The sequence below is a fragment of the Olsenella urininfantis genome (genome assembly GCF_900155635.1).
GTDB lineage: Bacteria > Actinomycetota > Coriobacteriia > Coriobacteriales > Atopobiaceae > Olsenella_G > Olsenella_G urininfantis.
In genome coordinates this window covers 486,457-544,127 of record NZ_LT732540.1, presented here as the reverse complement: position 1 = coordinate 544,127, position 57,671 = coordinate 486,457, and the positions used below count along the sequence as shown (strand labels likewise).

General features: G+C 65.1%; 48 protein-coding genes (1 of these 48 running past the window's edge). 12 read left to right on the top strand and 36 right to left on the bottom strand.

Features of this window, described 5'->3' with window-relative positions; all coding sequences use genetic code 11:
* Positions 1–1,160: the 5' portion of a DUF438 domain-containing protein gene (locus CZ375_RS02420; RefSeq protein WP_077597725.1), read on the bottom strand. The gene continues 409 nt to the left of window position 1, outside the view; only the first 1,160 of its 1,569 coding nucleotides appear in the window; the start codon lies at positions 1,158–1,160; the stop codon falls past the left edge of the window.
* Between the two features lie 247 nt (positions 1,161–1,407).
* A complete protein-coding gene (locus tag CZ375_RS02415; RefSeq protein ID WP_077597724.1) occupies positions 1,408–1,764 on the bottom strand; it encodes a DUF488 domain-containing protein in 357 nt (118 codons plus the stop codon).
* A 139-nt stretch (positions 1,765–1,903) separates the two neighbouring features.
* On the opposite strand from CZ375_RS02415, the gene CZ375_RS02410 reads away from it, so the two are divergent.
* A complete protein-coding gene (locus tag CZ375_RS02410; protein WP_159438344.1) occupies positions 1,904–2,947 on the top strand; it encodes an HNH endonuclease in 1,044 nt (347 codons plus the stop codon).
* Positions 2,948–2,953: 6 nt separating this feature from the next.
* Here CZ375_RS02410 and CZ375_RS02405 read toward each other — a convergent pair whose 3' ends face one another.
* The 13 genes from CZ375_RS02405 to CZ375_RS02345 form a co-directional block, all read right to left on the bottom strand.
* Entirely contained in the window at positions 2,954–3,289 is a 336-nt protein-coding gene (locus CZ375_RS02405; RefSeq protein ID WP_077597722.1) for a hypothetical protein, read from the bottom strand.
* 101 nt (positions 3,290–3,390) lie between these two features.
* Positions 3,391–4,731, bottom strand: coding sequence for a branched-chain amino acid transport system II carrier protein (gene brnQ / locus CZ375_RS02400; RefSeq protein WP_077597721.1), 1,341 nt, complete (start codon positions 4,729–4,731; stop codon positions 3,391–3,393).
* 123 nt (positions 4,732–4,854) lie between these two features.
* Positions 4,855–5,565, bottom strand: a complete 711-nt coding sequence (locus CZ375_RS02395; protein WP_077597720.1) for an ABC-2 transporter permease — start codon at positions 5,563–5,565, stop codon at positions 4,855–4,857.
* The gene (locus tag CZ375_RS02390; protein ID WP_077597719.1) at positions 5,566–6,534 is read right to left on the bottom strand and encodes an ABC transporter ATP-binding protein; all 969 of its coding nucleotides are present in this window, start codon (positions 6,532–6,534) and stop codon (positions 5,566–5,568) included.
* Between the two features lie 2 nt (positions 6,535–6,536).
* Positions 6,537–6,911, bottom strand: coding sequence for a GntR family transcriptional regulator (locus CZ375_RS02385; protein WP_077597718.1), 375 nt, complete (start codon positions 6,909–6,911; stop codon positions 6,537–6,539).
* Positions 6,912–7,012: 101 nt separating this feature from the next.
* Positions 7,013–7,546, bottom strand: coding sequence for an ATP-binding cassette domain-containing protein (locus CZ375_RS02380; protein ID WP_077597717.1), 534 nt, complete (start codon positions 7,544–7,546; stop codon positions 7,013–7,015).
* Between the two features lie 517 nt (positions 7,547–8,063).
* Entirely contained in the window at positions 8,064–9,092 is a 1,029-nt protein-coding gene (locus tag CZ375_RS02375) for a DUF4230 domain-containing protein (protein WP_077597716.1), read from the bottom strand.
* A gap of 682 nt (positions 9,093–9,774) precedes the next feature.
* Positions 9,775–10,716: a magnesium transporter CorA family protein gene (locus CZ375_RS02370; protein WP_077597715.1), complete on the bottom strand. Its 942-nt coding sequence runs from the start codon at positions 10,714–10,716 to the stop codon at positions 9,775–9,777.
* Positions 10,717–10,836: 120 nt separating this feature from the next.
* Positions 10,837–11,895 (bottom strand): ribonucleotide-diphosphate reductase subunit beta, encoded by a 1,059-nt coding sequence (locus tag CZ375_RS02365; protein ID WP_077597714.1) that lies wholly within the window; start codon positions 11,893–11,895, stop codon positions 10,837–10,839.
* A gap of 60 nt (positions 11,896–11,955) precedes the next feature.
* Complete coding sequence (locus CZ375_RS02360; protein WP_077597713.1) at positions 11,956–14,475, bottom strand: ribonucleoside-diphosphate reductase subunit alpha; 2,520 nt, start codon at positions 14,473–14,475, stop codon at positions 11,956–11,958.
* 142 nt (positions 14,476–14,617) lie between these two features.
* Positions 14,618–15,691 (bottom strand): CPBP family intramembrane glutamic endopeptidase, encoded by a 1,074-nt coding sequence (locus CZ375_RS02355; protein ID WP_097677370.1) that lies wholly within the window; start codon positions 15,689–15,691, stop codon positions 14,618–14,620.
* A 121-nt stretch (positions 15,692–15,812) separates the two neighbouring features.
* Positions 15,813–17,009 carry an FprA family A-type flavoprotein gene (locus tag CZ375_RS02350; protein WP_077597711.1) on the bottom strand — a complete coding sequence of 399 codons (1,197 nt, stop codon included), beginning with the start codon at positions 17,007–17,009 and terminating at the stop codon, positions 15,813–15,815.
* 228 nt (positions 17,010–17,237) lie between these two features.
* Positions 17,238–18,650: a Sapep family Mn(2+)-dependent dipeptidase gene (locus tag CZ375_RS02345; RefSeq protein ID WP_077597710.1), complete on the bottom strand. Its 1,413-nt coding sequence runs from the start codon at positions 18,648–18,650 to the stop codon at positions 17,238–17,240.
* Positions 18,651–18,823: 173 nt separating this feature from the next.
* Here CZ375_RS02345 and CZ375_RS02340 point away from each other — a divergent pair, with 173 nt between their 5' ends.
* Positions 18,824–19,516 carry an HAD family hydrolase gene (locus CZ375_RS02340; RefSeq protein ID WP_077597709.1) on the top strand — a complete coding sequence of 231 codons (693 nt, stop codon included), beginning with the start codon at positions 18,824–18,826 and terminating at the stop codon, positions 19,514–19,516.
* Here the strand turns inward: CZ375_RS02340 and CZ375_RS02335 are convergent.
* From CZ375_RS02335 to CZ375_RS02280, 12 genes are all read right to left on the bottom strand, one after another.
* The gene (locus tag CZ375_RS02335; RefSeq protein WP_077597708.1) at positions 19,513–20,943 is read right to left on the bottom strand and encodes a Sapep family Mn(2+)-dependent dipeptidase; all 1,431 of its coding nucleotides are present in this window, start codon (positions 20,941–20,943) and stop codon (positions 19,513–19,515) included. The two genes, CZ375_RS02340 and CZ375_RS02335, sit on opposite strands and share 4 nt — an antisense overlap.
* A gap of 402 nt (positions 20,944–21,345) precedes the next feature.
* Positions 21,346–21,549 (bottom strand): cold-shock protein, encoded by a 204-nt coding sequence (locus CZ375_RS02330; protein WP_077597707.1) that lies wholly within the window; start codon positions 21,547–21,549, stop codon positions 21,346–21,348.
* Between the two features lie 144 nt (positions 21,550–21,693).
* Positions 21,694–22,086, bottom strand: coding sequence for a hypothetical protein (locus CZ375_RS02325; RefSeq protein ID WP_077597706.1), 393 nt, complete (start codon positions 22,084–22,086; stop codon positions 21,694–21,696).
* 22 nt (positions 22,087–22,108) lie between these two features.
* Positions 22,109–23,167, bottom strand: a complete 1,059-nt coding sequence (ruvB, locus tag CZ375_RS02320; protein ID WP_077597705.1) for a Holliday junction branch migration DNA helicase RuvB — start codon at positions 23,165–23,167, stop codon at positions 22,109–22,111.
* Positions 23,167–23,799 (bottom strand): Holliday junction branch migration protein RuvA, encoded by a 633-nt coding sequence (gene ruvA, locus CZ375_RS02315; RefSeq protein ID WP_077597704.1) that lies wholly within the window; start codon positions 23,797–23,799, stop codon positions 23,167–23,169. Before ruvA ends, ruvB begins: the two co-directional genes overlap by 1 nt.
* Entirely contained in the window at positions 23,796–24,443 is a 648-nt protein-coding gene (gene ruvC, locus CZ375_RS02310; RefSeq protein WP_077598727.1) for a crossover junction endodeoxyribonuclease RuvC, read from the bottom strand. The genes ruvA and ruvC overlap by 4 nt, the downstream gene beginning before the upstream one ends.
* A 77-nt stretch (positions 24,444–24,520) precedes the next feature.
* On the bottom strand, positions 24,521–26,338 hold the full coding sequence (locus CZ375_RS02305; RefSeq protein WP_143803056.1) for a hypothetical protein: 1,818 nt from the start codon (positions 26,336–26,338) through the stop codon (positions 24,521–24,523).
* 113 nt (positions 26,339–26,451) lie between these two features.
* Complete coding sequence (locus CZ375_RS02300; protein ID WP_077597702.1) at positions 26,452–26,832, bottom strand: desulfoferrodoxin family protein; 381 nt, start codon at positions 26,830–26,832, stop codon at positions 26,452–26,454.
* A gap of 100 nt (positions 26,833–26,932) precedes the next feature.
* Positions 26,933–30,835: a DNA polymerase III subunit alpha gene (gene dnaE / locus CZ375_RS02295; protein WP_077597701.1), complete on the bottom strand. Its 3,903-nt coding sequence runs from the start codon at positions 30,833–30,835 to the stop codon at positions 26,933–26,935.
* A 193-nt stretch (positions 30,836–31,028) separates the two neighbouring features.
* Entirely contained in the window at positions 31,029–34,478 is a 3,450-nt protein-coding gene (locus CZ375_RS02290; RefSeq protein WP_159438342.1) for a UvrD-helicase domain-containing protein, read from the bottom strand.
* Positions 34,475–37,723 carry a PD-(D/E)XK nuclease family protein gene (locus tag CZ375_RS02285; RefSeq protein ID WP_097677397.1) on the bottom strand — a complete coding sequence of 1,083 codons (3,249 nt, stop codon included), beginning with the start codon at positions 37,721–37,723 and terminating at the stop codon, positions 34,475–34,477. Before CZ375_RS02285 ends, CZ375_RS02290 begins: the two co-directional genes overlap by 4 nt.
* 93 nt (positions 37,724–37,816) lie before the next feature.
* Positions 37,817–38,128, bottom strand: a complete 312-nt coding sequence (locus CZ375_RS02280; RefSeq protein WP_077597699.1) for a YerC/YecD family TrpR-related protein — start codon at positions 38,126–38,128, stop codon at positions 37,817–37,819.
* Positions 38,129–38,271: 143 nt separating this feature from the next.
* On the opposite strand from CZ375_RS02280, the gene CZ375_RS02275 reads away from it, so the two are divergent.
* Positions 38,272–38,637, top strand: coding sequence for a phage holin family protein (locus tag CZ375_RS02275; RefSeq protein WP_077597698.1), 366 nt, complete (start codon positions 38,272–38,274; stop codon positions 38,635–38,637).
* On the opposite strand, the gene CZ375_RS02270 is transcribed toward CZ375_RS02275, so the two are convergent.
* Complete coding sequence (locus CZ375_RS02270; protein ID WP_077597697.1) at positions 38,590–39,846, bottom strand: Mbeg1-like protein; 1,257 nt, start codon at positions 39,844–39,846, stop codon at positions 38,590–38,592. The genes CZ375_RS02275 and CZ375_RS02270 overlap by 48 nt on opposite strands.
* Before the next feature lie 126 nt (positions 39,847–39,972).
* On the opposite strand from CZ375_RS02270, the gene CZ375_RS02265 reads away from it, so the two are divergent.
* Complete coding sequence (locus CZ375_RS02265; RefSeq protein ID WP_143803055.1) at positions 39,973–40,968, top strand: hypothetical protein; 996 nt, start codon at positions 39,973–39,975, stop codon at positions 40,966–40,968.
* Between the two features lie 187 nt (positions 40,969–41,155).
* Positions 41,156–42,013, top strand: a complete 858-nt coding sequence (locus CZ375_RS02260) for a YdcF family protein (RefSeq protein WP_159438341.1) — start codon at positions 41,156–41,158, stop codon at positions 42,011–42,013.
* Here the strand turns inward: CZ375_RS02260 and CZ375_RS02255 are convergent.
* The 8 genes from CZ375_RS02255 to CZ375_RS02220 form a co-directional block, all read right to left on the bottom strand.
* Positions 42,010–42,393 carry an arsenate reductase family protein gene (locus tag CZ375_RS02255; protein ID WP_077597694.1) on the bottom strand — a complete coding sequence of 128 codons (384 nt, stop codon included), beginning with the start codon at positions 42,391–42,393 and terminating at the stop codon, positions 42,010–42,012. The genes CZ375_RS02260 and CZ375_RS02255 overlap by 4 nt on opposite strands.
* 8 nt (positions 42,394–42,401) lie before the next feature.
* Positions 42,402–43,937 (bottom strand): Asp-tRNA(Asn)/Glu-tRNA(Gln) amidotransferase subunit GatB, encoded by a 1,536-nt coding sequence (gene gatB, locus CZ375_RS02250; protein ID WP_077597693.1) that lies wholly within the window; start codon positions 43,935–43,937, stop codon positions 42,402–42,404.
* Complete coding sequence (gene gatA / locus CZ375_RS02245) at positions 43,937–45,448, bottom strand: Asp-tRNA(Asn)/Glu-tRNA(Gln) amidotransferase subunit GatA (RefSeq protein ID WP_077597692.1); 1,512 nt, start codon at positions 45,446–45,448, stop codon at positions 43,937–43,939. The genes gatB and gatA overlap by 1 nt, the downstream gene beginning before the upstream one ends.
* Positions 45,448–45,762: an Asp-tRNA(Asn)/Glu-tRNA(Gln) amidotransferase subunit GatC gene (gene gatC, locus CZ375_RS02240; protein WP_077598725.1), complete on the bottom strand. Its 315-nt coding sequence runs from the start codon at positions 45,760–45,762 to the stop codon at positions 45,448–45,450. The genes gatA and gatC overlap by 1 nt, the downstream gene beginning before the upstream one ends.
* A gap of 99 nt (positions 45,763–45,861) precedes the next feature.
* Positions 45,862–46,107: an acyl carrier protein gene (locus CZ375_RS02235; RefSeq protein ID WP_077597691.1), complete on the bottom strand. Its 246-nt coding sequence runs from the start codon at positions 46,105–46,107 to the stop codon at positions 45,862–45,864.
* A gap of 36 nt (positions 46,108–46,143) precedes the next feature.
* A complete protein-coding gene (locus CZ375_RS02230; protein WP_077597690.1) occupies positions 46,144–47,334 on the bottom strand; it encodes a diaminopimelate decarboxylase family protein in 1,191 nt (396 codons plus the stop codon).
* Positions 47,335–47,342: 8 nt separating this feature from the next.
* Positions 47,343–48,482 (bottom strand): hypothetical protein, encoded by a 1,140-nt coding sequence (locus CZ375_RS02225; protein ID WP_143803054.1) that lies wholly within the window; start codon positions 48,480–48,482, stop codon positions 47,343–47,345.
* Positions 48,469–50,049 carry an MBOAT family O-acyltransferase gene (locus tag CZ375_RS02220; protein WP_077597688.1) on the bottom strand — a complete coding sequence of 527 codons (1,581 nt, stop codon included), beginning with the start codon at positions 50,047–50,049 and terminating at the stop codon, positions 48,469–48,471. Before CZ375_RS02220 ends, CZ375_RS02225 begins: the two co-directional genes overlap by 14 nt.
* A gap of 387 nt (positions 50,050–50,436) precedes the next feature.
* Between CZ375_RS02220 and CZ375_RS02215 the strand changes: the two genes are divergently transcribed.
* From CZ375_RS02215 to CZ375_RS02185, 7 genes are all read left to right on the top strand, one after another.
* Positions 50,437–51,270, top strand: coding sequence for a Cof-type HAD-IIB family hydrolase (locus CZ375_RS02215; RefSeq protein ID WP_077597687.1), 834 nt, complete (start codon positions 50,437–50,439; stop codon positions 51,268–51,270).
* 326 nt (positions 51,271–51,596) lie between these two features.
* The gene (gene sufC, locus CZ375_RS02210; RefSeq protein WP_077597686.1) at positions 51,597–52,361 is read left to right on the top strand and encodes a Fe-S cluster assembly ATPase SufC; all 765 of its coding nucleotides are present in this window, start codon (positions 51,597–51,599) and stop codon (positions 52,359–52,361) included.
* A 25-nt stretch (positions 52,362–52,386) separates the two neighbouring features.
* Complete coding sequence (sufB, locus tag CZ375_RS02205; RefSeq protein WP_077598724.1) at positions 52,387–53,805, top strand: Fe-S cluster assembly protein SufB; 1,419 nt, start codon at positions 52,387–52,389, stop codon at positions 53,803–53,805.
* On the top strand, positions 53,805–54,914 hold the full coding sequence (locus tag CZ375_RS02200) for a SufB/SufD family protein (protein ID WP_077597685.1): 1,110 nt from the start codon (positions 53,805–53,807) through the stop codon (positions 54,912–54,914). Before sufB ends, CZ375_RS02200 begins: the two co-directional genes overlap by 1 nt.
* Complete coding sequence (locus CZ375_RS02195; RefSeq protein WP_077597684.1) at positions 54,914–56,179, top strand: aminotransferase class V-fold PLP-dependent enzyme; 1,266 nt, start codon at positions 54,914–54,916, stop codon at positions 56,177–56,179. The genes CZ375_RS02200 and CZ375_RS02195 overlap by 1 nt, the downstream gene beginning before the upstream one ends.
* On the top strand, positions 56,172–56,627 hold the full coding sequence (gene sufU, locus CZ375_RS02190; protein WP_077597683.1) for a Fe-S cluster assembly sulfur transfer protein SufU: 456 nt from the start codon (positions 56,172–56,174) through the stop codon (positions 56,625–56,627). The genes CZ375_RS02195 and sufU overlap by 8 nt, the downstream gene beginning before the upstream one ends.
* Before the next feature lie 4 nt (positions 56,628–56,631).
* Positions 56,632–57,066: an RrF2 family transcriptional regulator gene (locus CZ375_RS02185; protein ID WP_077597682.1), complete on the top strand. Its 435-nt coding sequence runs from the start codon at positions 56,632–56,634 to the stop codon at positions 57,064–57,066.
* Positions 57,067–57,671: the final 605 nt, after the last annotated feature.

The following is a 57,671-nucleotide window of genomic DNA, read 5'->3' as shown; positions in this document are numbered from 1 at the left end:
TCTGCCGCGGTGAACTCTCCGGTTGAGAGGTGCACCTTGCCGTCCTTCGATGCGTCGGCAACGTCCGCCTGCTCCCGAGCGGCCCTCTCCGCCTCCGCCTCCTGCACAGCGGCCTCGGCCATCTCCATCATGGAGGGCCTCCATGCGGGCGGTTCCTCGATGAACGCGTACCCGTACTCGGCGGAGTCCTGGCTCACCTGCAGCCACTCTCGGGCGTTGAGCGTGTCAAGCGCCAGAGGGAACAGGATGTTCTCCTCCTTGAAGACCATGGAGTCCGCGGCCTCGCAGGCCTCCTCGAACCGATCGGCAGCCGCACGGAGGGTGGCGGGGCCGCTCGCCTCCTCCGCCAGCGCCGAGCTCTCCTTCAGAAGGGCCCTCACCTCGTCATCCTTGCCCCACATGACCTTGGAGGGAGCGGTCACGTCGTGCCTCTCCAGGAAGGGGAAGACCAGCTCCTCCTTGCGCTTGTAGTGCACGGCAAGCTGCCCCATCTCGCCGATGGCGGCACGGAGCGCAGGAGCGTCCTCCATCCCACCCCGGCGCGCACGCTCGATGGCGGGGCGGGCCTGCAGACCGATCAGGCGGGACAGGGCAGCGTTCTCCTCCCGGAGTACCCAGACGGGATGCCCTGGCTGCTCAGACGGGGAAGAGGAGGAGGCGGGCCCGCAGGCGAGGTGCCCCTCGAAGAGGGTGGCATGCACGTCGCAGAGGCGCTGGACCTCCTCAACCGCAACTCCGCCCGAGATGAGCTCCTGCTCTGCCGCGGCAATCTCCGAGCTCTCCACGTCCTTGAAGCTGGCGACGAACTCGTCCTTGACGTCCTCCACCGCCTCACCAGCCTGCAGGCGCTCGAGCAGGGACTTCAGCAGCATCCGACGCTCCTCGAGGGTGCTGGCCACCGCCGCGGGAGCATCCGCGCTGACCTGTGGCGCACCGCTGACCGAGAAGCCCTCACGCTCGAGGCCCGCCACGACGTCCTCGAGCCGCAGTCCCTTGTGCGCGCAACCCTTGGGCAGCGTCATGAAGCGCCCCATGGTCTGCAGGCGTCCCGGCTTGCAAATCTCGTCGAAACCCAGTCCAGCAAGGACATCCTTGAGCTCAGGGTATGCGCTCACCAGTTCAAACACGCTCTTCTCGAGGTCGATCTTCTTCTCGTCCATCAGGATTTCCACCCTTCTTCTCTGGCGACGCGGCTCGTGGGCGACCGACGCCTGCTTCTCGTTGCCTGCATTCTAGTTTTCCCAAGCTAACTAATTTGTTGCATTTACAACAGATGAGCAGGTTCTACAATGAGCCGCGGCATTTTGGCGCAGGACATTCTGGCATCTCTTCGTGATCGCGGGAGCCGTGCGCATGGCTCTCTCGGCAATGCTCTTCGTCCTGTAGGGGGCAGGTGCCGCGCCTGCCCTACCCCTGGCGGGAGTCCAGCCACTCCTTGAGAATGACGGCATGGTTTACCTGGGAGTCCTTGGCGGCATAGAGCAGGGTCACCACATCGTGCGAGAGAAGGGCGTCCGCAAGGCGGGCCGCGGCTTCGCTGGAGTCAAGCTCCGTGAGGTAGCGCGCGCGAAACGCGGGGAGGTTCTCTGCCTTGTGGACAAACTCCTTGCGCGCCTCCGTGGATGGCGCAAGCTCCTTTGCCCAGAGGTCATGAGAGAGGAGCTCCTTCTTGATGCCGCGAGGCCACAGCCTATCCACCAGCGCCCGATAGCCGTCGCCGGCTGACGGCTCCTCATACACGCGCTTGATGCGAATCTCAGGCATGCTCCCGTTCCGCCTTCCTGGCTACAGCGCATATCCTACCCATCAGTCTCGCAATGGTCCACACGCCGATCTAATCAGACCAGGATTAACGTAATGCCTATAGTTCTCGTAGATGCAAGACGGACCGTTAGGGCAGCACATGTCAGATCTCATCTACACCTGTGACGTCTCCTTCCTCTCTCTGAGGCGAGCCGAGAGGCTCGCACCCCCTGAGTTCGCCGCCGCTTTCAGCTGGTTCATGGCGCAGGAGGGAAGGCACATCGACAAACGTCCTTATGGTGAGGACGCGCCTCCCGGGCTACCCATCACAGTAGCTTCGCAGCGCGGCATCCACTACCCCAGCTATGAGAATCTGCCCTCAAAGGGTGCCGGCAAGGCTCAATACGCGCTGACCGTTCAATCTAAGAGTCAGAGGTATTACAGCGACAAGGACGTCATCGACAGGGGCGATGGAAGCTGGATATTTGATTACAAGGCCCATCGGACTGCCGAAGGAAAGCGAAGCACCGACAAATCAAATGAGCGTCTCATGCGCAATCTGGAGGACGGAGTTCCCGTAGGGGTCATCGTGCAGGACAAGAAACGAGGTGGCTTCACCGTCCTCGGCCTTGCCTATGTCGAACGCTACAACGAGAAGACCGAGACGTTCACTTTGCATGGGCCCGTCAACGAGCGGACGGAATCGCTAGGCCTTTTCTACTCGTTCATGCCATCCGACCTGACGGGAAAAGAGCGTAAAGAGGCGGAGGCCCTTCTGCTTGCCGAAGACACGGACAGCGAGAAAGCCTTGAAGTTTGACCGTCGCGTTCGAAGGGAGAGACAGGCAGACTTTAGAAAGGCGCTTATCGCAGCATATGGCGGAAGCTGTGCCGTCACGCAGACGGACGTCCTCGACACCCTACAGGCGGCACACATCGACCCGTATCGCGGAACGAGGTCTCAGCGGATAGTAAACGGAATCCTGATGCGCGCTGATATACATCTCCTCTACGACGCCAATCTCATTGCCATAGAGCCCGAGACGCACGTGCTGCGCCTCTCCCAACGTATCGCAAGCTCGGCCTATGCCCGCTATGCAGACAAGCCCATCCGCGTTCCGAACGAGAGGGCAAAAAGGCCGTCTGACTCCCTGCTGGCAATGCACTTCGAGCAGTTCGTGCGCCAACAGGCGGGCGCCGCATAACTAAGGCTACGTATCAGTTGGAGTGAGGATGTACTCTGCAAGGCTTGGGTACACGACCTCGTCCAGAAGCTGGGTCACCAGCTCCTTGAGGGTCGGTGCCTCAGCGCTGGCGCAAGCGTACTCTGGCCCGATGTAGTTAACGCAACCGCACCACGCAGGGCCATTCTTCCAGGCAATCAGCTCCAGCTCATGGCGGAGAGGTTCAGACCAGAGGTATGCCATCGGAGCTGATTTGGGGAAGTTGACGATGCCACAGCCTCTCCTTTTCTCAATCTCCTCATGCGTGCCATAGTCGAGTCCATGTTTGAGCGCCCACGTGCGATCAACGTCAACCAGATCCACTTCCTCTCCTCTCGCTCATGCCTTCGTGGTTTGAAGAGCATGATCCAAGTGGGAGAAAAAGTCAGATCCCCAAAAGGACGAGCGCCACTTATCGGATCGTTCTATTTCTTTGCCCTAAATCGCTCCAGTGCGAGACCCATCGCGAAGCCCACCAGCGCCAGGAGCACCCAGCCCATGCCCATGCTGGCAAGGGGAAGCAGGTCAAACGGCAGCTCCACGCCTGGGGCGAAGCCGTCTCGGAGCGCCACGGCAACGCTTCCAATTGCGCAGAGCGCCACGGAGAGCCTCCATGCCGGGACATGGGCCTGCGCCCCACCTCTCTGCACCAGCCCCATGATCACCAGGACGATCGCCACAGGATAGAGGGCAGAGAGCAGCGGCACGGAGTAGCCCAGGATTGCCGTGAGGCCCACGTTGGAAAGCAGGCACGAGAGGATGGTCACCAGAAGCGCCCAGCGCCTGTACCCCATGCGGGAGTAGTTCACGGAGAAGTACTCCGCGATGGAGCAGATCAGGCCGATGCACACGTTAAGGCAGGCGAGCGTGAAGATGGCCGCGACCAGGACGCTTCCGGCGACGCCAAACTCCACCGACGCCGCCGCGGAGATGACCTCTGCGCCATTCGTCGCATCGGGGACAACGCTGCCCATGACCGCGCCCAGGTAGCCAAAGCCGCAGTAGATGACCGCCATGCACGCCCCTGCCACAACGCCGGAGCGCATGACCTGCCGCGCCACGCCCTCGGCGGAATCAACTCCCATGGCCCGCACGTTCATGGAGATGACAATGCCGAAGGCAAGGGCGGCGAGCACGTCCATGGTCTGGTATCCCGTGACAAAGCCCGCCACGAGCGGGAGCTCGTCGTAGGGAGCGGAGGCCACGCCAGCCGCAGACCCCGGAGGTGCCACAAAGGTCGCCGCAAGAAGAATGACCACGAGGGCAATCAGCGTGGGACCCGAGAGCTTGCCCATGAGGCTGGTGAGCCTGCTGGGATGCATGGCCATGAAGTAGGCCACCACGAAGAAGAGCAGGGAGAACAGGAAGAGCGCCAGCTGGACGGGAAGCTCGTCTCCAAGCAGGGGGCGGATCATCTCGAACGAGGTGGTTGCCGTGCGCGGAATGGCAAGGAAGGGGCCAATGGCCAGGTAAACAAGGGCAACGAAGACCTTGGAGAAGGTGAGGTCGATGCGATTTGCCAGCTCGCGCGCGGAGCCGGCAAGCGCTATCGCGGCAATTGTGAGCACGGGAAGCCCCACCGCAGAGATCAGGAAGCCGACAAGGGCCGCAGGGGTGCGAACACCAGACAAGAGCCCCATCAGGGGTGCCAGGATGAGGTTGCCCGCACCAAAGAACATGGAAAACAGCGTGATGCCTACGACGAGGCCACCCTTCGCGTCTAGCTTGTCCTTGGTGAGGCCCGTGGGCGCTGTGGCGTTTGACATGCTCATACCTCCAAATCGTTTCGGAGAAGAATAGCATGTGCGCCAGCGCCCGGAAGATCACGTATCACAGGCGAAACGAGCGGGGAGGCGGGTCCGCCGGATGTCGCGCCCGCCTCCCCTCCCCTAGAGCTCGCGCCTCTCGTAGAGCACGCATGACAGCAGGGCGGAGAGGCCGTACATCACCATCGCCGCCAGCAGGCACACGAGCAGGACCGGCCACGGGCCCCAAGATCCCACCCAAACGATGGCCGCGCGAGCCACGAGCGCAACGGCGTCCTTGGGAATGACCATGGATGCCAAGGGGATCAGCGCAGGCAGAGACAGCGCGAACGATGCCCTTCGCGCGCCCCACATGAAGAGGAAGGGCATCTGCAGCGATACGAGCGCCAGAAACGCCGCAATGGACCCCGCTCCCGCGAGCAGCATCCCCCCGAGGTCGAAGGCATCGCGCATGAGAGGGAATGCCTGTGGCAGAAGACAGGCCGAGGCAACGCCCAACAGCGTAATGACCAGGTCGAAGGAACACAGGGAGAGCAATATGAAGAGGTAGCGCCCCAGAACCACATCGCGCCGGGTGACGGGAAGGGTCAGGCGGGCGCGCTCCCAGCCGCCCATCTCGTCCGCCTGAAAGCTGGCGCAGAGGGTGAAGAAGAGCATCACGTAGAGCGCGACGATTCCCACCATCATCTGGAATGCGGCCGGAATATCCAGAGGATCGCTGCCTCTCGATACGCCCAACAGCACGGGAACGAGCGCGATTACCAGCGCAACCAGCAGATACTGCTTCATCCTGCGCAGGGCGAAACAACTGTCCGCATACAGCAGGGACCTCACCTAGATCACCTCTCCCTTGACCATGAGCGTCATCACGTCGTCTATGTCTGCGGGGTCGCAGACATAGTCCGGGAACTGCCTCCCAAAGGCGTGGCGGTCTGCCACCAGCAGCGCGGTGACGCCGGAGCGCCTCAGCGCGCGCAACGGGCCGAAGCCCCTCTCGTCCGCCCGCAGCACCTGCTCCAGCTCTGCGGCGCGCAGCTGGGCCAGGCCCATCTCGTCCTCTATGCGGCTCACCTCACAGGAGAAGAGCAGCTCGCCCGCGTCCACCATCATCACGTAGTCCGCCAGGTGCTCCAGGTCGCTGGTGATGTGGCTTGAGATGAGCACGGACTTGTCGCCCGGCTCCAGGTACTCGCGGATGATGTCCAGCACCTCCTCGCGCACGATGGGGTCGAGTCCGGCCGTGGGCTCGTCCATGACCAGCAGGCTTGCCCCGCAGGCCAGGGCGCAGGCCAGCTGCAGCTTCATGCCCATGCCGCGAGAAAGGTCCTTCACCAGCTTGCGGGCCGCATGGCTGAGATGCGGCCTGGGGTCGTGCGGAAGCAGCCCCATACGCTCTGCCAGCTCCTCGAAGAGCTGGTGGTCAAACTGCGGGTAGGCAAGGTAGTGCATGGTGGCAACCTGAGCCACGCTCATCTCGCCGGGATAGGCGCAGACGGAGCTCACGAAGCCCACGCGAGACTTGACGGCCCTGAGCGCGGCATCGTCCAGGCCCGAGAGGCGCTGGCCAAAGAGCTCCACCTCGCCTCCGTCAAACGCGAGCTCCCCCAGGATTCCACGCATGATGGTGGTCTTTCCGGCCCCGTTCTGACCCACGAGCCCCACCACGCTTCCCCGGGGCACGCCAAAGCTCACGTCCTTGAGGGCAAAACCGTCGAAGCTCTTTGCGAGCCCCCGCACGCGCAGGTCGGAGGGCTCGCCCGAAAGGTCAAGCGTCCCCACGGACGACTCCATGCACCTTGCCATGCCTACTCCTCCTCAAACATCAGGTCAAGCATCTCGACGAGCTCCTGCCTTCCAAGCTGCGCCTCGCGCGCCTCCAGCAGCACCCGCGACAGGGCCTGCTCGACGCGCCTGAGGCGCTCCTCCTGCAGGAGCTCGGGGTCTATGCCGGCGACGAAGCTGCCCTTTCCAGGCACGGTCTCTATGAGACCTTGGGCCTCGAGCTCCGCGAAGGCGCGCTTGGTGGTGATGGCGCTGATGCGCAACGTGGCGGCCAGCCCCCGGATCGAGGGCAGCGCCTCACCGGGGTCAAGCTCGCCCGAAAGGATGCAGGAGCGAATCTGCGAGGCTATCTGCTCGTAGATGGGGACTCCCGACGAGTTTGAGAGCACAATCTCCACGCGGCACTCCTCTCTTACGTGCTTACTGTGTATGTTGTATATACACAGTAGTAACGTGAGGAGAACCTGTCAAGTGCGTCTGAGCGAGAGTGGCGGACGGCCTATTCCTCCATGCCAAAGGCATAGCTGGTCATGGCAATGGACCCCAACGTGTGCTTTCGGTTGAAGACTTGGGGCACCTCGTCTTGGGATGCCCCCAGAACCGTGAGCAGCGGCAGGTAGTGGTCGGGCGTGGGAACGGCAAAGCCGGCGTCAGGGAGCGGCAGGTAGTTGATGGCCCGCGCGTCGTTGCGGCCGAGGACGGCATCGTCCAGCGCCTCCTCTACGCGCTGACGCAGTCGGTCGTATCCCATGCCCAGGTTCTCTCCCGTAAGGGCAATCTCGTCCTCAACCCGAGCGGAGAGGAACTGCCCTCGTGGGTCCTGAAATAACAGGCCCAGATGCCTGGAGATCTCTCCGGAGGCGTAGCTGGCGCAGTCGCGGCCGAGCACCGCCACCCTGCCGCTGAGCCTGCCTTCGAAGAAGTCGGGAATGAGACGACAGACCAGCCTGAGCAGGCTCGTCTTGCCGCAGCCGGAAAGGCCCGTGAGCACGGTCAGGCCCCCGCAGGCAAGCTCAAGCGAGACGTCCTTCAGGGTCGGCTCGGTGCCGCCCTCGTAACGGAACTCCTGGACATCCGCCTCGACGGCGGGGACAACCGGCCTTGCCTAGGTCCTTGCGCACAGCAGCACCCCCATCAGGACGCACGAGAACGCCAGCACCAGGGCGTCAGGGATACCGGAGCGCATGACAACAAGATGGCGGCTCTCGCGCGTCAACTGGGCAAACGCCGGGGCCTAGCCGAGACGTTGTCGTATATGGGCCACATTCGACAACAAGACGCGGCGGCCGGCGCAAGGCCCCAGTTGCCGAGAGGTTCCCGGCGACTTGTTGTCGCTGGGGCACCAGAACCGACAACAAAACGGGACGCGCCTTTCGCCAACAGGCGCTTCGCGGCGAGGTGCGTGCTTTGTTGCACCAGACGCGCGGGGGCGATGTAATAAGGTAAGGAACGTTAGCCCCACGATAGGACCATGTTGTTGAATATGCCCCATGCGATCAGCAGCAGCACAAGTGCTACGGCAGCAACAATAATCTTCTGCTTCATTTCAGTTATTCCTCCCAGATGAAGGTAACCTCGAAGTCATCGCCCATTACAGAAGCAAACAGGTCCCTGATGTTCTGCTCTACATTCGTTTTGGCGTCGGCGAACAGCTCCCCTTCCCGCGCTCCTGACTCTGCCTTTTCCATACACTGCTTCCTGAACGCATCGACGTCCTCAACGTGAATCGGATTGAGGATGTTGTTGTGCTCTTCAAGTACGCCTGACTCTTCCAGGTCTGGTGTATTGGAGATGAGCGTTGGCTTGGGAAGCGTCACCGTCACGGACCGATCGGTACTTTCGGAGAATCTTGCCTTCGACAGGTCAACGCCAGCCTTAAGCGTGCCGACAAAACGGTACCAATAGCTGTGGGTCGTAAAAGGTAAGTCGAACTTCCATGTAAGAAGTTCGAGTTGGTTTTGGTCCTCCGCTTTCTCGATAATCTGATAACGCTGGGAAGCGGCCACCATCTCGTTCCTAGCAATAACGCGCTCGAATACTACGGACGAATTGACCGCCTGCCCCTCTGGCGCGATTCTTCTCTGAAGCGCTCCCTGCAATAGGAAAGCAAGAAAGAATCCCACTGCAAGACACACAACCGCCACGTAGCGCCTCTTCGGCAGAAGTAGCTTGAGTCCTTTTGCAAGACCACCTTGATGCTTTGGGACCACCGGCTGAGTTCCGTCAACAAACCCCGCATCTTCACGGGAATCCGACACGGAAGAGCCCGTTTCCTCGGTCAAATCTTCCTTCTCCGACATAACGATCTCCAATCTCTGTTCTTGATCTGCAAAAGTCGAAGTCTCTACACCCAACAGCCAGTCCCCGGTGCATCCATAAAGTAACGCCATCCTGCGAAGAACGAGAGCGTTGGGCTCCGCTAGCCCCTCTTCAAAGGAGAGGAGCGAAAATGCGCTCACCTGAAGTTCGCTCGCTGCACTCTCCAGACTGATTCCGGCCTCTTCACGACACTCCCTGTACCGTCGCGTGCTCACTTCATCACCGTCCTCATTTTTCTTATTGTAATGATAATGTTTCATATAGTTTATAAACGCACTTTAGACCTCCGTTCCTATCAGCGCTAGCATTTGTCTCGCTTGCCTCTGAGGCGAATCCAGCATGCACAAGAAGATGGAGGTGCCGCAGTGAACGAAAGAGCGATTATTGGCTCACGAATCGCAATCGCGCGTCGCGCGGCACATCTCAATCAGAATGAGCTGGGCAGAGCCATAGGGGTATCTGGGCAAACAATCTCCAACTGAGAGAATGCAAGATATGTCCCCAGTGCCACCGACATCGTCTCGCTTGCGCATGTACTGGGTTGCAGCGCAAGTTTTCTGCTGGGCCTATCTGACACCCTCTCCATTATGGTCAAGAGACCCTGAGCCTCAGCACGCCCACGTGTCACTTCACCTCTCGTCATAGGACATGTAAGTGATGCGAGGCCAAAAGAACCGAGCGACAACAAGATGGCAGCTCTCTCGCGCGTCAACTGGGCAAACGCCGGGGCGCGGGCGACTTGTTGTCGAATATGGGCCGCATTCGACAACAAGACGCGGCGACCGGCATGAAGCCCCAGTTGCCGAGAGGGGCGCGGCATCTTGTTGTCGCTGGGGCACCAGAACTGATAACAAAACGGGACGCGCCGCTCACCAACAGGCACTTTGCGGCGAGAGGCGCGCTTCGTTGTCGCCGGGCTCCAAAGCCGCCGCCACCGCGGCGCTAGAACACCCGGCGGTGCTTGAGCAGCGCCAGCAGCACCACGCACACCAGTGCCGTCAGCATGCAGATGATCGCAAAGCCATGCGCGAAGTCCGACAGCGGCATCCAGCGCGCATCCACGTTCATCCCATAGAAGCCCGAGACGATCGTGGGCACCGAGAGCACCACCGTGATCACCGTGAGGCGGCGCATCACGTCGTTCAGGCGCAGGTCCATGACCGACGACATGAGGTCGCGCGTGCCGTCGATGACGTTGCGGTAGATCTGGGCCATCTCGATGGCCTGCTGGTGCTCCACGATGGCGTCCTCGAGCAGCTCGTCCAGCCCCTGGTGGCACAGGAGGCGCTCCAGGCGCCTCAGCCTCCCCAGGACGTTGGCGTTGCCCTGCAGGGAGGTTGAGAGGTACACCAGCGAGGACTCCAGGCCATGCAGGGAGAAGAGGTCGCCCTCGCTGATCCAGCCGTCCATGCGCCCCTCCAGCTCAAGGCGCCGACGGTCGATGTCCACCAGGACCTGCTGGTAGAAGAGCCCCAGCCTCAGCAGGATGGTGCAGGCGAAGCGGCTGTGCCGCCAGGTGGAGAAGTCCCGCACCTTGCCGGAGGAAAAGTCGTCCAGGAGGGCGAAGCGCTCCGTGCAGATGGTTACCACGTTGTTCTTGGTGAGGATGATGCACAGCGGCACGGTGTTGCGGGCGCGCTCCTCGAGGTCCTCTCGGGCGGAGGGCACGTCCACCAGGACCATGAGCGTGTCGCCCTCCTGCTCGACGCGGGCCTTCTCCTCTGGGTCGATGGCAGCAAGGAGGTCGTCACGCTCGAGGCCGAAGTTGCGCGCGACCTCGTCCACCTCCTCGAGCGTGGGCGCGCTGAGTCTCACCCAGCTGCCCGGGCCCATGTCTTCCACGCGGGAGGTGGCGCGGTCCTCGGTGCGGTATATCTCTATCACGCATGCCTCCCCCCGACGTGTGGCCAAATGTCAAAAGCCTAGCACAAGGGGGAGCCGCCACATGGATCGCTCCCCCTGTCAAAAGACGTGCGTGCGGGAACGCCCGCACCCAATCCGATCCTACAGGTCGTCCACCAGGGCCGTGGACTTGGCATAGGCAGTGGAGCGGGCCTCGAAGAAGTCCGTCTTCACCATGTTGGCGTTCGAATACTGGTTGACCCAGGCCATGTCGGCGGGCTCGCGGTGGTTGTCCTCGAAGAGGTTGCCGTAGCCCAAGGCGCTCCAGCGTAGGTTGCCCAGGTAGCGCACATAGCTCTCCACCATGTCGCCCGTGAGGCCGGGAATCTGGTCGCCTATGACGTAGCGGCCCCAGGCCACCTCCTGGCGCACGCCCTCCTCGAGCATGGCGCGAAGCTCCGCCACCATATGCCCGTCGAAGAGCTGGGGCTCCTCCTTCTGCAGCTCTGAGATGATGTTGCGGAAGAGCCAGAGGTGGGTGTTCTCGTCGCGGTTGATGTAGCGGATCTCCTGGGCGCTGCCAGGCATCTTGCCGTTGCGGGCCAGGTTGTAGAAGAACATGAAGCCCGAGTAGAAGTACACGCCCTCCAGGATGTAGTTGGCCATCACCACGTGCAGGAAGGCGCGGGCGTCCTGGCGCTCCACGAACTCGTTGTAGTTGTCACCGATGAAGGTGTTGCGCCTCAGCAGGTGCTCGTCGTCGCGCCACTGGTAGAGAATCTCGTTGCGCTTCTCGGGCGAGCAGATGGTGTCGAGCATGTAGGAGTAGCTCTGGGAGTGCACGCACTCCTGGAAGGTCTGGATGCCCAGGCAGAGGTTGACCTCGTTTGCCGTGACGTAGGCGCTCACGTTGGGAAGGTTGGCGCTCTGCAGGGAGTCCAGGAACACCAGGAAGCTCAGGATCTTGTCGTAGGCGCCGCGCTCGGACTCGCTCAGGCGGGGGTAGTCCTTCACGTCCTGGGCCAGGTTGATCTCCTCGGGAACCCAGAAGTTGTTCATGGCCTGACGGTACCAGTCGCTCACCCAGCCGTAGCGCATGTTGTTGAAGTCGTTGAGGTTGGTGGTGTTGCCGCCGATCATGCGACGGTCGCGCACCTCGATGTCACCCTGCGGGTTGAACAGAGCCTTGCGTGAAAGACGCGCGTCCCTCTCTATGGCCATGGCCTCTCCCCTCTCGCTTTCCTGACTGCCTTGCCTGCATCCGAGCCGCACTGCGCGCCTCTAGGACGAGCAGCTCTCGCACTCCTCCACCTCAAGGGACTTGGAGCGCACGTAGTAGACGGTCTTCACGCCACGCCTCCAGGCCTCTATGTACAGCGCCAGGACCTGCCTCATGGTGAACTCGTTGGTGATGTAGAGGTTCATGGACTGCGCCTGGTCGATGTGACGCTGCCTCACCCCTGCCGCACGCACCGACCAGCTCTGGTCAATGAGGTGCGCGGCCTTGTAGTACCACCAGGTGCCCATGGACAGCTCGGGGGCGATGCGCGGCAGCATCATGCCCTTCTTCTCCTCCAGGAAGAAGCGGTGCATGATGGGGTCGAGGCCCGCCGTGGTGCCCGAGAGGATCGAGGTGGAGCTGGTGGGGGCTATGGCCAGGAGGTAGGCGTTGCGCATGCCCTGCTCGGCAACGCGACGGCGCAGCCCGTCCCAGGACTCGCCCGCATACCCGCGCTTCTCGAAGTAGGCCCCCGTCTGCCAGTCGGAGCCCTCGAAGAGCTCATAGGGGCCCTTCTCGGCGGCAAGGTCGCACGACGCGGCGATGGCATGGCGGTTGATGCGCTCGAAGACGTCGTCCACGAAGGCAAGGTGCTCCTCGCTCTCCCAGCGGATGTGACGCTTGGCTAGCATGTGATGGTAGCCGCTGACGCCCAGGCCGATGGAGCGGTAGCGATGGTTGGTGATCTTGGCAAAGGGCAGCGCGTAGAAGTTGAGGTCGATCACGTTGTCCAGGGCGCGCACCACGCAGCGAACGGTCTGGCCCAGATCCTCGTCGTCCTCCACGGCGATGCGCCCCAGCGAGAGGCTCGCCAGGTTGCACACCACGAAGTTGCCCGGGCGAACGGTGCTCACCACCACGGTGTCCCCCTCGCGGGTGAGCACCTCGCGGGAGACCGTCTCCATAGCCGAGGTGTTCTGCGCGATCTCGGTGCAGAGGTTGGAGCAGTAGATGATGCCCGCATGCGGGTTGGGGTTGGCGCGGTTCACGGTGTCGCGCATGAAGGCGAAGGGCGTTCCCGTCTCCACGGCGGAGCGCAGGATCAGGCGGACCACCTCGCGGATGGGCATGCTGCGCTTGGGGATGCGCGGGTCTGCCACGCAGTCGAGGTAACGCCTCTCCCACTCCTCGCCGAAGCAGTCCTCTATGGCATAGCCCTTCACGGTGAGGACGTCGTGCGGGTCCATGAGATGCCACTCCTGCGACATGTCCTCCTCGGCCATCCTCCAGAAGAGGTCCGGGTAGCAGACGGCCGGGAAGACGTCGTGGGCCTTCATGCGCTCGTCGCCATTGTTGGTGCGCAGCTGCAGGAACTCGGGGAGGTCGCGGTGCCAGGCGTCCAGATAGACCGCCACGGCACCCGAGCGCACGCCCAGCTGGTCAACGGCCACGGCCGTGTCGTTGATCACGCGAATCCAGCGGATGACACCGCCGGCGGCTCCCTTGTAGCCGCGGATGGACCCACCCGCCGCACGCACCTTGCCCAGGTACATGCCCATACCGCCGCCGTACTTCGAGACCTGGGCGAAGTTGTCCACGGAGCGGTAGATTCCCTCGAGGGAGTCGGGCACGGTGTCGATGAAGCAGCTGGAGAGCTGGTGCTGGGGCCTGCGCGCATTGGAGAGCGTGGGGGTGGCCATGGTCACCCTGAGCTGGCTCAGCATGTCGTAGAAGCGGCCAACCCACTCGAGGCGGCAGCTGGGGTCCTCGCGCAGGGCCAGGTGCAGGGCGATGCCCAGGAACATCTCCTGGGGGGTCTCCAGCGCCTCGCCCTCGAAGGAGCGGATGACGTAGCGGCGGCAGATGAGGTCGAGGCCGGCGAAGTCGAAGAGCTGGTCTCGGCTGTCGTCCAGGAGGGCCGAGGCCCGCTCGATCTCCGCGCGGGTGTAGCCCGCCAGGATGTAGCTGCCGTAGAGGTCCAGGTCCGTGAGGAGACGAAGCTTCTCGTAGAAGCTCGACACGCCGCGGCTGGCCATGAGGCGACCCACCTTCTGGTGATGGCCATAGGCAAGGATGCGCGCCGCCACGAAGCTCCACTTGGGGGCCTCCTTGCTGGTCAGCTCCACGGCCGCGCGCACCAGGGCGTCAAGGCGCTCCTGGGGACCAAGCTCGTCGGTGAGGAACCCGCGGAAGCGACCCAGCAGGGAGGACGTCGCATACTCCTCGTCCAGGAAGTCATGCTGGATGCCGGCAAGCACGCCGGAGATGCCCTCGTCACCCAGCAGCGAGACTATCTCCTGGCGCTGGTGGCGCAGCTCCGTGCGACGGGAGCGATACAGGATGTAGGCCTTTGCCTGCGCGAAGTGCTCCGCGCGCATGAGGGTCTCCTCGACCAAGTCCTGGATCTGCTCCACCGTGCTGGAGCCCTGCTCGGCCATGCGAGCCTCCACCTGCGCGACGAGGACCGCAAGCCCCTCGTCCGACAGCTGTGCGGAGGTTGCGGCAAAGGCCTTGCCGATGGCGCGGGCGACCTTGGTGGAGTCGTACTCCTCCTGGCTGCCGTTTCTCTTGACTATCTGCATGGCTCCCCCATCGCATATGCGTGAATTGCCTGCGCTACGATAGCATACCGCCATGCCAAAAGAGGCCTTGAGACGCAATATCTCGTTGTTTTATTTTTCTACAGCCACAATATGTTGTTGCTGTGAATGGAAAGATTCTCGCCTAGAGCAGACGGGAACAGGCGATGAGGGCCTCCAGGAGAACGAAGCAGCCCATGCCCAGGTTGAGCAGGCGCGCCACAGCGCCGTCTTTGCCCTCGCCCCCTCCATCACTCAATAGGGGGACCTCCTCGGGCATGCGCTGGACCTTCAGGTTCCCTCTCAGCCAGGTAAAGACAAGCACCAGCCCCGCCAGGGTGAGCAACGGCATGGCGAGGGCCCACACAAGGTATCCCGTGCCCGCTGGGGTGAGGCCGCCCGAGAGGAGCTGGCCCCAGAGCCCCTCGGTGCCCGTCTCGTTCACGATGTCGACCTCCGTGGCGCTCATGAACGCAAGGCAGATGTCCATGACCGAGCCACCCAGGAAGTTCTGGACCGAGTGCATGAGCATGGTCACTCCCACGCTGCGCGTGCGCAGGTACACATAGGCAAGCAGCGCTCCTGTGGTGAAGGTGTAGAAGAACTGATAGACGTTCTCGTGGAAGAGCGCGAAGCACAGGGCCGAGAAGAGGATGGCCCCCGCCTCGCCCCAGCGGGCACTGCGCTCAAGAAAGCAGCGGCGAAAGAGCAGCTCCTCCATCACGGGGGCCGCCACAAGCGTCACCAGGAGGTCCAGCGCCAGGGGCATCTCGCTCTGAGCCTGGAGCGGATCGCTCGCAAGGCCGCTGCTCAGGAAGCCAGCGAGGAGGTCGCCCAGGTAGGCCCCCAGCTCCGTCAGGGGCAGGCTCACCAGCAGAAGGAGCGCGATGTCAAGGGAGGAGAGGCCCAGCTCCGCCCGCGCGGGCGGAGCGTCCTTGGGGATGCGGCTCATGACCAGGGCCACCAACGGAAGAGAGATGCCATACACAAGCAGGTAGTAGAGGGCCTCCATGATCCAGTCCGGAAGGCCCAGCCCATCCGTGAGGGCAAAATAGACCTCGTCTGAGGAGGCGAGCGCCGAGGAGAGGAGCGAGAGGCCCACGAAGAGCAGCAGGCAGAGCCCCAACCGGGAATGGCGCCGCGCCATCTCGCCGAGAGGTGGGGCGTCAGGCGTTGGATTGGCGAGCTCAGGTGGCACAGGTCCGGTCTGCGAATCCAAGCGGGGCTCCTCTCGGGGCGCCTTTCCTTCGGCGCCGCCAGCGTCAGTTCAGACAAACTTAGCAGAAGACCCGACCCACGAGGGCCGGGTCCCGGAAGGCGCAGGGCGGAGGGGGCTGCGGCTAGGCGTTGGCCAGCGCGTCGGCCAGGGCCTCTATCTCGTCCAGGTTGGACTGCTTCACGCCCGACTTGAGACGCACCACAGGCTCCAGGATGGTCATGTTGCTCATGCCCTCGAGCTGCTCCAGCATCAGAGAACCCGCCTTGGGGGCCCAGCTGCCGTTCTCCATCACGCCAACCACGCGGTTGCGCAGGGCGTGGCTCGAGAGGTCCTCCAGAAGCACGCGCGTGCTGTCGAAGAGGCCCATGTTGTAGGTGGCGCTGGCAAAGACCAGCTTGGAGTACTGGAAGGCACGTGAGACCAGCTCCGAGGTGTCCGCCTTGGAGCAGTCGTAGACGCGCACGTTGCGCAGGCCCCTCTCGGCCAGGCGCATGGAGAGGATGTCGGCGGCGCAGGCGGTGTCCCCGTAGATGGAGCCGTAGAAGATGGCAACCGAGTCAAGCTCGGGCGTGTAGCTTGCCCACTTGGCGTAGCGGTCCAGGATGAGCTGGAAGTCCCTGCGCCAGAGGTGACCATGCAGGGGGCAGATCATGGCGATGTCCAAGGACTGGACCTTCTTGAGCAGGGCCAGGGTCTGGGGTCCGTACTTGCCCACGATGTTCACGTAGTAGCGCCTGGCCTCGTCGGCCCAATCCTGCTCCCAGTCAACCTCGTCGGCAAAGATGTTGCCGCTGAGAGCGCCAAACTCGCCGAAGGCGTCAGCGGAGTAGAGGGTGTGCGTGAGCTGGTCAAAGGTCACCATCACCTCGGGCCAGTGCACCATGGGCGCAAGCAGGAACCGCAGGGTGTGCCTGCCCAGCTCGAGCGTGTCTCCCTCCTTGACCCTCACGGCATGGGGCTCGGGGTCGAAGTCGAAGAACTGGGCGAGCATCTTGAAGGTCTGGGTGGTGCCCACCAGCTTGATCTGGGGGTACCTCTCCACCAGCTGAGGAATCACCACGCAGTGGTCGGGCTCCATGTGGTTGATGACCATGTAGTCCAGGGTGCGGCCACCCAGCACAAACTCCAGGTTCTCCATGAACTGGCGCGAGACGCCCTCGTCGATGCCGTCGAGAAGACAGGTCTTCTCGTCCATGATGAGGTAGTTGTCGTAGGACATGCCGTCAGGCGTGGGATAAGTGTTCTCGAAGAGCTCAAGGCGCCTGTCAGAGGCCCCCAGCCACCAGCTGTCCTCAGAGATCTGTCGCACGTTGTGCATGGAACCGCTCCTTGCCACTTGGCGGGTGCGCGCGTCACACCACATGCGCCAGAGCGCAGGCACCGCCGAGACTTTATAGAGAGTTTCGTATGTCCCTAGCATGATATGCGATTCGCGGGCGGATGGGTTGGCAAACGCCATGTTCGGATACGACGGGACCCCGCAGGCCACCTCGGCCCGCGGGGTCCCGGCTGGGAACGCGTGTGATGCCTCCGTCGATGGCGGCTCCTAGAACTCGAGCTCCATCAGGCGGGAGACGGAGACGATGTAGATCTCGAGGGCACGCTTGAACTGCTCCTCCGAGAAGCCCTCGTCCGCAGAGTGCTCGGCTCCCACCCACTCGGGCATGGGGAAGCTGGGGTCGTTGGGGCCAAAGGCGCCGCCGGCCTTGAAGTGGCGGGCGTAGGTGCCGCCACCGATGGTGAAGGGCTCGTCGTGGCGGCCGGTGTACTCGTTGTAGGTGCCGACCAGCGCCTGGACGCCATCGGAGCTGGGGTCGGTTGAGAAGGGCACCATGTCGAGGTCTACAGTAAGGGTGCAGCCGTGCTCCTCGGCGAGGGCGCCCACGCGCTCGGTGATCTTCTCGCCTGTGATGGAGGTGGGATAGCGGGAGTCGATGGTCTGCTCAAAGCGACCGTCCTTGGTGCGGATGGTGCCGCCGATGCAGGTGAGAGGGTCGAAGAGCTCGTCGGTGGCGGCGATGCCCAGGGTGGAGCCATCGGTGGACGCGAAGACCAGGCTCTCGAGCTCGAGGAAGCGCCGCTCGGCATCGGAGCAGAGGCCATTGTCCAAAAGGTAGCTCACCAAGAGGCCGATGGCGTTGATTGAGCCGGCGGGCATGGAGGCGTGCGCGCCGATGCCATGGGCGGTAAGCCTCACCAGTCCGTCGCCTGCTGGCTCCACGTCGATGCGCTCGGCGGCGGGCAGGGTGCGGAGCTCGGCTCGGACGATGGCCGTTGCCTCGCCGGCAACCGCGTTGCCCACGGTGCCGCCGTCGAAGTCAACGATCACGTCAGAGATCTGGCCGGAGGTGATGGTGGCGGAGTAGCCACCCTTCTCGCCGCAGATCAGGGGGAAGTCGGCGTCGGGAGAGAAGGTGAACTCGGGCTGGGGGTAGTTCTCGAGGTACCACTCCACGTCGGCCATGTTGGTCTCTTCGTTGTTGCCCACGATGCAGCGCAGGGTGTAGGGCAGCTGCTCGCCGGTGGCCGCGACCTGGTCAGCGAAGTACTTGGCGGCGTAGAGCTCCAGGACGAAGGGGCCCTTGTCGTCCAGGACGCCGCGGCCGATGAGGTAGCCGTCCTTGCGGGTCATCTTGAAGGGGTCGAAGGTCCAGCCCGTTCCCTCGGGGACTATGTCCGTGTGGGCAATCATGGCGATCTGCTTCTCGCTCTTGCCGGGAAGATCCGCGTATCCGATGCGACCCTCGCAGTCGTGGGCCTCGAGGCCCAGGCGAGAGGCGATCTCAAGGCCCTTTGCCAGGGCCTCGTAGGGAGCCGGGCCATAGGGCTTGCCAGGCTCAGCGTGGTCAAGGTCCTCGACCGAGCGGATGGCAACCAGGGACTCGATGTCCTTGACGGCGTCCTCCCAGATGCCCTCCACGTACTCGTGGACCCTCTGCTTCAGCTCCTCATCTGCCATGGTTAAAGTCCTTTCGCATAGAAGTGCAGGATTATTGCAACGCAGAAAGATTAACATGCGCAGGCCTCCCCGCGCGGCGCAATCCGCTGGCGGGGCCTGCCGGAGCATGGGCGGAGAGAGGACCCCTCGGCTCTGATAGACTTGCGCAGTCAACCAGGCGAGAGGAGACCTGCGTGCCCCCAAAGCAGCACAGCCTGTGGCCGCCCAGCTTCAAGGCGGCCATCTTCGACTTCGACGGGACCATCAGCGACACCGCCGCCCTCTGGAACAAGGTGGACCGCGCCTTCCTCAGCTCCCGCGGGCTGCCCTTCACTGCGGACTACCAGCAGAACCTCTCGGCTTTGGGGTTCAAGGCGGGCGCTCGCTACACCATCGAGCGCTTCGGGCTGGACGAGGGAGTGGACGACATCTGCGCGGAGTGGAAGCGCCTGGGAAGGGCCCTCTACGCGAGCAGCGCGACGCTGCGCCCCGGCGCCGCGAACTACATCAGGGCGCTGAGGGAGCACGGCATCGGGGTGGCGCTTGCCACCGTGAACGATGCCGACATGCTGGACGCTATCCAGCACGTTCGCTTCGACGCCCTCTTTGACGTGCGGGTCCACGGAACGGACGTGGCAAGGCCCAAGGATCATCCGGACATCTATCTCGAGGCGGCCCGCCAGCTTGGCGTGGGCGCCTCCGACTGCATGGTCTTCGAGGACGTCTACATTGGTGCCAGGTCCGCCAAGAGCGCAGGAATGGCCGTCTGCGGCGTTCGCGCAAACGACCATTCCCAGTTCGCAGACGAGCTGCGCTCCTACAGCGACGTGTGGGTGGAAGACTGGAGAGACGCGCTTGGCCGGCAGGGCCAGGGCGCCCTCTCCTAGTAGTCGATCTCCATCAGCCGAGCGATGGACACGATGTAGATCTTGAGCGCGCGCCTCAGGCTCTCCTCGCTCACCGCCTCGTCGGCACCATGCTCGAAGCCCACCCAGGAGGGCACCTCCTCTGCAGGCTCGTGCGGACCAAAGGCGCAGGCCCTCTCGAACTTGCGCGCGTAGGTCCCACCGCCAATGACGAAGGCCTGGGAGCTGCGTCCCGTGTACTCGTCGTAGGTGGCGAGCAGGCACCTGATCTCTGGGGTCTCCGGGTCGATGTAGAAGGGCCGCTTCACGCCGTCCACCTCGAAGCGGGCACCGTGTGCCGCGGCGAGCTCCTCCAGCGCCCGGGTAATCTGGGCGTCGTCTATGGCGCTGGGATAGCGCGAGTCGCAGGTCTGGACGAGACGCCCATCCACGCTGCGCACCGTGCCCCCGATGACCGTGAGGGGGCCGAACCTCTCGTCGGCGCATGCTATGCCCAGGGCCCTTCCGTCGTGTCCCAAGGCACAGAGGGCATGCTGGAGCTGCAGGAACTCTCGCTCCGCAGGAGAGCAGAGGCCCTGGGCAAGAAGGTAGTCTACCAGCATGCCGATGGCGTTCTTGGTTCCCTCGGGAAGGGAGGCGTGCCCGCCCCTGCCGTGCGCCGTGATGCAGACCGTATCGTCAGGCCCCTCGGTCAGCTCCAGCCCCTCGCATGCGGGCAGCTCCTCGAGCTTTGCGCGGACGAGTGCGCTGGCAAGACCAGGGATGGCATTGGCGACGGTGCCTCCGTCCATCTCGATGATGCGGCTCTCGGCCGAGGTGCCAAAGACGTCAGCGGAGATGAAGCGGCCGTGGTAGACGCCCTTCTCGCCGCAGATGAGCGGGAAGTCCGCATCCGGGGTGAAGGCAAAGGCGGGCATGGGCTGGTGGGCAAGGTAGTAGTCCAGGTCTTCCATGTTGGTCTCTTCCTCGCTGCCCACGATGCAGCGCAGGGTGTAGGGCAGCCTCCTGCCCGTGGCCGCAACCTGGCGCTGGAAGAAGTGCGCGGCATAGAGCGAGAGCACGAAGGGGCCCTTGTCGTCCAGGACGCCACGGCCCATGAGGTAACCCTCGCGGCGCGTGACGTCAAAGGGGTCAACGGTCCAGCCAAGGCCCTCGGGGACCACGTCGGTGTGTGCGATGGTGGCAATCTGCTTCTCGCTCACGCCGGGAAGGTCCGCGTAGCCTATGTAGCCCTCGCAGTCATGGGCCTCAAGGCCCAGGCGAGAGGCGATCTCGAGCCCCCTCGCAAGCGCCTCGTGACTGCCGGGTCCCCAGGGCATGCCCGGCGCCGCCTGTGACTTGTCCTCTACGGAGCGGATCTTCACCAGTGAGCGGATGTCCTCGACGAGGTCCTCCCAGACCTCATCCACATAGGCGTCCACCCGCCGCTTGAGCTCTTCCTCTGACATGGTTCTCCCCTCTCGTGTGTGCCGTGCCCAAGAAGTGTAGCGCGCTGGCGCCCCGCACGGCCCTTCGACGGGCCCGCCGGGTGGGCGAACATGCCACTCCGCACCCCGGTTCACCAATAACGGCGGATTGACCCACCCGTGGGGCGCCTGCGGGTGGGCAGACGCGGCGGTTTTGGCCGAGAAGAGCCTCACGTGGCGCGTTGGCCCACCTACGAGGCCTCGTGAGGTGGGTAGACGCGCGCCTTACGGCCGCAAGAGGTCCCTCGTGGCGCGTTGGCCCACCTACACCCGAACCATGGGGCGGGGGTGCGTAAGGCACGTCGGCAGAGACGGCGGAGTCGCGGCACAAAAAGGGAGCCGCCGAAGCGACTCCCAAAATCAGCTCTATGGAAATAGGCTTATTTACATCTTGTGAACGTTGGAAGCCTGGAGCTTGCCGTTCTGGCCGGTGGTGATGTCAAACTCGACGGGCATGCCCTCGTCCAGGGTCTTGAAGCCGTCCATCTGAATCTCGGAGTAGTGGACGAACAGGTCGTCGCCATCCTCGCGAGAGATGAAGCCATAGCCCTTGTCGGGGTTGAACCACTTAACAGTACCCTGTGCCATGTCGTGCCTTTCTTTCTTGCCCCGAAGGGCATAAACACTGCGCCGGAGCGCGATACGTTGTGACCTGTGAGGTCAACGATGGTCATTCTACCCTATTGCCCAGTGAGAATGGTCAACAATCCGCTGGCAAGGGAATTTAGTTGGCTACGAAAGGCCGACGTCCAGCCTGGCGAACTCGGCGGGCACGAGACCCGGTTCAACGGCAAAGCTCTCCTCGATGGCCTGGGCCTGAGAGGACCTGAGCTCGGCCAGGGCAGCCTCTCCCGCCCCCTGGTACGCCTGTGCGAGGCGCCTGAGCGCATAGCACACGTACGCGGCAACGGAATCACCAACGCCCGAGAGCAGCATCATGGTCACCAGCGAGTTGGGCGCAAGACCCATGGCTATGCTGGGGTCAAGGTCCAAAAGGCCCGCGACGGCAGACTCCACGTCCCTCGCCGCCTCAAGGTCCCCCTCGAGCAGGGCGCGGGACAGGGGCGCACTCACGCCTTCCACGAACTTTTCGATAATGTCCAACAGGTAGTCCCTATGCAGCATGCGACTCTCCCAACGCTTGCGGCTAGCAGTTTGCGGGCGCCGGCACGCCCATGTGCTCGAACGCGGACAGGGTGGCCTGCCTGCCCTGCGGCGTGCGCACGATGAGGCCCTGCTGCAGCAGGTAGGGCTCATACACGTCCTCGAGGGTTGACGGGTCCTCCCCCACCGCGCTGGCAACGGTGGTGAGCCCCACGGGACGGCCGCGGAAGGTCTTGGTCAGGGCGAGGAGGATCTTCTTGTCCATCCAGTCCAGACCCATCTCGTCTATCTCGAAGAAGCCGAGGGCCTCTGCCGCAACGTCCCAGCTGACCGATCCCTCGGCCCTCACCTGAGCGTAGTCGCGAACACGCTTGAGCAGGCGGTTTGCCAGTCGAGGCGTGCCGCGCGACCTGCTTGCGATCTCGGCGGCGCCATGAGCATCGATCTGAACGCCCAGGATGCTGGCGGAGCGCGTGACGATGCGCGAGAGCTCCTCAATGGTGTAGTAGTCCAGGCGGTACGAGATGCCAAAGCGATCACGAAGGGGTCCTGTGAGAAGGCCGGTGCGCGTGGTTGCGCCAACCAGGGTGAAGTGGGGCACATCCAGCCTGATGGAGCGCGCGGCCGGGCCCTTGCCGATCACGATGTCCAGGACGAAGTCCTCCATGGCGGGATAGAGCACCTCCTCGACCTGGTGATTGAGGCGATGTATCTCGTCCACGAAAAGAACGTCACCCTCCTCGAGGTTGGTGAGGATGGCAGCGAGGTCACCCGTGCGGGCGATAGCTGGGCCCGAGGTGGTCTTGAGGCGGGCGCCCATCTCGTTTGCCACGACGTTGGCCAGCGTTGTCTTGCCCAGGCCCGGAGGGCCCGAGAAGAGCACGTGGTCAAGGGTCTCATGCCTGTCGCGTGCCGCAGAGATGAGCACGCGCAGGTTGTCCCTCACACGCTCCTGGCCGCAGTACTCGTCCAGCGTGGTGGGCCTCAGGCTGTGTTCTACGTCAAGATCGTCTCCTGTGAGCTCGGCGGTGACGCTGCGCGTGCCCTGGGCGCGCCGCATCTCCTCGTAGCCGAAGAGGTCCTCGTCAGTCGCCTCCCACATTACAGCGCACCCCCCAGGCGACGCAGGGCAAGGGATATTGCCTTCTCGAGGCTGAGGGAGCCGTCCCTCTCGCAGCCCTCAAGCGCAAGCTCGGCCTCCTGGGGCGTGAAGCCCATGGAGAGCAGCGCTGCCGAGGCCTCCTTGATGACCCCCTCCTGGGCGGGGGCGATGGGACCGGAGGGGGACCCGGAGGTGGCAAGACCCGCGAGCGTGCAGAGGACCTCGTCCTTGGCAAAGCTGTCCTTGAGCTCCATCAGCAGGCGCTGGGCCTTCTTCTTGCCAACACCTGGCACCTGCGACATGAGGTTGATGTCCTGGGCGGCGACTATGGAGTAGAGCGTCGCGGGCGCGAAGGTCGAGAGAACGGCAAGGGCGAGCTTGGGCCCCACCCCCGAGACGTCCACCAGCCTGTCGAAGGCAGCACGCTCCTCTCGCGTGGCAAAGCCATAGAGCTCCACGGCGTTCTCCTTGACCAGCATGCGCGTGAGAAGGGTGACACGCCCCTCTCCTGCAGCCGGCAGCTGGGCCGAGGTGAGCGAGGACACGCCCAGCTCAAACCCCATTCCAGAGACGTCCAGCACCACACGGCCGGAAAAGAGCTCCACGATGCTTCCGGTAAGCTGCGCTATCACGAGCTGTTCCTCCTACTCTGGCGCCTTGCCAGGATGCCGCCCGCGTCGGGCCTGCGGGAATGCGCAGCGGTCGCGGCGGCGGTGATGTCACGCGCCTCGATGCGGTCCTGCTCCGCCTGGGCCTGCTCCTGCTCGAGCACCTGAGCCGCGGCAGAGTTGCGGGCCACTCTCTGGGTGCGCGTAAGGTTTGCGTGGCAGATGGCCGCGGCAAGGGCGTCCGCGCAGTGATCGGGCCGCGGCTCATGGTCGAGCTGCAGGACATTGCGCACCATGTAGATGACCTGGCGCTTGTCTGCGGAGCCCGTGCCCACCACGGCCTGCTTTATCTGCATGGGGGTGTACTCCCCCACCTCCAGGCCCGCCTGGGCGCAGGCGACTATGGCCGCCCCCCTGGCATGCGCCGTGGCGATGGCAGAGCGCGTGTTCTCCCCGAAGAAAATCTTCTCTATGGCAAGCTGCGACGGCTGGTAGCTCTGGATCGCCCGCGCAATCTCTGCGTAGATCTTGCCCAGGCGCCGGTCAAGCGGATCAGAGGAAGCGGTGCTAACACAGCCATAGGCACGGGCCCTGCAGAGTGACCCTCGCGTCTCCACTATGCCCCAGCCCGTGTTGGCAAGCCCCGGGTCTATGCCGAGTATGACCAAGAGCCCTCCCGAGATGCCCTTCAAGCAGATTAATAGAACGTCCGTTCTATACTAGCACAGCAACGTCGGGACGACAGCTAGTTCTCGGAGAAAGACGCAGGCCATATGGGCAAGCCGCCCTGCGGCCCCTCGAGGTCCTGGGGAGGCTCCGGGGCGATGCCCTCAGGCGACATGAGTGTTCCCCCCTGGATGAGATCTCCCAGAAACTCGAGCGCCTCGCGAAGCTCGTCCGGGTCGATGCCCGAGGTCTGCGAAACCCCCCGGCCACCGCCAGGATTGGCCTTGTCGGCCCTTTTGCCAAGCGACGCCTCGATGTGTGCGGCCTTCTCGACGCCCTGGGCCGCCAAGGAGGCCTCATGGGAGAATCGCCAGGTTCGGGCACGCCTCGCGCACCACTCGGCCACAGCGCTTCCGCTCACGTCGATTACCGGCACGCGGAGCTGCGCAGAGGCGCCTGGACGGCGTATGGCGCCCACGACCAGGTCTACCAGGGCGTCGTCGCAACCAAGGGAGAGGGCGATCTCCGCCCGCGCGAGGGCGTTTGTGACTCGCTCGCGCAGTATGGCATCGATGAGCTCCAGACGCTCCCCGGGAGATCCCGCAATCCCCAGGCCAAGGGGCAGGGGAAGGTCGCCCTCGCCAGGGTCTGTGCTTGGAAACACGGGGGAAACGGTGTTGCGCTGCCGCGCGAGCGCAGGGAGCTCCGAGCGATAGACGTCACCCAGGGGTGCCAGACGGGCCGAGAGGGGCACGCCCTCATCCTCGCCCAGGCAAAGGGAGGTCTTATCGACACAGCTCAGCACCTGCGCCCCCAGCTCGTCTGCCCAAGATGCGAGCTGGGCCTGCACCATCCCCTGGCCAAGCACGTCTTGCGGGCGGATGCGCCTGCCCAGCCTCAGTGCCAGGGCAGACGTGCTCCAGGCCGTCCTGCAGTCAACGCTCAAAGACTGCGCGAAGGCACGCAGGGCGTGCGCGCCCGTCTCGTCTGGTGCCGCGAGCAGCGCATGCACGTTCCCAGGACCAAGGGCATCCGTGGCAAGCACCAGCGCAAGCCTGCTGGAGAGACGCTCGTCCAAAGGCAGCACCACCTCCCTGCCCTGGTCCTGTCTTGCCATGTGGTCTCGCAGGCCAAGAGCCAGAGCTTGCCAGAGGAGCTGGCTTCGCCGCAGGGGAGCAACGGAAAGCGGCCCGGGGGCATCGGCCGCGGCCGGTCCGATCTCACAGCACGCAAGCGACTCCTCGAAGGAGGGGCAGCTCGCAAGCAGCCTGCCGTGCGTGTCGAGGATGCCACTGCCACCCGCATAGACCTTCTGGCCAGATCCGCCAATCGGTCCCACCAGGCAAAGCGGGGCCACTGCCGCGCGGGCGTCCAGGGCAAAGCGACTCTCCCCCAAGCCTGCGGACAGGACTGATGACACGTCCCCCCTGGCATATGGCTTTGACGAGAAGTAGAAGACGAGGTCAAGGCCCGTGCCGCGACCTCCAAGATAGTCAAGGTCCTCCTCGGAGAAGGCGGACGCCACCTTTCTTCCGGCAAACTCGAAGACAATGGGACCCTCGCGCGTGGCCCCGACGTCCACGAGCGCCTCCGCCTTGCCGGCGCCTATGAGGAGCAGCTGGATGCCATCACCGTCGGCGGATGGTGGAAGCGAGACGGGCAGCAGGCAAGGGCAGGGAAGCCTGTCCGAAAGCCCCACGAGGCCGCGGGAAAGCTCGCGCCTAAGCTCCACATCTTGCAACAGGCTCTCCCTCCCCAGCTCAGAGAGGCAGTTCAAGGGAAAGGCAACCAGCTCCGCACCCCTGCGTGCCGCCATCGACGCATAGGACTCGATGCGCGCAAAGCGCTCGTCGAGGTCAGGCGTCCTCATGTTCACCTGGCAAATGCCAACCCTCATGCGAAGCATCCTCTCTCGTGCAAGTGAACCAGCAAAGGGCCGCGGCCGCCGAACGCACCGGCAGCCGCGGCCCCAGCATGACACCAAGTCATGCCCTCCGAGTCAGAAAGACCCTAGACCTCGGCCTTCCAGAGGCCGTGGAGGTTGCAGTAGGCGTAGACGGTGCCGCCCTCGCCACCGCAGGTGCAGAAGTGGGCCTGCGGCTTGTCGCCGGGCTTGAGGTGCTTGACCACGGTCTTGTGGCTGTCATTGAAGGCGATCCACTCGATGTAGTGCTCCTCGGCCATGGGGTGCTCGACCTCGCCCACGACGACGTCGATCTTGCCGTCCTCGACGGTGACGGCGGGAACGTGCTTCTCGACGGCAGCGTCCGTGGAACCTGCCTTCAGCTCCTTCATGGGCTGGCCACAGCACACGGGCACGGCACTGCTATCGTTAATGACCATGAACAGGTTGCCACAGGTGTTGCAGCGATAGAACTTGAGCTCTGCCATGACACTTTCCTCTCCTTGAACCCGCATGGGACCGATTGCCCCACGCCGGGCGTTGAGACCATTATGCCCCAATCCAAGATACATATCCCCCCGACCTGAGCTAGGACACCTGCAGGCGACCCTCCCTGCCCAGGAGGTCATCCACCTCCGCACGGAGGACCATGTTGTTGGCATCCACCTTTGTGGGGAGCATCATGCGCATCAGTTCCCCGCTCGCCCCCTCCACCAGGAGCTCGACCCTGTCCAGGCCCTGGTAGCGCGCGAGAATGGACTGGAGGCGCTCCATGCGGTCCTGGGAGAGCAGACGCGAGCTCATGCAGAGCTCCAAGACCTTGGGCCTGTTGGCCCTGTCAGAGAGCTCCAGGGCCTCGATGGACGTGGCGATGATCTGGTCTCCCCTGTCCCCTCGCTCCAGTTTGCCGCAGACCTTGATGAACACGTCATCCATGCGCTCCCCGGTGTTGGGGTCAAGCTCGCCCTCGAGCGCGGAGACACACTCCTTGTAGGTCTTGGGAAAGACGACGATGGAGATCTCTCCCTCCATGTCCTCCAGCGTGACGATCGCCATCTGGTCTCCGTTCTTGGTGACCTTCTTGGCAACTCCCCCGACAGGCACCATGCCGGCAAGGCGGATGGGCTTGCCCTCGGGAACGCGGTAGGTCGTGGTGGTCGCGCCCGTCTCGTAGTTGACGACCTCCTGGGACTCGCCGAGCTCGACCAGCGTGTAGTCTCGTGCCTTGGAGAGCGCGTACTCGTAGGGGCGCAGGGGATGGTCGGAGACGTAGATTCCCAGGACCTCGTGCTCTTGGGAAAGTTTGGTGTGCCTGTCCCACTCGTCTGGCTCGGGGGGCGGGACCTCGTCCTCGAAGCCCGAGCCCGCGGTGTCCGCGAACATGTCGAAGAGAGAGCTCTGACCAGCCACGCGATCCTTCTGGCGCTTGGCCGCGGCATCCACCACGTTGCGCGGGTTGTTCTTGTCCACGAAGACCATGAGCTGGCGACGGGGGTAGGACGTCGAGTCGAAGGCACCCGCCTTGATGAGCGCCTCGACCACGCGGCGGTTCGCCTGGGAGGCATCCACGCGGTCCACGAAATCATGCAGGCTCTTGAAGGGGCCTCCATCTGCACGCTCCCCCATGATGGCCTCGCCGACGCCGTCCCCCACGCCACGGATGCCCGCGAAGCCGAAGCGGATGCCCTCCGGGGTCGCGGTGAAGTCCTTGCCGGACTCGTTGATGTCGGGCGGGAGCACGGAGATGCCCTCATGGCGGCACGAGCTTACGTAGTGGACGATCTTCTCGGTCTTGCCCATGTAGGAGGTGAGCACCGAGGCCATGTACTCGCGCGGGAAGTAGGCCTTCAGCCAGGCCGTCTGCATGACGAGAATGGCGTATCCGGCAGAGTGGGACTTGTTGAAGGCGTAGGAGGCAAACTCGAGGACGTCGTCCCAGATGCGCTGGGCGACCTCCCTCTTGTATCCGTTCTCGACCGCGCCGTTCATCCAGTGGTCGTAGGTGGTCTCGTCCTTGCCGTTGTCCCAGTGAAAGACGGTGCTTGTCAGGAGCTTGATCTTCTTCTTTGCCACGGGCTTCCTGATGCGCGAGTCGGACTCGCCAGCGGAGAAGCCGCACATCTTGACGGCAATCTGCATGACCTGCTCCTGGTAGACGATGGTGCCGTAAGTCTCGTCCAGGATGTCTGAGAGACGGTCGTCGTAGAAGACGACGGACTCCTTGCCGTTCATTCGGTTGATGTAGCTCGTGACCATGCCCGCGCCAAGGGGGCCGGGACGATACAGGGCGATAAGCGCGACGATCTGCTTGTATTCCTTGGGCTGCATGTTCTTGATGGTGGCGGTCATGCCCGCGGACTCCACCTGGAAGACGCCGGCCGTGCCGCCCGAGCCCAGAAGCTCGTAGATCTTGGGGTCTGAGAAGTCGATCTTGTCCACGTCTATGTCAACGTGGGTGGCACCGTCCTTCAGGCAGTCCCTCACCGCCTGAGGAATGTTCTCCTCGCTGGCAAGGCCCGGATGGCTGCGCCTGATGTTGGCAAGCGCCTTGTTGATGACCGTGAGGGTGCGAAGGCCCAGGAAGTCCATCTTGAGCAGGCCCATGTCCGCCACGGAGTGACCCTCGTACTGGGTGATGGTGACGTTTCCCTTGGTGTCGAGCTTGGTGGGAACGTGGTCCGTGACCGGCGTGGGGGCGATGAGCGTGGCACAGGCGTGCACGCCCTCGCCACGGGTCATCCCCTCTATGGAGAGGGCGGCGTCTATGATGCGTCGGGCGTCGGGGTCCTTCTGATAGGCCTCCTCGAAGTCAGGCGAGTACTGGTCCGGATGTTTCTCGGTCTTGTGAAGAGCGCATTCCAGGGAGAGCTTTGGGTCGTTGGAGAGCATCTTCGAGAGGCGCTGGGCCACGTAGACCGGCTGGCCCAGGACGCGCGCCGCGTCGTTTATGGCCTGCTTCGCCTTGATGGTGGAGTAGGTGATGACCTTGCAGACGCGATCCTCCCCGTAGACCTCTCGCACGTGGGCGAGGACGTCCTGAAGGTGCTCGTCGTCGAAGTCCATGTCGATATCGGGCATCTCCGAGCGCTGGGGCGAGAGGAAGCGCTCGAACATCAGGCCGTTCTCGAGCGGGTCGAAGGAGGTGATGTTCATGGCGTAGGCGACGATGGCGCCTGCGGCAGAGCCACGGCCGGGCCCCACGCCTATGCCGTTGTCCTTGGCCCACTGCACGTAGTCCTGAACGATGAGGAAGTAGTTGGCAAAGCCCTTGTCACAGATGATCTTGTACTCGTACTCGAAGCGCTCGCGGACGTTGACCCCACCGATGGTCTGGGTCTCCCAGCCATCTCCGTAGCGCTTGGCCAGGCCCTTCTCGCACTCCTCGCGAAAGCGCTCCTCCGCCGTCTCTCCCTCGCGAAGGCCAGGGTACTGAGGCAGGTACATGTTGGTCCAGTCGATCTCGAAGTCGCACTTCGCGGCAACCTCGAGGGTGTTGTCGCAAGCCTCGGGAATCCAGGAGAAGAGCTCGCGCATCTCCTGCTCGCTCTTCATGTAGAACTCGCTGCCGTCCATGCGCATGCGACCGCCGTCATCAAGCGTGGTGGCCTTGCCAATGCACGAGAGCACGTCCTGGGTGGGGGCGTCCTCGCGCGCGAGGTAGTGGAAGTCGTTGGTGGCGATGACCTTGATGCCCATGTCATGGGCCATCTTGACCAGATACTCGTCCAGCTTGCGGTCGTCCCAGCCGTTGCGGAAGGTCAGGCCGTGGTCCTGGATCTCCATGTAGAAGTCCTCGCCGAAGATCTCCTGGAAGGTCCTTGCCCAGTGCCTGGCACCCTCGAAGTCGCCGTCGAGGACGCACTGCTGGATGATGCCCTGCACGCAGGCGCTCTGGCAGATGAGGCCCTCGTGGAACTCCCTCAGCATGCCCAGGGTGGTGCGGGGCTTGTAGTACATCATCTCATGACCTGCGGCCTTGGACATGCAGCGGATCAGGTTGACATAGCCCGTCTCGTTCTTGGCGAGAAGGATGAGGTGGTAGCGACGCTGCTTGGTGCCGCGCTCGATGCAGTCATCCGTGATGAAGTAGGCCTCGCAGCCGAATATGGGCTTCACCTTGAGCTGGGGGCGGTTGGCGCGAACCGCTCCCACGTCCTGGCCAGACTCCTCCCATATGCGCAGGTCAGACTCCCATTGCTCATGGGCTCGCTCGCTGGGCGGCGCATCCGGGGCATCTTGCTCCGGCTCCTCTATGTCCCAGCCCTTCTGGAGGCACTCCAGGTCATGCCTCCACTGCTTCATGCCCAAGGCGCCGTCGTTGTACTTGCGGCACTCGAGGTCAAGGTTGGGCATGCCAAAGAGGTACCCGTGGTCCGTGAGGGCCACCGCGGGCATCTTGAACTCAACGGCTCGCCTCACCATGTCCGAGATGCGCGTGGCGCCGTCGAGGATGGAGAAGTCCGAGTGGTTGTGAAGGTGAACGAAGGCCACGTTGTCTCTCCCCTAGCCGTTGCGGCCCATGCCGCAAAAAAATGGAACAAACGTACTATGTTGCAAGCATAGCTCTTGTGCCTCTCCCCTGCCGAGAGGAGCGCACGGTCTCTAGCTGCGACTTCGTGCGTCAATGCAGCTAGAGGGCCTGTCGGCGGGCACAAAAATCCACACAGCTAAAGGCACGCCCGCCTCACGGCATCACCGGTGGGTGGGCCTCGTCAAAGTCATAGCTCACCACCACCGGCTGCCCTGCGGTTCCGCCGAATTCCTTCGCGTCAAGCTCAACGCAGACGAAGGCGCAGCACAGGCGAGAGAAGCCCTGACCCAAAAGGACGTGGGCATAGAAGTTTGCCTGCATCTCGTGACGGGACCTGATCTCCTCCAGGCCGAGCCCCCTGTCTCCGGTCTTGTAATCGACGAGCAGGGCCTCGCGTGACGAGGGACTGCTGGCAAGGAGGTCTATGGCACCCTCCACGTGGCTGCCGTACCTTGAGTCCACCTTCACGAAGAAGGGCAGCTCCGCCCGCTGAAGCTCGAAGGAGAGAGTGCGGGCGCGGAGCTCGGAGCCCCACCAGCGCGCCAGGGCCTCATCCAGGCGCGCCTGGGCGCGTGGCGAGAGCCTCCAGTAGCGCTTTGCCGCGGCGATGCGCTCACTCGAGGGAAACACCTGGCCGGACTCGACCATGACCTGGGCAAGCTCGTGGAAGGCCGAACCCAGGCTGGTTGCCCTGTCGCCGTCCTCGGGAGCCGCAGGCGCCTCCATCTCACCCTGTTGGACCAGTACGGACGGGACAAGGGGCGCTGGCCCCTCATCCATCTGGGCATGCGCGGAGGAGTAGCTGAACACGCCCTCTCGCGCGCGACGGGAGACCACCTGCGCGGCAGACCCATCGGGCTCCACCGCAAAATGCGTGAAGTCGTCCTGAGCCGCCTGGGTGCAGATGCCGCCCAGGGCGCAGGTCTGCGCCGGCGAGGAGGGAAGCTCGCCGTCAACGGCCGGGAGGCTGGAGGCGGAGTCCGCGACGAGGAGGTCTCCTGACTTGTCCACGCGGCAGCTGCGCACGAGGCCCTCCTCCTGGCCGCCGTAGGAGAAGCTGCGCTCGCCGACCGCGGGCATGCCGAAGCCGAAGAGCGCGTCTATGCTCCTTGCCGCCAGCTGAGGGGTGAGGCCCTTCGAGGACTCCTGCGCCCACAGGCCAACCACCAGGCATTCCTTGGCGCGCGTCAGCCCCACGTAGAGGACGCGGGTCTTCTCGGCGGACTCTCCCTGGCGCTCGCGCTCCTTGAGGAACTGGTGCCACTCGCCCAGGCTGCGAGGACTCTCGCCGCAGCCCTCGGCAACGTCCAGCCCGGAGAGGCCGGACGGGGCCAGCACCATGACGGTCTTGCCGTCCTCACCCCTGCCCATGAGGGGCTGCCTGGCGGGCCTGGGGTCGGACCAGCACTCGGCCAGCGCCACCACGGGAAACTCGAGGCCCTTGGAGGCATGCACCGTCATGATGCGCAGGGAGTTCATCTCGCCGCCGGCAAGCGAGGCTGGAGGGATCTTGGACTTCTCGAGCCAGATGTCAAACTCCTGGGCGGCACGGACGGGACCCAGCCCCATGCCCGAGCAGAGGTCCCTGATGTAGCCCACGGCGGCAAGGAGGTTTGCCTCTTGGGCCTGGCCCTGGGGTCCCTGGGCCTCAAGGCGCGCCAGCCAGCCGGACTCGCGCAGCAGCTGCATGCAGACGTCTGCCACGGGCTTGCCGCGCAGGGTCAGGCGGGCCTTCGAGAGCAGGTCGAAGGCCCGCCGGAGGCGCCTGGAAGGAGTGCGTGCACCATAGAGCTCCATGGTCTCGAGGCCCCGGTCGATGCCGCGCTTAGTGGGAGCGTCCAGGACGTGCTGGGGCCTGGTCCCCAGCTGGACGAAGTCGTCGGCCGTAAGGTCGAACATGCCGGACGAGAGTAGCGGGAAGAGGCCGCTCTGGGTGTCGTGGGGGTTGGCCAGCGTATGCAGGAGCGCCGCCATGGCAGCCACCTCGGACGCCTGCGTGAAGGTTGACCCTCCCGTCACCACGCAGTCTATGCCCCGAGCGCGCAGGGCATCTATGTAGAGGGCCGCGTGGGTTGTGGAGCCCAGGAGCAGGGCCATGTCACCGGGCCTCTGGCCTGCGTCCCTGAGCTTGGCCAGACGGTCTGCCACGGCCAGCGCGAGCACCGCTCTCCCCTGCTCGCCCGTCCCGCGCTTGCCGCTCACGAGCTCCACGTTGATGCGAGGAAGGGGGGCCGCCTCGTAGCAGTCCTTGCGCGCGGGGTCGAAGTCCAGGTGCATGAAGCCGTCGAGCACGCCCGCGTCCCCGCCGCACACGCAATCGACCAGCGAGAGAACCTCGCGGTGGCTGCGATAGTTGGTGTTGAGGCAGAGGCAGCCCTGCTGCCCCAGGGTCTTGGAGCGGCGGTAGAACACGCCCACGTCCGCGCCACGGAAGCGGTAGATGGACTGCTGTGCGTCTCCCACGGTGGTGAGGGCCTGTCCGCCGCCCGAGAGGAGGTTGATGAGCTCGAGCTGCTCGTCGTCCGTGTCCTGGAACTCGTCCACCATGACGAGGCGGAAGCGGCCGGCGTAGTCTCGCGCGACCTCCGGGTTCGAGCTCACGGCAGCAAGGGCCAGGGTCACGAGGTCGTTGTTGTCCAGGAGGCCAGCCTGGCGCTTGAGCCGCACGTAGCGCTCTGCGGCCGCCCTCGCCAGGAGCACGAGGGTCTGCGCCTCCGGGCGACATGCCGCAAGCGCCAGCTCCAGCCTTGCCGCCGAAAGCTCGGACTTTGCCTCCTTTACCAGCTCCTTTATGGCACCGGCCGCGCTGGGGAGGGCCAGGGCGGCAAGAAGGTCGGACGCCCTACGGACGTCCCTCTCGCCTGGGGCGAGGTCGAAAAAGCCGCGCAGCGACTCGAGGGCAGACATCAGCTTCGACATCGCGGCAGGCGTCACGCGAGGGGCCGCGGCCACGCTCTCCACCGCGTTCAGCACGCGGCCGACCAGCTCGGAGACATCCGCTGGCTCGGGTATCACCAGGGACTCGAAAGACGCGGCGTCAGACCCCAGGCGAGAGGAGATCGCGTCCACGATCCCCATGACACCGCTATAGCCACCCATCTGCGTGGCACCAAACTCGAAGGTGGAGAAGAGCCGCGCGAGGGCGGGGTCCGACCCCCTTTGACGCGCGGCCTCGCCCACCACGGCAAGCAGGGCCTCATGGCGAAGCTCGGCCTCCTGGTTGGTGCTGGCAACTCCAAACTCGGGGTCAAGGCCAAGGTCGAGGGCATGGCGGTGCAGGATGCGCGAGCACATGCCGTGTATGGTGCTGATCCAGGCTCCATCCACCTGAAGCGCCGCGTCTCGCATGCCGGCCGCGCGCAGCGTCGAGCGCACGCGGTCCTTGATCTCTCGCGCCGCGGCGTCCGTGAAGGTGATCACGAGCAGCTGGGACAGGTCCTCGAGGTAGGGCCCCGACCCCTCGCTGAGGGCCCAGGCGATACGCCGCGTGAGGGTGAAGGTCTTGCCCGAGCCGGCACCAGCCTCCACGAACAGGGGCCGGTCCAGGGTGGTGACTATGCGTCGCTGGCCTTCGCTCAGCGTGGAGAGGTCCAGGCCGCTCACTTGCTCCTCCTCTTCTCGCAGTTCATGACGGGGCAGTACGAGCAGGCCTTGTCGTCCAGGGGGCGCGCCTCGATGTTGCCCGCAAGCATCTCCTCGATCTTCTGGGATACGAGGCGCTCGGTGGCATCCAGCACGGCATCGATGCCGCACTCGCCCGCGAAGCCACACTCCCCGACGCCGAAGTCATCGCCCTCAGGGACGGCCACGCGCGCGAGCGCCGCCTTCGAGAGCGGGTGCGTGCCGAAGACCCTCTCGGCAAGGTTCTCCGAAACCGCGCCAGAGACCGCATGGTCTCCCTTGCTTCCCAGGTAGACCGCCGCCCTCACCGAAAGCTCCGGATATGCCTTGCGCACCACCTGGCCGTAGATGAGAGACTGCACCCTGCGCGGGAGGCTGAAGGGAGCCCCCTCCTCCCGACCCCTGGGAAAGAGCGCGTACTCGTCCACGAACCCATTGGGGGACTTGTGCTTGTAGTCGATGACCACCGCGTTCCCGTGTGCGTCCACGTCCACGCGGTCCACGGTGCCGTTGATGTAGACTCCGGCGTACTCGACGAGCTCTCCCCCACGGCCGAAGTCCCATTCCATGAGACGCGGCTCGAAGCCCTCGAAGAGGCCCGCCTCGAAGTCAAGGACGGTGAGGAGGTCCTGCCGCAGGCTCCTCAGGATGCCGCGGTCCATCTCGGTGTGGGGGATCAGGAGCTGCTGGCGCTGGCTCCTTGGCTGGTGCAGGAACTGGTGCTTCAGGTGCAGGTCGAACTCCGCCCCCAGCACCTCGTGCGCATGGGCCAGCAGCCCCCTGTCGTCAAGGCTCAGCCTTGAGCCGGCCAGGTGGGCAGACAGGTCATCCAGGGGCCGGGAGACGTCTTGGCCCGCAGCGGCTCGGGCCTCGTCGAGCAGCGTGCGATGCGTGACCTCGAGCACGCGATGCGCAAAGGTGCCCATCTCCATGGGCGTGAAGCCTGCGTCCACGTCCCTGAGGCGCAGGCGGCGGAGGCTGAACCACTTGTAGGGGCACTCGAGATAGCTCTCTATCTGGGATGCCGAGAGCAGCGGCATCCCCTCGAAGCCATGGGGGTTGCCCTCGTTGGGGACCACCACCAGAGGGCGGGCCTCCTCGCCTATCACACCGGCAGGCAGGCGCCCCTCGCTGCCCTCGGGCAGCGAGGCCATGCCGGACGGCGCGCAGTTCGCATCAGCCGCGGCCTCTCCCAGACCCTGGATGGCAAGGCCCAACCTCCCGGCATCGGACTCGCTCTGGGCTCCATAGCAGGACAGGAGCTCCGTGAGCATGACGGAGGGGAAGCGGTCCTTGGAGCTGGCGTCGAAGAGCGTGCGCTCCAGCACCAGCCGTTCCCTGGCGACGGAGGCCAGGGAGTGAAAGCAAGATCGTGCGCGCGCCAGCTCGTCCGGCCTCGGCTCTGCCGAGATGAGCTCGAGCAGACTGGCCAGGACGTCATCCCTGCCGCCAAGCGCAGACTCGTCGGAGGACTGTCCCATGGCCACCACCGCGTCGGCCGAGAGCGGCTCCAGGCGCGATGCCTGGGCGAGGGGCATGATGTCGACCCTGCAGCCGCTGCCCTCGAGCACGAGCTGCGGGCGAAGCACCACGTGCGAGCCCCCCATCAGGAGGAGGAAGGTGTCGGCCAGCTCGCCCAGGCCACGACCGCCTTCCGCGGCAGGGGCGCAGCCGATGCCCATGTCCCTCAGACAGCCGGCGGCGGCCATGGCGGAGCCAAGCGCAGCCTCCCCCGAGGCGGCGGCGAGGGCGTCAGCGGGCCACCCCTCCTCGCGAACCGTCTCGCCGTAGTCGTCCAACACGCTGTCCGCAGGCAGCGCGCGCCTCTTCTGCGTGTAGGCCCCAAGCAGGGTGGACGCGCAGGCCGCGAGGTGCCCCTTGAGCAGCTCGCGCGTCGCACGCGACACCTCTGCCGAGGTCTTCTTGGGATTCTGCAGGTCCAGCAGGACGTCTGCGGGTGAGAGGAGCCTCCTGCCGCGCCAGCTGGCATCCAGCCGGTAGACCCTGCTCGCAGGCACGCCCGAGATGTCCGAGAGGAGGAAGTCGACCAGCTCCGAGGGCGGCCACCAGCTCATGTCACCCAACCTGACCAAGGAGCCCTCCTCGTCCTCCTCCCTCTGGGGCCAGCCCTGGGAAAGGTCTGCAAGCCGCGCCACCGAGCTCACGAAGCCGATGAGGGCACGACCCTGCTCCAAGCCCGCCACCGGCATGGGAAGCACGCCGGAGCAGGAGATCTTGCGGGCGCAAAGCTTTGGCGCAAGCTCACGCCAGACGCGCGCCGCGTCAGGGGCTGCCAGCACGATGTGGGCGCTCCCGGCCGCGGCAAGCTCGGAGAGCCTCCTCGCGACCGACTCCGCCTCCGCCAAGGGGCCGGCCGGGTGCAGCAGGCTCACGGCACCCGTGGGCGCGATGGGCTCCTCCCCCACCAGGAACAGTCGGTCCCTCAGCTGGGTCAGCTCGTCGGCACGCATGCCCGCGCCCTCTCGCCTGGGGGAATCTGGCCCCTCCTGTCGAAGGCTCCCCCCCAGCCCCTTTCCCAGGCGCTCGACGAGGGCGTGCGCCTGCATGTCCACGACCTCGTTTCGGGCAGAGAGGACCACGCTCACCGAGCACGCCTCGGCAAGCCCGAGGAGAAGATCGCGCTGGGCGCAGGACAGCTCTTGAGCTCCCGCAAGCACCAGCGTGGCGGGAAGCGCGCCCGCCTGCGAGAGCATCCCGGGAAGCTGGCAGAGCATCTCGCTCTCCTCGACAAGGCCAAGCTCCGAGAGACGATGCGCATATCTCAGCACCAGGTCAAGGGCATCGCGCTCCGCGCGGGTGAGTCCGATGGCCTCGTCTCCGGACTCCTTGGCCCCACGCACCCAGGGCAGGCCCAGGCGCGCCAGCTGCGAGAGCAGGCGGACGGTGCCCGCGCCCTGCCCCACCGAGGAGCCCTCCTCGCGCAGGAGCTGGTGCATCAAGAGGCTGCGCTCGCCGTCCTCGACGGGACGCCGGCCATCGCCCCACACCTCCCAGAGGCCCTTGGCCCAGGAGCCGGCAACCCCAACCGTTACCCCCAGGGAAAGCCCTGGCAGCGATGCGAGCTGGCGCGAGGCCTCCAGCTGCTGGGCGAAGCTGGGCACCAGCAGGACGGCCCGCCCCTCACGGGCAAGCCCCTCCCGGAGCGTTCGCTCGACCACGGACGAGACCAGGGCCTCTTCCCTTGTCCATACGACGCGAAGCGACATGGAACTCCCATCTCACCAGACGCAAGGCCCTCCCGGTCCTTGCCAGAACTCAGTGCCTGCAGGGTAGCGCACAGGGCGAACAACAATTGGCGGCTAGCGCTCGCAGGCCCCGCCCAGCCGCCCCAGTACCAGGCGGTATCCGCCCTCGGGCCCATTCAGGCACTTGGAGACGCGGCTCACCGTGGTGGACGAGGCGCCCGTTGCCGCAGAGACCTCAACGTAGGACGAGCCCGACCTCAGGAGGCCCGCGACCTCAAGACGCTGCGCCAGGTCCATGATCTCTCGCCTGCTGCAGAGGTCCAGGAGAAACGCGCGTGCCTCTGACGGGTCCCCAAGCTGGCACACCGCCTCAAAAAGACGCTCGACGCCAGGAGTTGCCAGCTCGTCGTCCCTCTCCTCAGGCATGCAAGGCTCCTCTCGAATGCGCCGCGCGAACGATGGTTTTCATAAGACTTTATCGCATTAAAGCAGCGCGGGACGCAGGGGCGGGACAACTCCCGAAAATGGGTATCCTCCCCTAGAGCGAGTCATTCGAAGAAGGAGTCAGCATGGGCTTCATGGGTAGTTGGTTCGTCACGTCCGTCGCCTGCGCCGCGGCGATCTGGCTGGTACCGGGCATACAGTCCGTGGGCGGCAGCTGGGCCGGGCCCATCTTCTGCGCGCTGGCGCTCGCCTTCGTCAACGCCATCATCAAGCCCGTCGCACAGTTCTTCGCCTTTCCGCTCACCCTGTTGAGCCTGGGCATATTCCAGCTGGTAATCAATGCCTTCATGCTCGAGCTGGCCAGCAGCCTCTCCCGCAACGTGTTCCACGCGGGCATCTACATCGAGTCGTTCGGCGCGGCGGTCATGGGCGCCATCGTGATGTCACTTGCCGGCATGCTCGTCAGTGGCGTCACCGGCATCGCCAGGTGACAGGGAGCCACCAGCCTGGGACAACAGCTGGCCCTTCCTGAGGACGGCCGCCTGCTGCGCCACCGCCTCGCCCACCTCCGCCACACGATGGGCGGCCGCCGCAAGGGCGCCCGCCACCTGTTCTCCCGCTGAGTTGCGATAGGCCTCCATGGTCTGCGAGGCAAGGCGCCCCACCAGCTCGCGGCTCTCGGGGCTTGCTGTGGCGGCCGCCCTCAGCACCTGCTGTATCCCAGGGGCCGAGAGGACCTCGGCGAAGGTGGTGGCGCCACCTGCCGCCAGCACGTCGAAGAGCTCGCCGACGAAGTCCGAGCGCCTCTCGAGGTCTATGCTCGCCACCCACTGGGCAATCGCCTCGTCCACCAGCTCGGCCTCGCGGGCCAGTCCGTCCGCCAACGCAAAGCCGGCTGGGCCCAACTGCCAGGTCATGGGGTCATGCTGCTGCATGCCCGAGGCGCTGCTCTTCACATAGCAGCGCGGCTCGGCTGGGTCGCTGAGGAGCATGCCTATGATGCTATGCTCGGGGCAGACCTGCCTGAAGCGCTCCCCGAGTGCCGCGCGCGCGGAGAGGGGGGCCACCTCGGGGGCGATACCGGGCCCATCGAAGCTGTACGCCAACCTGATGCGACCTCTCAGCTCTTCCGGGCAGCCCACCGCGGCGAATGCGACAAGGTTGCCGCCCTTGGAGTGACCACCCAGATAGGCATGTGCGCCGTCTTGCAAGCTCCTGAGCGTATCGGCGCAGTAGCTGGCAGCCTGGCGCTGCGCCTCGGTCACCACGAAGCTCATCATGAAGTCCTCGCGCCAACCCACGAGAGTGGAATCCGTACCCCTGAACGAGACAAATACATCACCTGAGGGCAGGACGATCTGGAGGGCCGCGAACTGCAGCGAGCGCTCCACGTCTATCACGTCCACATAGCCGCGCAGCACGCAGTCGCCGAAGCGGCGGGAGCAGCCCAGCTGACGTAGATAGTTGGCATCTAGCGTGGCGAGCGAGCGCACATAGGAAGAGAGATCCTCGCCCGCAAGGGCGAGCAGGCCGGACGCAGCGGCGGCAAGGCTCAGGCCTCCTTCCCCAGGGCCAGGTACGATGCCACCGAAGTCCAGGTAGCTCAGGCAGGAGAGTATGAGCGCGTCGATGTCGCCCAGAGCCCTCTCCTCGAAGGAAAGGTCTCCTCGCCAAAGCAGGTAATCGGCCATGTTTGCCATTGCTGGCCCCCTCCGCGTGCATTGCTTGATGCCTCTTCGAGTCTACACCATCGACTTCCCGCGCAAAGCATGAGATACTTCCTGCTAGCCAACCTTGCCCATCCGACCTGGTGGGAAGGGCTAGGCATGAGAAAATTCTCCTCTCACTCCAAGCAACAACTCTGGGAAGCATTTGAGCAAAGCGAAGCCCAGAAAACCTGTCTTGTGGCTAGCAGCCGCCCACAATACAGGCAGCTCCTACGGCTCCTTAAGCACGGAGAAGTTCTGATGCCGCTCAGCTCCCTCTTCGTACGTGAGGCTTACTGGCAGAACTTGAACCCATTAGAGCGTCACCTTCACCTTTTGCGCGGTCTGTCGACCTTGCATCCAAGCTGGGTGTTCTATGGGGTATCGGCCGCTGCAGTGCATGGGCTCTGGGTTTCATACGGCTTGCTTGACCGCATTCATACGGCTTCGAGGAATGTGTCGCACGGCCACGATTCCGAATGCCATGCCAGACACCACCTCTCCTCACGAGAACAAATTACCAAGATAGATGGAGTGCGCGTAACGACACTGGACTGGACGGTATTTGACTGCATGAGGATGCTGAGCTTCTCGGAAGGCCTGCCCATTGCAGACTCCTGGTTGAGGCGAAGCGGGCAGACCCGCGAGGCGCTCCTGAACCTAGTGAGATCACTAGGAGCATTCAAAGGTGCAAAGCAGGCACGCATAACCGCCTCATTAGCCGATGGGAGAAGCGAAAACGGCGGCGAGTCGATCGCGCGCGCAGCCATCATAGAGCTAGGGTACCGAATCCCCGAGCTACAGGTGAGAAAGGTTGACCCACTTGAACCAAACCACTGCTTCTACCTTGATTTTTACTGGGTGCGCAATGACGGGAGTGAAGTTGCCGGAGAACTGGACGGTAAACAGAAATACGAGAGCGAGAAGTACCTTGAAGGTCGCACCCCAGAAGGGAAGCGCCAAGAGGAACGCCAGCGCGAGTCTCGACTCAACCTTTCTGGATTGACGGTAGTGCGCTTCTCGTTTCGCGATGTCATCCAACAGGCACGCCTGGACAAGATACTGGATGCCTACAGGGTTCCTTGGGCAGATAGGCCCATTCGCACTGCGCCATAGTGAAGGCACCAGAAGGGCAAAATGTATGGGATGATCTGAATGCTTGCCCAGATCATCCCATACCGTAGTTTTAGTACCACTTTTTAAGTTACCTATATAGTAAAAGTGGTACTAAAACTACGGTATGGCTATCACTGGAAACATGAAGAAAGAAATAATACATTTATATGCATAAATGGAGGAAACGATGGGTAGGAGCGGAAAGGCGGGGCCCACGCTGGCGCAGCGGGAGCGCGCGCTGGGCCCGCTCTCGCTTGGGAGCTTCCTGGCGGCCACGCTTACCTGCGCCTGGACGTTGATCGCGTTGGCACATGCCGGCACCTCACCCGCCGAGCTTGCTGCCGCAACCCTGCTCAGCGCGCTGCCGCTGCTTTCCAACGCCCTCTACCTCGCTGGCCATGAGGGCGCAAGCATCGGCATGATCCCGCCAGCCCTGTTCTCGCTCATTCCGATGTCCACGCTGGCCTGCCACCACGAGGGGCTCCCGCAGGTGCTGCGAGTGTTCGCAGGCGGCACGGCGCTGTTGCTGGCCTGCTTCTTCGTGCTCTTCTGCATCTGGTTCCTGAGGATGAGGGGTGCCTATGCCAACGCACCGAGCCTAGCGGGGGACGCCGCGCTCATGGTGCTTGGCGCCACGGTGCGAGACGGACGTCCCTCCCCCACGCTCCAGACTCGCCTCGACGTTGCCGCACGGCTCCTTCGAGAGGCCCCGCTGCGGCAGGTGGTGGTGAGCGGGGCCGGCGAGGCCGAGGCAATGGCACGCTATCTTGAGGAGGATGGCATAGAGCCCGCGCGCATCATCCGCGAGGAGGAGGCGCTCAACACGCGCGAGAACATCGCCCTCTCGCTCGAGGCCCTGCGCAGGCATGGGGCGCACACCACGCAGATGGCCGTGGTCTCGAACGACTACCATCTCTGGCGCGCTCGCGACCACGGCCGAAAGCTTGGCGTGGAACTCGTATGCGTGGCCGCAAGGACGCCACGTTCGGGGCTTCTGCAGCAGTGGTGCCGAGAGGTGCTCACCATCCTCTTCGGCGGCAACTAGAGCAGGTTCTCCTCCCACTCCTGCTCGCGGAAGCCCAGCAGCACCAGCTCGCTTCCGTCAGGCCTCTTCCCCACCACCACGGGACGCTTCACCAGCTTGCCGTCCGTGGCCAAAAGCTCATGGCACTCCTCGTCCGTCATGCCCGCATCGAGCTTGGCCTTGACGCCCAGCTCGCGGTAGAGGACGCCGCTGGTGTTGAAGAAGCGCCTGATGGGCAGCCCGCTTGCCTTGTGCCAGCGCGCAAGCTCGGCGAGCGTGGGCCTCTCGAGCGTGATGTCTCGCGCCTCGAACGCCACGCCATGCTCCCTCAGCCAGGCGAGCGCGCGCCTGCAGGTGGAGCACTTCGGATAGTGGATGACGATCAGGTTCTGGGCTGACATGCTTCCTCCTAGGCCTCGAGCCTCTCGGCCAGCAGCTTGTTGAAGAGCTTGGGGTTGCCCGAGCCCTTGGCGGCCTTCATGCACTGGCCCACCAGGAATCCCAGGACCTTCCTGTTGCCGTCGCGGTACTGCTGCACCTGGTCCGTGCAGCGGCCCAGCACCTCGTCCACGATGGGCTCGAGCGCGCCCGCATCGCTCACCTGGCGCATGCCGCGCTCGTCCACCATGGCGACGGGGTCGGCGTCACTGCCGTCCACGAGGTCGAGCACCTCTCGGGCCTGCGCGAAGGTGATGGAGTCCTCGGCGAGAAGCCCTGCCAGGCCACGCACCTGCGCAGGCTGAAGGCATGCGTGGCCCGGTACCAGGTTCACCATGACGTTGGCGATGGTGGGCGCAAGACCCGTTTCCGCCCCGTCGAGCACGTCCTCGAAGAACGACGCTATGGCAGGGTCTGCCGCCAGGATCGCGGCGTCCTTGCGCTTGAGGGAAAGCTCGGCCACGTAGCGGTCGCGCTTGGCATCCGGCAGCTCGGGGATGCGAGCGCGGCACTCCTCCACGAACGCGTCCGAGAGCTCGAAGGGGGCAAGGTCTGGGTCCGGGAAGAGGCGGTAGTCGTCCGCGGTCTCCTTGACGCGCATGACCACCGTGCGCCTGCGCGCCGGCTCCCAGTGGCGCGTCTCCTGGTAGATGATGCCACCCTCCTCGAGCGCCTCCGCCTGGCGGCAGATCTCGTACTCGAGGGCGTCGTGCAGGCTCTTGAAGGAGTTGATGTTCTTCATCTCGGTCTTGGTGCCCAGGGCAGACTCCCCTCGCCTCCTCAGCGAGATGTTGCCGTCGCAGCGCATGGAGCCGTTCTCGAGGGAGCAGTCTGAGATGCCCAGCGTGCGGAAGGTCTGCTGCAGCTTCTCCATGAAGAGGCGCGCCTCCTCGGGCGTGCGCAGGTCGGGCTCGGTAACCAGCTCGATGAGGGGCGTGCCGCAGCGGTTGTAGTCCACGAGCGACTCCGTTGCCGCGGTGATGCGGCCCTCCTCGCCGCCCACGTGCACCAGCTTGGCCGCGTCCTCCTCCATGTGGATCCGCAGGATGCGGATGGGTGCCACGTAGGAGCCGTCCTGCGCGCGCGAGAGGGGCGTCTTGCCGTCCCCGGCAACGTCCTCCCACTCCGGGCGCTCCCTCGCCCCCGCCGCCTCAACCTCAAGGTCGAGATATCCGTGCATGCAGAAGGCAACCGGGCCCTGCGTGGTCTGGAAGTTCTTGGTCATGTCCGGGTAGAAGTAGTGCTTGCGGTAGAACATGGAGCGCCGCATGATCTGGCAGTTGGTGGCAAGCCCCGCCATCACGATGGACTGGATGGCCTTGCGGTTGGGCACGGGAAGCGCACCCGGCATGCCCAGGCAGACCGGGCACACGTTGGTGTTGGGCTCGTCGTCATGGCTCAGGCGGCAGTTGCAGAACATCTTGGTCTCGAGCGTGGTGAGCTCGGTGTGCACCTCGAGGCCGATGACGGCCTCCCAGTCCCTCAGGACCTCCTCGAGCCTCCTCATCAGAGCTCACCTCCCCTCTTGGCAAACCCGGGCGCCACGGGAGCACCCGCACCCAGGCCGCGGCCCAGATCAAGGCCGCGCTCCAGCGCACGCGCAAACGAGAGCAGCGATTGGTCCTTGAAGGCAGGCCCCTGCAGCTGCGCCGAGAGGGGCATGCAGGAGTCCGGCCCCAGCCCCAGCGGCACCGAGATGCCACAGTTGCCCGCGATGTTGTTGGAGATCGTGAACATGTCCGAGGCGTACATCTGCGTGGGGTCGCTCATCTCGCCGAACTTGAAGGCGCAGCGCGGCACGCAGGGCATGAGGATGACGTCGCAGCTCCCCCACGCGCGCAGGTAGTCCTGGGTAATGAGGGTCCGCACCTGCTGAGCGGGATAGTAGTACTTGTCGTAGCTGCCGCTCGAGAGCAGGTAGGCGCCCAGGAGCTGGCGACGCTTCGCCTCCTCGCCGAAGCCGTGCGCACGGCTCCTGGCGGTCTGCTCGTCCAGAGTCGCACAGCCCGGCTCCTGGTAGCCGTAGCGCACCCCGTCGAAGCGCGCCAGGTTGGAGAATGCCTCGCAGGGGGCGATCACGTAATAGGCCGCGATGGCGCTGGCGATGTGGGGAAGCTCCACCTCGACAAGCTGGGCCCCCTGGTCCTCAAGGACGCGCTCGGCCAGGCGGATGCCGTCCTTGACCTCGTCGCTCAGGCCCTCCATCTCCATGAGCTGCGGAACCACGCCCACGCGCCTTCCCTCGACCGGGGCCTCGAGCGCCGAGAGGAAGCCTGCCTCACAGGCCTGGGAGCTGGCGTCGAAGGGATCGGCCCCACCGGAGACCAGCGCGTCCATGGCAAGGGCCACGTCCCCTACGCTGCGCCCGAAGGGGCCTACCTGGTCGAGCGAGGAGCCGAAGGCCACCACGCCGCAGCGGCTCACCACGCCGTAGCTGGGCTTCATGCCCACCACACCGCAGAAGCTTGCGGGCTGGCGGATGGACCCACCCGTGTCCGAACCCAGGCAGAGCGTCGCCTCTCCGGCGGCCACCGCGGCGGCGGACCCGCCGGAGGAGCCTCCGGGGACGCGCGTGGTGTCCCAGGGGTTGTTGCTGCGATGGAAGGCGCTGGACTCGGTGGACGAGCCAAACGCGAACTCGTCCATGTTGGTCTTTCCCACGGGCGTCACGCCCGCGGCCAGCATGCGCCCCACGCAGGTTGCGGTGAAGTTCGACTCGTAGTTCTCGAGCATGCGGCTGGCGCAGGTGGTCCGCGTCCCCAGCAGCTGCATGTTGTCCTTGAAGCCGCAGGGCACGCCGGCAAGGGGGCCCAGCTCCTCCCCCCTGAGGCGAGCCGCATCGGTCGCGCGGGCAACATTCAGTGCCAACTCGTTGCTGACCTGCAGGAACGCGGCCACCTCACCTTCACGCTGGTCAATGGCGTCAAGGGCGGCGCGGGCCACTTCCTCGGCCGAGAAGGCGCCCTCGCGCACCCCGACGGCTATCTCCGCAGCCGAGAGCTCGTCCAGGCTAGACATCAGCGATCACCCCCCTCACCCAGGATCGACGGCACCCGGAAGTAGCGCTCGCGCGCGCTGCCCGCGTTTTTCAGTGCCTCCCCGAGGGAGAGGCCGCGCCCGTACGCCCCCGCACGGTCCTCTCGCATCACGTTGGAGAGGTCGCCTATGGGATGGAAGGTGGGCTCGACGCCCCCCAGGTCAAAGTGGCGGATAGGCTCTAGCAGCTCCACGGCACCGTTCAGGTAGCCGAGCATCTGCTCGAGCTCGTCATCGCTCAGTGCGATCCGGGCGTAGTCGGCAATGCCGGCAACGTCTTCCTTGCTTAGGGACATGAGGCCTCCCGCACGCGCATAGGGCCCGGACATCGCCGGGCATTTGCTTCAGGAGGACATTCTAAGCCAGAAGCGGCAGGCGGCGCGCCGCAGGAGGCGCTAGTCCTCCTCGTCCAGGCGCTGGAGCATGGAGCAGAGCGCCGCGGCGCTGTTGAAGTTCTCGGGCCTGATCTCCTTGGCGGGGATGGCGATGTCAAACTCCTCGTCCACCGCGCTCACGATGGAGATGATGTCAAAGGAGTCCAGGATGCGGGCATCCACCAGTTCGCTGGCGGCAGAGAAGTCCACGTCGTCCTTGATGTCCGAGAGAAGGTCGATGACCGCGTCCAGGGTGATTTCGTCCATGTCGTTCCTCCGTTGTTCGGGTGGTTGGGGCGCCCCTTACGGGCGCGGGGCAGGAAGGCCCAGGTTGATGGCACTGGAGGCCATGCGGTCGCGCACCAGGCGCACGTTGCCGTCCTCGTCCCTGAGCACCACGCGCGGAAGCTCCCGGCTCAGGAAGAGGTACATGGCCTCGGTGACCGAGTAAGCGCCTATGTTGTCGAAGCAGAGCACGTCGTCCATGGCCAGGCTGGCGTCGAGCTCACGCACCAGCACGTCGGCTGTGGTGCAGAGGCTGCCGCAGAGGCACCAGGGGCCGTCCTGGGCGCAGCGCTCGGCCGTGGCAGCCAACCGGCGCAGGCGTGGCAGCTTCATGCCCATTATCTGGCCCAGGTAGCTCACATGGTTCACGCCGCCGTCCACGAAGGCGTAGGAGATGTCGCCACAGCGCTTGAGGTCCACGACGCGCGTGAGGTAGTGCCCGCACTCGCTGGCTAAGAAGCGGCCCATCTCCACGGTGAGCTCCACGCGCCGGGCCAGCTCCCGCAGGTCCGCGGCCAGCTCGCGGGCAGGGGCCAGGGTGTCCGAGAAGTCCTCCCCCTCGAAGTAGGGCACGGCGAGGCCGGGACCGTACTCCAGGCGCCGCGCGCACCAGCCGCAGTCACGCTCCAGGTCGTCCAGGAGCTGGCCCAGCATGGCGAGTTCCGCGCGCTGGCGCTTGAGCTTGCGCCTCTGGGTGCCCACGAAGTAGTGGACGCCCACCAGCTCGACTCCGGCGAGCCCCTCTCGGCGGGCCACCGCCGCGACGAGGTCCTCCCGAGACATGCCGAACTGGCTGCCGCCATTGAGCCGCAGCAGCAGGGGCACGCGCACGCCGGCACGCTCCGCGCAGCGGTTCACCAGCTCGAGCTGCAGGGGCGACTCGGCCGTGAAGCATCCCGCGCCGAAGGCAAGGGCCTCCCGCACGTCCTCCTCCCGCTTGCAGACCCCCGAGTAGATCACGCGACCGGCATCGACGCCCAGGCGCTCGCAGATGTCCAGCTCACCCGGGCTACAGACCTCCAGCTTGAGGCCCTCGTCCGCCGCGGCGGACACCAGGAAGGGGTTGGCCTTGATGGAGTAGCAGAGCCCCACCTCAGGGCCAAGGAGCTCTGACACCTCCCGCAGGCGGGTGCGGAAAGACTTCAGGTCGAAAACGTAGCTGGGCGTGCCGAAGCGCTCGGCAAGCTGGGAAAGCTCCCTCTCGTCCATTGGACCCCCTAAACCTGGGGCCTGCGCTCCAGGCAGGCGTCCCAGTTGTCGTAGCTCTCGAAGTCCGCCTCCACGCCCTCGCCCTCGTCCAGCGCTCGGAGCTCGCGGGCCAGCACCGTGCTGAACTTCTCGGCACCACCGAAGTTGAGGTGCTCGAAGTCACCGTAGTCATCAGCCTCGAGGCTCATGAGCTCCGGCCGGATTATGTTGAAGTCCATGAAGAGCGCGCCGCTGTCACGCACGACCTCTGCCGCCTGACCCATGACCTGCACGTAGGAGCCTCCAAACGAGCGCAGGTCGAAGGCGGGGTGCGGCGTTGCCACCACCACCAGCTGCACGTTGCGCGCGCGACAGAGCTCGCAGATGCGCCTGAGCTGGCGCAGGCACTCGCGACGTGCCTGGGGATGCCCATACACCCCCACCGACGTGCGGCTGTCGTCGGCCTCGAGCGTGCGCTCGTGGTTTCCGTACCCGCGGCCCAGGTAGCGCCAGTCGGGCGTGGTGCGCTCTGCGGAGAGGGCTATGTCCTCTCCCGTCAGACGGGCGCGCAGGTTGTCCGCGATGGCGGAGGGAGTCTTCACCGGCGTGAACACCCAGGGCGAGAGCAGGTCCAAAGACGCGCGCCCTCCCAGGGCAGAGGGGCTCAGGGCAAGCCTCAGCATGGCCTTCGAGAGGCCCAAGGGGTCGCCGTCGTTGCGGGCCATGGCGAAGCTCGCGCGAGATGCGACATCGTCCCCGGTGCTGAGGCTTTCGACGCCCAGCCCCAGGATGATGCGCCGCGCGCCCTTCTCGTCTATGGCCGCGCGCGTGGCCTCGAAGCTGTCCGAGAGCGTCTGGCCCGGCGTGGCCAGGCTCACCGTGCTGGTGCCCAGGCGGGCGTCCAGCACGTTGGGGTCGATGCCGCGCTGGGCATAGGAGGAGCCCACCACCACGCAGTCGAGCCTCTCGGCCGCGCGAAAGTCCCTCCACGCAACGCCCGAGAGGGTGCCGTACGCGCCCAAGGCAAAGCCCGCGACGGCATTGACGAGCATGGCGAAGAGCACGGCGGCAAGCGCCACCATCAGTCGGCGGCGCAGGCTGCGGCACGCCGCGGCCCCATTGGCGCAGCGGCCCTGGGCCACCGGGTTGCTGTCGCTAGTAGTTGGCATACATGAAACCCCCTCCCACATGCAGGACCGATGTGGCCACCACAAGCAGCCCCACGAAGGCATAGAGAGCCCAGCGCAACGGCAGGGGCCAGGCAAGCAGGCGCGTGCGAACCTGGTGACCACGCTCCTGGCAGAGGCTCACGCAGAAGACCGCCACCGCCATGGCCACGGCCAGCAGGATCTGGGCGTGCTCGGCTCGGGAGAGGAGAGCGGAGCTCCAGAGCCTTGGCAGCTCCGCCGCACCAAAGGAGAGGACGCTGCTTCGCAGCAGGGCCAGGCTCAAGGAGAAGCTCTCCACGCGGTCGAAGTACCATCCAACGTTCACCACGAGGAAGGTGCGAATCACGCTGGCCACGTGCCATCCGCGCGAGCGCGAATCGATGCCAAGGCGCTGCGCTGCGGCCGAGAAGGCCGGCTTGAGGAGATCTGCCAGGGCGATGACCAGGCCGTTGTAGAGGCCCCAGACGATGAAGTGCGCCTGGGCGCCGTGCCAGGCGCCCACGATGAGAAAGACGAGGATGTTTGCCAGGCAGGCGGGCAGGGTGCGGCCCAGGTGCTCTCCCGCACGGCCGGCGCGCTTGCCCAGCGCGCGCAGGGGGCGCGTGAGGGCCACGGGATAGAAGACGTAGTCGCGCATCCACTGGCCAAGGGAGATGTGCCAGCGGCGCCAGAAGTCCGCAAGCGAGGTGGCGAAGTACGGGCGGCGGAAGTTGGGGGCCATCTGAATGCCCAAAAGCTCCGAGATGCCCTCCACCATGTCGATGCCGCCGGAGAAGTCGCCGTACTGCTGGGCGGAGTACATCAGGATGGCGAGCACCGCCCAGGAGCCGGGCATCGCCGCGGCGTCCGGAGCGTCGAGCAGCCGGGAGATGGGCCCCACCAGGAGGTCTGCCATCAGGAACTTCTTGAGCATGCCATAGCCGATGAGCGGCAGGGCGCGGCGGGCGCGCTGGGTGTCCCAGGCGTGGTAGGCCAGGAGCTGCGGCGCCAGCTCCGCATGACGGTTGATGGGGCCCTGGATCATCTGCGGGAAGTAGGTCACGAAGAGCAGATGGCGCAGGAAGTTCGTCTCCGCCTCGTCGCTGCCGCGGTAGACGTCCAGCAGGTACGAGACGGACTGGAAGGTGTAGAAGGAGATGCCCAGGGGCAGCAGCAGGCCCAGGCTGCGAGGGGAGGACGCCTGACCCAGCTGGTAGAGGATCACGTTCCAGTACTTGAGCTGCGCCAGGACGCCAAAGGCCATGAGCAGGCCCAGCAGCATGACCGCCTGCTTGCGCCGCTGCCAGCGGGCCTTCGCCCGCTTGCGCGCCGCACGGTCGTCGCATGCCTCGCGCTCGGCGGCGCAAAGCCTGTCCATGTGCTTGAGCGCCAAAGGGACCAGCCAGGTGACCACGGCGCAGAACAGCACGTAGACCAGGGTCTGCCACGATCCCGCCAGACAGTAGTAGCAGAGGCTGCCCAGCAGCAGGACCACCCACTGGCCACGACCAAGCAGACGGCCCGTTGCGTAGTAGGCGGCGAGGAGAGCCAGCATGAAGACGACGAACCCAAGCGAGTAGAGACTCACCTCGTGCAGCTCCCTTTCCTGGTGCGGGCGATGGCCGATGACATTACAACGTTATCGAGCCTAGCAGACGCCAGAATTCGCGCGGCGCCTCTCGCCTGCCCTCCATGCGCTCCTCTCGCAGCTGAAAGCCAACAGAAATCCCCACAGGAAAAATTTTCCTGTGGCTTCTCCACAACTCAACTGGGCGTATGTAGGCAAGGCCCTCAGGGAATTATTTTCTGAGGCCTTCCAACACAGGGCGCAGCGCCGGCGAGAGGTCGTGCACTCTCAGACGCTTTTTGCAAAAGGAGCAGCCCGCTCCGTCCGCAAACGCACGGTCTTTCGCACGCAGGCAGTGGGCGCGCATGACCTACAATCGGGCACGGACCTCAAACGCAAGGAGCGCAGATGTACCGCATCGTGGCAAGCGACATGGACGAGACCTTCCTCGCGCACGACCACACGATTCCGCAGGCAAACGTCGATGCCATCCGTCGGCTGCGCGCGATGGGCTGCCTCTTCGTCCCCGCGTCGGGGCGCCCCTACGGCTCGGTGATGGAGTCTCTCGCCGCGCTGCCACCCGAGCTCATGGACGGTTCCTACGTCATCTCGTACAACGGCGCCTGCATCAACCGTGCCGGCGAGGACGAGCCGCTCTTCTCAACCACCATGGCGCACCAGACGGCACAGAGGCTCTTTGACTATGGTCGTTGGCTGGGGCTTTGCGTGCACGCCTACGAGCTCTCGGGAAGGATCTGGATCTTCGGCATGCCGGCCGAAGAGCGCGGGTACCTCGAGGGACACGTCGCCTTCGAGGAGTCCGACGAGAGGAGCCTGGACTTCCTCGCAGGCACCCCGCTGGTGAAGGTCCTCTACTGCCTGCCCAACGGCGACTCCCGCCTCCACCAGGTGCTGGCAAAGATGCCCGAGGAGGTCCTCGCCGGCGTGAGCCCGACCTTCTCGAGCGGCCGCTACCTGGAGCTCAACTGCGCGGGCGTGGACAAGGCAGCGGGGCTCGACCGGCTCGCCGAGCTCCTGGGGTGCTCGCTGGACGAGACCATCGCCTGCGGAGACGCACCCAACGACCTGGGGATGGTTGCCGCGGCAGGCATGGGTGTCGCGGTCTCGAACGCAACCGGCGAGCTCAAGGCCGCGGCAGGCTACGTGACGGCCTCCTCCAACGAGGACGGTTTCCTGGCAGAGGTGGCCGAGAGGATCGTGGCGCCCGCGAATCAGGCATAGCGCATCGGCGAGCTACCCCCGACGCCTCTCGACAACAGCTGCGAGGCCCTTAGGAAAAAAACTTCCTGAGGGCCTCTCTCGCAAACGCCCAGTTGAGTTATGGAGAAGCCACAGGAAAATTTTTCCTGTGGGGATTTCCGCCGGACTTCAGCCGCATGGGGGCGGACGAGTGGGGCGCGATGGGTGGGGCAGGAGAAACGCAAGTTTCCTCTCTTCCGCGTTGATTGCCGCGCGAACGTGGGGGTAAAATACCTCTCCGTTAGTAGGATTTCAGCCTGGGGGCGGAGGAGGGTCCGCAGCCAGGCCCAATTGAGGGGGACCAACACATGGCAGACCAACTGCTAAGCATCTCGGGCCTCTCGGCAGGCACCGAGGACAAGCCCATCCTGCACGACATCAACCTGAGCGTCGGCGCAGGCGAGACGCACGTGCTCATGGGGCCGAACGGTGCCGGCAAGTCCACGCTCGGTCACGTGATCATGGGTGACGCCTCCTACCAGGTGACCAGCGGGTCCATAGTCTTCGACGGCCAGGACGTCACCGCGCAGGCGGCCGACAGGCGTTCGCTCGCCGGCATCTTCCTCTCGTACCAGGCGCCCGTAGAGGTGCCGGGCGTGCCCCTGTACAGCTTCCTGCGCACCATCTGCCAGATGCGCCCCGAGCTCAAGACCAGCGCGCGCAAGTTCCGCGAGCGCATCGCCCGGATCTCCGACCAGCTCGACCTCGACGAGAGTTTCCTCACGCGCGAGCTCAACGTGGGCTTCTCCGGCGGAGAGAAGAAGAAGATCGAGATGCTGCAGCTCCTGCTGCTTCGCCCCAAGCTGGCCATCCTGGACGAGACGGACTCCGGCCTGGACGTGGACGCCCTGGCCGTGGTCTCGCGCGGGATCGAGGCGTACCGCGCGGACTGCGACGGCGCGCTGCTCGTGATCACCCATAACACCCGCATCCTCGAGCGCCTGAGCGTGGACCACGCGCACGTGATGGTCAAGGGCCGGCTGGTGGCAGAGGGCCCCGCCTCCCTCATCGACGAGATCGACGCCCAGGGCTTCGGCCGCTTCGAGGGCGCGGGCGAGAAGGCCGAGGCCTAGCGTGAGCGAGACAACCACCCCCGAGCTGGACGAGAGGGGCCGCAGCAAGGTTGCGGACGTCGACCGCTCGCTGTATGACTTCAAGAAGCCCGAGGAGGGCTACGAGCGCTACGGCGACGGCCTCACGCCGGACATCGTGCGCGCCATCAGCGCCAAGAAGGACGAGCCCGCCTGGATGCTGGAGATGCGCCTGAAGGCCCTCGAGGTCTACCACGAGCGCGCCATGTCCCCCAACTGGGGACCGGACATCTCCGGCCTGGACCTGGACCACATCTCCACCTACGTGAGCCCCCAGACCAAGCAGGCCCAGAGCTGGGACGAGGTCCCCGAGGACATCAAGGACACCTTCGAGCGCCTGGGCATCCCCGCCGCCGAGCGCGAGAGCCTGGCCGGCGTGGGCGCCCAGTACGACTCTGAGATCGTCTACCACAACATGCGCGAGGAGGTGGCCAAGCAGGGCGTGGTGTACACCACCATCGAGGACGCCCTGCACGACCCCAAGTGGGAGCCGGTGGTCCACGAGTACTTCGGCACCCTCATCCCCATGCGCGACCACAAGTTTGCAGCCCTGCACTACGCGGTGTGGTCCGGCGGCTCCTTCGTCTACGTGCCCGCAGGCATCCGCCTGGACTACCCCCTGCAGAGCTACTTCCGGCTGAACGCATCGGGCGCGGGCCAGTTCGAGCACACCCTCATCGTGGTGGAGCCCGGGGCAGACCTGCACTTCATCGAGGGCTGCTCGGCTCCCAAGTACTTCGAGGCCAACCTCCATGCCGGCGCCGTGGAGCTCTTCGTGAAGGACGGTGCGCGCCTGCGCTACTCCACCATAGAGAACTGGTCCAAGAACATGTACAACCTCAACACCAAGCGCGCCACGGTGGGGGCGGGCTCCAAGATGGAGTGGGTCTCGGGCTCCTTCGGCAGCCACGTGAGCTACCTCTACCCCACCACCATCCTGCAGGGCGCGCGCAGCACCTGCGAGTTCACCGGCATCACCTTCGCCGGCGCCACGCAGGACCTGGACACCGGCTGCAAGGTGATCCTGAACGGCGCTGACACCACGGCGTCGATCGACACCAAGTCCATCTCCAAGGACGGCGGCATCAACACCTTCCGCAGCTCCGTGGTCATAGGACGCCACGCCGAGAGGGCCCGTGCCAGCGTCAGCTGCCAGTCGCTCATGCTCGACGACATCAGCCGCTCGGACACCATCCCCGCCATGGACGTGCGCTGCGGCAGCGCATCGGTGGGACACGAGGCCACCATCGGCCGCATCAGCGACGACACCGTGCTCTACCTCATGAGCCGCGGCTGCTCGGAGGCCGAGGCGCGCTCCATGGTGGTCAACGGGTTTGCCAGCCCCGTCTCGAAGGAGCTCCCGCTGGAGTACGCCGTCGAGATGAACAACCTCATCAAGCTCGAGATGGAAGGGGCGATCGGATAATGGCAGCGCAAACGCTCACGGGCGTCAACGTCCCTCCCGCCCAGACCTGGAACTACCTGCGCATCAACGACATCAGCCTCGAGCTGCCGACCGTGGTCTCCAAGGGCACCGTCCCCTCCCGCCTTCCCCGCCTCTTCTCCCAGATGGAGTGCGGCCTGGGCAAGGAGGCCGTGTCCTGGATAGAGGCATCCGCCGGTGACGCCCGCTACGTGGAGGTTCCGCGCGGCACCACCTTCGAGGAGCCCATCCTGGTGGACGTGGCCAGCGATGGCGGGGAGGTGCACGACCTGGGGGTGCTGCTGCGCGAGGGCGCAAGCGCCACCGTGGTGGTTGCCGCCCGCGGCACGGGCACCGGCGCGGCCGCAAGCTCCGCGGCGCTCGTGCGCGTCATCGTCGAGAGGGGCGCGCACCTCAAGGTGGTCGAAATCCTCTCGGTGGGAGACGGTAACCAGCACCTGGAGGGTCTGGGCATCCAGGCGGACGATGACAGCAGCGTGGAGATCCGCCAGTACGCCCTGGGAGGGGCACGGCGCGCCGTGGGCCTTGCCGTCGACCTCGCCGGCAAGGGCGCGAGCCTCAGGCTGGACTCCCGCTACCTGGTGGGCGGCCACGACCTCCTGGACATCAACCACGTGGTCAGGCAGCGCGGGCGCAACACCCGCTGCGACATAGTCACCCAGGGGCTGCTGGAAGACGCGGCCCACAAGACCCTGCGAGAGACCATAGACCTCGTCCACGGTGCAAAGGGCGCAAAGGGCAACGAGGTGGAGACGGTGCTGGTGGCTGGTGACGAGGTGGTCAACAAGACCCTGCCCGTCATCCTCTGCGACGAGGACGACGTGGCCGGAAACCACGGCGCGTCCATCGGCTCCGTGAGTCCCGAGCAGCTGGCCTACCTGGCCGGGCGCGGGCTCTCGGAGGACGAGGCCACCAAGCTCTTCGCCCGCGCCATCCTGGACGACGCCGCCATCCATGCGCCGGAAGGAGTCTCGCTCGCCTGCGCCCTGGAGCGCGCCGAGCAGGTCCTGGGCGCCGAGATAGCGCACGATGCGGCTGACACCCTTGGCCTAGAACCAACCAACAGCGAGGACGAGGAGGCCAGCGCCTGATGCTGAGAGAGAGCCAGCTGGCAGAGATTGCCCAGAACCCCTACCGCCAGGACTTCCCCCTTCTGGCACAGCACTCAGAGATCTGCTTCTTGGACAGCGCCGCCACCGCGCAGCGCCCCGAGGCGGTGCTCGCGGCCGAGCGCAGCTTCTACGAGAACATGAACGCCAACCCCCTGCGCGGCCTCTATCGCCTCTCCGTGGAGGCAACCGAGGCCATCGAGGACGCCCGGGCCCACATCGCCCGCTTCATCGGCGCCGTTGACGAGGCCGGGCAGGCCCGCTCGGACGAGGTGGTCTTCACCCGCAACGCCTCCGAGTCCCTCAACATCGTGGCCAGCTCCCTGGGCCAGGCCGTGCTTGAGCCCGGCGACGAGGTGGTCATCTCCATCATGGAGCACCACTCCAACCTCATCCCCTGGCAGCAGGTATGCGCCAGAACGGGGGCAAAGCTCATCTACCTGCGCCCCAACGAGGACTTCCGCATCACGGGCGAGGAGCTCGAGGCCAAGATCGGCCCCAGGGCGAAGATCGTCTCGGTAACCCAGGTCTCCAACGTCCTGGGCGTGGAGAACGACATAGCGGCCATCGCCCGGCGCGCCCATGAAATGGGTGCCTACGTGGTGGTGGACGGCGCCCAGAGCACGCCCCACATCAAGGTGGACGTGCGGCAGATGGGCTGCGACCTTCTGGCCTTCAGCGCCCACAAGCTGGGAGGCCCCATGGGCATAGGCGTGCTCTGGGGCAAGGCCGATATCCTAGACATGATGCCCCCCTTCCTCACCGGCGGCGAGATGATCGACTCCGTGACCGAGGACGGGGCCGTCTGGGCTCCCGTGCCCCAGAAGTTCGAGGCCGGCACCCAGGACGCGGCGGGCGCCTACGCCTTCGACGCAGACCTCACGTACCTGGACGGCCTGGGCATGGAGGCGGTGGAGAGGCGCGAGCGCCTGCTGGCCGAGTACCTCTGCGACAGCCTGGCGGCCCTCGACTTCATCGACATCATCGGCCCGCGCGAGGGCGCGCGCCACATTGGGGCCGTGGCCTTCAACGTGCACGGCGTGCACCCGCACGACGTCGCCTCCATCCTGGACGCCAGCAACATCTGCATCCGCGCGGGGCACCACTGCGCGCAGCCGCTGCTTGCCTGGCTGGACGTGGAGAATGGCAGCACCTGCCGTGCCAGCGTGGCCTTCTACAACGACAAGAGCGATGTCGACAGGCTCGTCGAGGGCCTTAAGACGGTTTGGACGGTGTTTCATGGCTAGCGCCGCGGCCGGCGTCACCGGCCTCTACAACCCCGAGTTCATGGACCACGTCCAGCACCCGGACTACAAGTACCCCATGGAGGACGCGACCCTCTCGCTTGAGGGCGTGAACCCCTCCTGCGGAGACGAGCTGACCTTCTCCGTGCGCCTGGACAGTGAGGGACGCATCGAGGAGGCCTCCTACCAGGGGCAGGGATGCGCCATCTCACAGGCGTCCGCGGACATGATGAGCGACCTCATGGTGGAGAAGACCCCAGAGGAGGCGCTGGAGCTCTGCCGGCTCTTCGGGCGCATGGTGCGCGGCGAGGAGACGGACGAGGAGGTCCTGGGGCAGCTGGGAGACGCGGCCATGCTCAAGGACATCTCGCACATGCCCGCACGCGTGAAGTGCGCCGAGCTTGCCTGGAGGACCCTGAGCGAGATGCTCGAGGGCCGAGAAGGGGCGTAGGGATATGGCTGGCATGTTCTCCACCAAGGGGCGCTACGCCCTGCGCGTCATGGGAGACCTCGCCACCCACGAGGGATGGGTCTCCCTGGGCGACGTGGCCCAGAGGCAGGGCATCTCGCGCAAGTACCTGGAGCAGGTGGCCTCGCTCATGCACAAGGCGGGCTACGTTGAGAGCCTGCGCGGCAAGGGCGGCGGATACCGGCTCACCAAGAGGCCCGAGGAGTACACCCTGGGCGGCATCCTGCGCGCGGCGGAGGGCTCGCTTGCGCCCGTGGCCTGCCTGGACTGCACCAACGACGAGCTGTGCCCGCAGATAGAGACCTGCCCCACCGTGAGCGTGTGGAGGGACCTGGGCCGCGTGACGGCCAGCTTCCTGGACAGCAAGACCCTGGCGGACATCGTCCGCGAGGGCGGCGACGCGGCCGGCGGGCTCTGCTAGCGGGTGGTCCCCGCGCTGCGGCACCGCCACGGCACCTCTCGCCACGAAACCGTCGATGTGTGTAGCAATTCCGCCACCACAGCCGAGATGTGCGTAGCTTCTTGCCCCAAACGGACCCCGAAGCTACGCACATCTCGCTTTTTGTGGCGGGACGTCAGCGATGCCGCGCTAACCCGGCTTCCCCCATGGTCATCGCAGCTATGACTCATACCTCGGCACGCTCGCAAGGGACGCGAACCCACAAAGATGTCAACCCGTTACGAGGAGGTTGGCTCATGTCGACGAGGAGTCGCTCGAGAGCATCGACGCGCGCATCGCGCAGCTCCACACGCACCACCGCGACGAGGTGGCGCGACACGAGAAGAGGGATCGCGCGGCCCGCGCCTGCGCGTGCACCGTGCTCGGCTCATGCGGCAACTGGCGCTCGCTCGACCCCGGCAGGTTCGCCACAACGCACCCGAGGCCGAGGCGGCACCCGACGACGATACCGAGGGGTTGGGCGACCGTGAGCGTGAGAGGAGCTAGGCTCCGCAGGCGCTCGGGGAACGGGCGATGGCAGCCTCTGTACAGCAGAGAGCTCAGCGACGAACGCCACGCGTGAGGAG

Excerpts from the sequence above, each read along its gene's own strand:
- CZ375_RS02185 (WP_077597682.1), top strand. The coding sequence starts at position 56,632 with ATGGCTGGCATGTTCTCCACCAAGGGGCGCTACGCCCTGCGCGTCATG.
- gatC (WP_077598725.1), bottom strand. The coding sequence starts at position 45,762 with ATGTCCCTAAGCAAGGAAGACGTTGCCGGCATTGCCGACTACGCCCGG.
- CZ375_RS02275 (WP_077597698.1), top strand. The coding sequence starts at position 38,272 with ATGGGCTTCATGGGTAGTTGGTTCGTCACGTCCGTCGCCTGCGCCGCG.
- CZ375_RS02350 (WP_077597711.1), bottom strand. The coding sequence starts at position 17,009 with ATGCACAACGTGCGACAGATCTCTGAGGACAGCTGGTGGCTGGGGGCC.
- CZ375_RS02195 (WP_077597684.1), top strand. The coding sequence starts at position 54,914 with ATGCTGAGAGAGAGCCAGCTGGCAGAGATTGCCCAGAACCCCTACCGC.
- CZ375_RS02270 (WP_077597697.1), bottom strand. The coding sequence starts at position 39,846 with ATGGCAAACATGGCCGATTACCTGCTTTGGCGAGGAGACCTTTCCTTC.
- CZ375_RS02280 (WP_077597699.1), bottom strand. The coding sequence starts at position 38,128 with ATGCCTGAGGAGAGGGACGACGAGCTGGCAACTCCTGGCGTCGAGCGT.
- CZ375_RS02260 (WP_159438341.1), top strand. The coding sequence starts at position 41,156 with ATGGGTAGGAGCGGAAAGGCGGGGCCCACGCTGGCGCAGCGGGAGCGC.
- CZ375_RS02230 (WP_077597690.1), bottom strand. The coding sequence starts at position 47,334 with ATGGACGAGAGGGAGCTTTCCCAGCTTGCCGAGCGCTTCGGCACGCCC.
- ruvB (WP_077597705.1), bottom strand. The coding sequence starts at position 23,167 with ATGTGGGAGGCGACTGACGAGGACCTCTTCGGCTACGAGGAGATGCGG.
- CZ375_RS02300 (WP_077597702.1), bottom strand. The coding sequence starts at position 26,832 with ATGGCAGAGCTCAAGTTCTATCGCTGCAACACCTGTGGCAACCTGTTC.
- CZ375_RS02415 (WP_077597724.1), bottom strand. The coding sequence starts at position 1,764 with ATGCCTGAGATTCGCATCAAGCGCGTGTATGAGGAGCCGTCAGCCGGC.
- CZ375_RS02305 (WP_143803056.1), bottom strand. The coding sequence starts at position 26,338 with ATGAGGGTTGGCATTTGCCAGGTGAACATGAGGACGCCTGACCTCGAC.
- CZ375_RS02330 (WP_077597707.1), bottom strand. The coding sequence starts at position 21,549 with ATGGCACAGGGTACTGTTAAGTGGTTCAACCCCGACAAGGGCTATGGC.
- gatA (WP_077597692.1), bottom strand. The coding sequence starts at position 45,448 with ATGTCTAGCCTGGACGAGCTCTCGGCTGCGGAGATAGCCGTCGGGGTG.
- CZ375_RS02285 (WP_097677397.1), bottom strand. The coding sequence starts at position 37,723 with ATGTCGCTTCGCGTCGTATGGACAAGGGAAGAGGCCCTGGTCTCGTCC.
- gatB (WP_077597693.1), bottom strand. The coding sequence starts at position 43,937 with ATGAGGAGGCTCGAGGAGGTCCTGAGGGACTGGGAGGCCGTCATCGGC.
- CZ375_RS02390 (WP_077597719.1), bottom strand. The coding sequence starts at position 6,534 with ATGGCAAGGTGCATGGAGTCGTCCGTGGGGACGCTTGACCTTTCGGGC.
- CZ375_RS02410 (WP_159438344.1), top strand. The coding sequence starts at position 1,904 with ATGTCAGATCTCATCTACACCTGTGACGTCTCCTTCCTCTCTCTGAGG.
- CZ375_RS02235 (WP_077597691.1), bottom strand. The coding sequence starts at position 46,107 with ATGGACGAAATCACCCTGGACGCGGTCATCGACCTTCTCTCGGACATC.
- CZ375_RS02345 (WP_077597710.1), bottom strand. The coding sequence starts at position 18,650 with ATGGCAGATGAGGAGCTGAAGCAGAGGGTCCACGAGTACGTGGAGGGC.
- CZ375_RS02255 (WP_077597694.1), bottom strand. The coding sequence starts at position 42,393 with ATGTCAGCCCAGAACCTGATCGTCATCCACTATCCGAAGTGCTCCACC.
- CZ375_RS02335 (WP_077597708.1), bottom strand. The coding sequence starts at position 20,943 with ATGTCAGAGGAAGAGCTCAAGCGGCGGGTGGACGCCTATGTGGATGAG.
- CZ375_RS02225 (WP_143803054.1), bottom strand. The coding sequence starts at position 48,482 with ATGCCAACTACTAGCGACAGCAACCCGGTGGCCCAGGGCCGCTGCGCC.
- CZ375_RS02265 (WP_143803055.1), top strand. The coding sequence starts at position 39,973 with ATGAGAAAATTCTCCTCTCACTCCAAGCAACAACTCTGGGAAGCATTT.
- sufC (WP_077597686.1), top strand. The coding sequence starts at position 51,597 with ATGGCAGACCAACTGCTAAGCATCTCGGGCCTCTCGGCAGGCACCGAG.
- CZ375_RS02215 (WP_077597687.1), top strand. The coding sequence starts at position 50,437 with ATGTACCGCATCGTGGCAAGCGACATGGACGAGACCTTCCTCGCGCAC.
- sufU (WP_077597683.1), top strand. The coding sequence starts at position 56,172 with ATGGCTAGCGCCGCGGCCGGCGTCACCGGCCTCTACAACCCCGAGTTC.
- CZ375_RS02200 (WP_077597685.1), top strand. The coding sequence starts at position 53,805 with ATGGCAGCGCAAACGCTCACGGGCGTCAACGTCCCTCCCGCCCAGACC.
- CZ375_RS02365 (WP_077597714.1), bottom strand. The coding sequence starts at position 11,895 with ATGGCCATAGAGAGGGACGCGCGTCTTTCACGCAAGGCTCTGTTCAAC.
- CZ375_RS02325 (WP_077597706.1), bottom strand. The coding sequence starts at position 22,086 with ATGCTGCATAGGGACTACCTGTTGGACATTATCGAAAAGTTCGTGGAA.
- CZ375_RS02360 (WP_077597713.1), bottom strand. The coding sequence starts at position 14,475 with ATGCAGATAGTCAAGAGAAACGGCAGCCAGGAGGAGTACGACTCCACC.
- CZ375_RS02375 (WP_077597716.1), bottom strand. The coding sequence starts at position 9,092 with ATGAAACATTATCATTACAATAAGAAAAATGAGGACGGTGATGAAGTG.
- brnQ (WP_077597721.1), bottom strand. The coding sequence starts at position 4,731 with ATGTCAAACGCCACAGCGCCCACGGGCCTCACCAAGGACAAGCTAGAC.